This is a genomic window from Actinosynnema sp. NPDC002837, from assembly GCF_040295345.1.
Taxonomy (GTDB): domain Bacteria; phylum Actinomycetota; class Actinomycetes; order Mycobacteriales; family Pseudonocardiaceae; genus Actinosynnema.
Genome location: NZ_JBEOVG010000057.1, coordinates 1 through 57671 on the forward strand (window position 1 = coordinate 1; position 57671 = coordinate 57671).

At 73.9% G+C, this 57671-nt stretch carries 28 protein-coding genes and 3 pseudogenes (1 of these 31 running past the window's edge); 17 read left to right on the top strand and 14 right to left on the bottom strand.

Annotation, left to right across the window (positions count from 1 at the left end; all coding sequences use genetic code 11):
* Nucleotides 1–307: 307 nt before the first annotated feature.
* Nucleotides 308–850 carry a DUF6630 family protein gene (locus ABTZ99_RS30190; protein WP_499616004.1) on the bottom strand — a complete coding sequence of 181 codons (543 nt, stop codon included), beginning with the start codon at nt 848–850 and terminating at the stop codon, nt 308–310.
* Between the two features lie 192 nt (nt 851–1042).
* Between ABTZ99_RS30190 and ABTZ99_RS30195 the strand changes: the two genes are divergently transcribed.
* The 3 genes from ABTZ99_RS30195 to ABTZ99_RS30205 all read left to right on the top strand — a co-directional run bounded on the left by ABTZ99_RS30195 (nt 1043) and on the right by ABTZ99_RS30205 (nt 4141).
* The gene (locus ABTZ99_RS30195) at nt 1043–2020 is read left to right on the top strand and encodes a cellulase family glycosylhydrolase (RefSeq protein ID WP_499616006.1); all 978 of its coding nucleotides are present in this window, start codon (nt 1043–1045) and stop codon (nt 2018–2020) included.
* 86 nt (nt 2021–2106) lie between these two features.
* Complete coding sequence (locus ABTZ99_RS30200) at nt 2107–3210, top strand: histidine phosphatase family protein (RefSeq protein ID WP_499616009.1); 1104 nt, start codon at nt 2107–2109, stop codon at nt 3208–3210.
* A 109-nt stretch (nt 3211–3319) separates the two neighbouring features.
* Nucleotides 3320–4141, top strand: coding sequence for a peptidoglycan DD-metalloendopeptidase family protein (locus ABTZ99_RS30205; protein ID WP_499616011.1), 822 nt, complete (start codon nt 3320–3322; stop codon nt 4139–4141).
* A 135-nt stretch (nt 4142–4276) separates the two neighbouring features.
* On the opposite strand, the pseudogene ABTZ99_RS30210 reads toward ABTZ99_RS30205, so the two are convergent.
* Nucleotides 4277–5011: pseudogene (locus tag ABTZ99_RS30210) on the bottom strand (LysR family transcriptional regulator); the annotation flags it as partial.
* Between the two features lie 70 nt (nt 5012–5081).
* Here ABTZ99_RS30210 and ABTZ99_RS30215 point away from each other — a divergent pair.
* A complete protein-coding gene (locus tag ABTZ99_RS30215) occupies nt 5082–5516 on the top strand; it encodes a cupin domain-containing protein (protein WP_498783529.1) in 435 nt (144 codons plus the stop codon).
* 39 nt (nt 5517–5555) lie between these two features.
* Here the strand turns inward: ABTZ99_RS30215 and ABTZ99_RS30220 are convergent, their stop codons facing one another.
* The 12 genes and pseudogenes from ABTZ99_RS30220 to ABTZ99_RS30275 all read right to left on the bottom strand — a co-directional run bounded on the left by ABTZ99_RS30220 (nt 5556) and on the right by ABTZ99_RS30275 (nt 19036).
* Entirely contained in the window at nt 5556–6365 is an 810-nt protein-coding gene (locus ABTZ99_RS30220) for an NPP1 family protein (RefSeq protein ID WP_499616014.1), read from the bottom strand.
* Between the two features lie 181 nt (nt 6366–6546).
* The gene (locus tag ABTZ99_RS30225; RefSeq protein ID WP_498783533.1) at nt 6547–7041 is read right to left on the bottom strand and encodes a hypothetical protein; all 495 of its coding nucleotides are present in this window, start codon (nt 7039–7041) and stop codon (nt 6547–6549) included.
* Nucleotides 7042–7304: 263 nt separating this feature from the next.
* Entirely contained in the window at nt 7305–8768 is a 1464-nt protein-coding gene (locus tag ABTZ99_RS30230) for a HAMP domain-containing sensor histidine kinase (protein ID WP_499616017.1), read from the bottom strand.
* Nucleotides 8765–9064: pseudogene (locus ABTZ99_RS30235) on the bottom strand (winged helix-turn-helix domain-containing protein). The gene ABTZ99_RS30230 and the pseudogene ABTZ99_RS30235 overlap by 4 nt, the downstream one beginning before the upstream one ends.
* 21 nt (nt 9065–9085) lie before the next feature.
* Nucleotides 9086–9454, bottom strand: a pseudogene (locus tag ABTZ99_RS30240) (response regulator); the annotation flags it as partial.
* Complete coding sequence (locus ABTZ99_RS30245) at nt 9451–10617, bottom strand: streptophobe family protein (protein WP_499616020.1); 1167 nt, start codon at nt 10615–10617, stop codon at nt 9451–9453. The pseudogene ABTZ99_RS30240 and the gene ABTZ99_RS30245, both read right to left, overlap by 4 nt.
* A complete protein-coding gene (locus ABTZ99_RS30250) occupies nt 10617–11411 on the bottom strand; it encodes an ABC transporter permease (RefSeq protein WP_499616023.1) in 795 nt (264 codons plus the stop codon). The genes ABTZ99_RS30245 and ABTZ99_RS30250 overlap by 1 nt, the downstream gene beginning before the upstream one ends.
* Nucleotides 11408–12316 carry an ABC transporter ATP-binding protein gene (locus ABTZ99_RS30255; protein ID WP_499616057.1) on the bottom strand — a complete coding sequence of 303 codons (909 nt, stop codon included), beginning with the start codon at nt 12314–12316 and terminating at the stop codon, nt 11408–11410. The genes ABTZ99_RS30250 and ABTZ99_RS30255 overlap by 4 nt, the downstream gene beginning before the upstream one ends.
* Before the next feature lie 141 nt (nt 12317–12457).
* The gene (locus ABTZ99_RS30260) at nt 12458–13735 is read right to left on the bottom strand and encodes an SGNH/GDSL hydrolase family protein (protein ID WP_499616026.1); all 1278 of its coding nucleotides are present in this window, start codon (nt 13733–13735) and stop codon (nt 12458–12460) included.
* Between the two features lie 66 nt (nt 13736–13801).
* On the bottom strand, nt 13802–17200 hold the full coding sequence (locus tag ABTZ99_RS30265) for a glycosyl hydrolase 115 family protein (RefSeq protein ID WP_499616029.1): 3399 nt from the start codon (nt 17198–17200) through the stop codon (nt 13802–13804).
* The gene (locus ABTZ99_RS30270) at nt 17197–17577 is read right to left on the bottom strand and encodes a glycoside hydrolase family 30 beta sandwich domain-containing protein (protein ID WP_499616032.1); all 381 of its coding nucleotides are present in this window, start codon (nt 17575–17577) and stop codon (nt 17197–17199) included. The genes ABTZ99_RS30265 and ABTZ99_RS30270 overlap by 4 nt, the downstream gene beginning before the upstream one ends.
* A gap of 199 nt (nt 17578–17776) precedes the next feature.
* Nucleotides 17777–19036 (bottom strand): LacI family DNA-binding transcriptional regulator, encoded by a 1260-nt coding sequence (locus ABTZ99_RS30275; RefSeq protein ID WP_498783546.1) that lies wholly within the window; start codon nt 19034–19036, stop codon nt 17777–17779.
* A gap of 87 nt (nt 19037–19123) precedes the next feature.
* On the opposite strand from ABTZ99_RS30275, the gene ABTZ99_RS30280 reads away from it, so the two are divergent.
* The 13 genes from ABTZ99_RS30280 to ABTZ99_RS30340 form a co-directional block, all read left to right on the top strand.
* Nucleotides 19124–19828 (top strand): DUF4342 domain-containing protein, encoded by a 705-nt coding sequence (locus ABTZ99_RS30280; RefSeq protein ID WP_499616035.1) that lies wholly within the window; start codon nt 19124–19126, stop codon nt 19826–19828.
* Between the two features lie 1458 nt (nt 19829–21286).
* Nucleotides 21287–23977: an aldehyde dehydrogenase family protein gene (locus ABTZ99_RS30285; protein ID WP_498783550.1), complete on the top strand. Its 2691-nt coding sequence runs from the start codon at nt 21287–21289 to the stop codon at nt 23975–23977.
* 29 nt (nt 23978–24006) lie between these two features.
* The gene (locus tag ABTZ99_RS30290) at nt 24007–25749 is read left to right on the top strand and encodes a thiamine pyrophosphate-binding protein (RefSeq protein WP_499616060.1); all 1743 of its coding nucleotides are present in this window, start codon (nt 24007–24009) and stop codon (nt 25747–25749) included.
* Nucleotides 25750–25776: 27 nt separating this feature from the next.
* Nucleotides 25777–27027 (top strand): beta-ketoacyl-ACP synthase II, encoded by a 1251-nt coding sequence (fabF, locus tag ABTZ99_RS30295; RefSeq protein ID WP_499616038.1) that lies wholly within the window; start codon nt 25777–25779, stop codon nt 27025–27027.
* A 49-nt stretch (nt 27028–27076) separates the two neighbouring features.
* Complete coding sequence (locus ABTZ99_RS30300) at nt 27077–38467, top strand: amino acid adenylation domain-containing protein (protein WP_499616041.1); 11391 nt, start codon at nt 27077–27079, stop codon at nt 38465–38467.
* Complete coding sequence (locus ABTZ99_RS30305) at nt 38464–49413, top strand: non-ribosomal peptide synthetase (RefSeq protein ID WP_499616043.1); 10950 nt, start codon at nt 38464–38466, stop codon at nt 49411–49413. The genes ABTZ99_RS30300 and ABTZ99_RS30305 overlap by 4 nt, the downstream gene beginning before the upstream one ends.
* Entirely contained in the window at nt 49410–53369 is a 3960-nt protein-coding gene (locus ABTZ99_RS30310; RefSeq protein ID WP_499616045.1) for an amino acid adenylation domain-containing protein, read from the top strand. The genes ABTZ99_RS30305 and ABTZ99_RS30310 overlap by 4 nt, the downstream gene beginning before the upstream one ends.
* Nucleotides 53366–53578 carry an MbtH family protein gene (locus ABTZ99_RS30315; RefSeq protein WP_498783558.1) on the top strand — a complete coding sequence of 71 codons (213 nt, stop codon included), beginning with the start codon at nt 53366–53368 and terminating at the stop codon, nt 53576–53578. The genes ABTZ99_RS30310 and ABTZ99_RS30315 overlap by 4 nt, the downstream gene beginning before the upstream one ends.
* Before the next feature lie 29 nt (nt 53579–53607).
* Nucleotides 53608–54381 carry a thioesterase II family protein gene (locus tag ABTZ99_RS30320; RefSeq protein ID WP_499616047.1) on the top strand — a complete coding sequence of 258 codons (774 nt, stop codon included), beginning with the start codon at nt 53608–53610 and terminating at the stop codon, nt 54379–54381.
* A gap of 11 nt (nt 54382–54392) precedes the next feature.
* Nucleotides 54393–55373 carry a TauD/TfdA family dioxygenase gene (locus tag ABTZ99_RS30325; RefSeq protein ID WP_498783563.1) on the top strand — a complete coding sequence of 327 codons (981 nt, stop codon included), beginning with the start codon at nt 54393–54395 and terminating at the stop codon, nt 55371–55373.
* Nucleotides 55374–55376: 3 nt separating this feature from the next.
* A complete protein-coding gene (gene fabI, locus ABTZ99_RS30330; RefSeq protein ID WP_499616050.1) occupies nt 55377–56201 on the top strand; it encodes an enoyl-ACP reductase FabI in 825 nt (274 codons plus the stop codon).
* A 9-nt stretch (nt 56202–56210) separates the two neighbouring features.
* Nucleotides 56211–56828 carry a hypothetical protein gene (locus ABTZ99_RS30335; protein ID WP_499616053.1) on the top strand — a complete coding sequence of 206 codons (618 nt, stop codon included), beginning with the start codon at nt 56211–56213 and terminating at the stop codon, nt 56826–56828.
* Nucleotides 56825–57671, top strand: the 5' portion of a protein-coding gene (locus tag ABTZ99_RS30340) for an ATP-binding cassette domain-containing protein (RefSeq protein ID WP_498783568.1). It continues 107 nt past the right edge of the window; only the first 847 of its 954 coding nucleotides appear in the window; the start codon lies at nt 56825–56827; its stop codon lies off the right edge, out of view. The genes ABTZ99_RS30335 and ABTZ99_RS30340 overlap by 4 nt, the downstream gene beginning before the upstream one ends.

Below are 57671 nucleotides of genomic sequence, written 5' to 3' on the forward strand. Positions count from 1 at the left end.
AAGCGTCCGCCAAGCCTGCCCGGCTTCGACCAGCCTATGGCACCCGAACCCATGTCAAATCGGGCCTAGGTGGGGATGTGCGGGTCCGTTGTGGGAGGGCTGGGTGTGGTGGACTCGGTGGGTGCGCTGCGGGTCCGTTGTGGGTGGGGGTGGGGCGGTGGATCACTCGGTTGGGCGAAGAGTGCAACCGGGGACAACCCGAATCGCATGTCTTCCGTTAGCCGGATAAAACGGCGGCCCGGCGGCGAGTAAGGGTGGGCATGCGGGTTGGTGGCTCAGGGGTTGGTGGCTCAGGGGGTTTGGGGGCTCAAGGGGTTGGGGGTGGGGCGGTGGGGTTTGGTGTGCCGAGGATGCTGGCGGTGAAGCCTGCGGTGGTGGCGAGGTCGCGCGCGGTGTTGGCGTGGGGATTGGGGAGTAGGACGAGGGGGTAGCAGTCGGACTCGATGTCGAGCACGGCGAGGGTGGTGCCGGTGGCGCGGAGTTCCGTGCCCGCACGGTCGAGGAAGTCGTAGGCCGGTTGGTCGTCCGTGAGGTCGGTGAACCAGGCCCAGGCTGTGGGGTCGGTGGGGCTGGATCGCAGGGTTCGGAGTTGGGCGATGATCTCGCCGGCCGCTTCCTTCCAGTCCACCTCGGCCAGCAGGTGGTGGTCGGTGAGGGCGTCGACCAGGGCGATCCACGCCAGCTCGGGCACGGGCTCGTCGATGCCGCGTTCGTCGAGGCGGTCGGCGTGGGTGTGGAGGTAGCCGTCGGGGTCGTCGTGGGCATTGGTCACGCGGGTGGCGACGTCCGGGACGTCGGGGGCCAGCAGGGTGGCCAGTGCGACCAGTGCGTCCCGGGCCGTTGACGGCACGTTCGACCTCCTCGGGTGGCGGGTGGTGATCGTAGCAATGTGCTTAACCGATTCATGGTTGGTGGTGGGATGCCTCCGATCGTGCGTTGGGGGTTGACGCTTAACCGGTTAACTGATTGCATTCGCCTTCGAACGAGTTGTCGCCGCCGGTTCGGATGTCAACGATGTCAACGACGACATGGTGAGGTAGACGTGGTCAAACGATGGGCTTTGGTGGCGGTGGCGGCGTTGCTCGCGCCGCTGCTCAGCACGCCGGCGGCGTCGGCCGCGAACGGGTTCTACGTCGGCAACGGGCGGTTGTACGACGCGAACGGCAGTGAGTTCGTGATGCGTGGGGTCAACCACGCGCACGCCTGGTACCCCGAGCGGACGTCGCAGGCGCTGGCGGACATCAAGGCGTTGGGCGCGAACAGCGTGCGGGTCGTGCTGAGCACGGGCGCGCGCTGGACGTGGACCAGCACCTCGGCGGTGTCCGCGATCGTCTCGCAGTGCAGGTCGAACCGGCTGATCTGCGTGCTCGAAGCGCACGACACCACCGGCTACGGCGAGCAGGGCGGCGCGGTGGACCTGAACAAGGCGGTGGACTACTGGCTGGGCGTCAAGAGCGCGCTCGTGGGCCAGGAGAAGTACGTCATCATCAACATCGGCAACGAGCCGTACGGCAACAACAACTACGGCAACTGGACCAACGACACCCGCAACGCCATCTCGCGCCTGCGGTCCAACGGCTTCACCCACACCCTGATGGTGGACGCGCCGAACTGGGGCCAGGACTGGTCGAACACCATGCGCGACAACGCGTCCACGGTGTTCAACGCCGACCCCCAGCGCAACACCGTCTTCTCCATCCACATGTACGGCGTGTACGACACCGCGTCGGAGGTCAGTTCCTACCTCAACGCGTTCGTCAACGCCCGGTTGCCGATCGTGGTCGGCGAGTTCGGCGACAACCACTCCGACGGCAACCCCGACGAGAACGCGATCATGGCCACGGCCCAGTCGCAGCGCATCGGCTACCTCGGCTGGTCGTGGAGCGGCAACGGCGGCGGCGTCGAGTACCTCGACATGGTCACCGGCTTCAACCGCGCCGGCCTGACCAACTGGGGCAACCGCATCTTCAACGGCGCCAACGGCATCCGGTCGACGTCCCGGCAGGCGACCGTCTACTGAGGACCGCGTCGGGGGATCGGCGACGGTCCCCCGACGTGCGGTCGCCTCACGGGTGGTGGCGGCCGGTGCGCTAGGCTCGGCGCCCGGTGACGGCCATCGACGTGAAGACGGGTGATGTGGTGGGGCGGCGGTTCGCCGTGCTGATCCGCGGCCTTCCCGGCACGGGGAAGACGACGACGGCGGCCCTGCTCAGGGACGCGCTGCCACCGTCGGTCCGCGTGTCGAACGATTCCGTCAGGTACATGGCGCACCCGCGCGACTTCACTGCCTTCACCCTGGGGGCCTCCGAACTGGCATGCCTCGACCTCGCGCTGTCCTATTGCGACAGCGGCTTCCTGCCGGTGGTGGACGGCGTGTTCGAGGACGTCGACTTCCTGGCCGGCCAGGCGTTGCGCTTCGAACGGCGCGGCTACCAGCTGATCACGATCTCGCTGACCGCCGACGTGGCCGACCTGCTGCACCGCAACCTGCTCCGCGACCCGCTCCAGCGGATGGACGAGGCCCGGATCCACCAGCTGCACTCGGCTTTCCGGCCGGTCGGCGTGCCCCTGGAGATCCGGGGGAAGCTGCCCGAGGAAGTCTGCGACGACGTGCTCGACATCATCGAGCTCGAACGGACCGAGGGGCCCTCGGTCGAGGTCGGCGGGCACGAGGTCGACCTGCTCTTCCTCCGCCACGGCGAGCCCGACCACCCGCGCGAGGGCCACCCGGACCCGTTCGGGACGGGGCTGTCCGCGCACGGTCGGGCGGAGGCGTGGGCGGCGGGCGCGGCGGTGCGGAGGTTCGTGCCGGACGTCGTGTTCAGCTCGGACTTCGCAGTGGCCTGGGACACCGCCCGGCTCGCGACCGCGGGACTGGACGTGACGGTCGAGCGCTCCGAGGCCCTGCGGGAACCGGTCCTGAACGGCGACTTGGTCGAGGTCGCGCCCGATGCGGCCCGTGCGTTGGCGTTCTTCGACGACCTGCCCGCGCGCTACGGCGGCAAGCGCGTGCTCGTGGTCGGCCACGCCGGGCCGCACTCGTGGCTGGTCGGACGGGCGCTCGGGGCGGACCTGGAGGGCGTGCGGCGACTGCGCTGGGACACCGGCTGCTTCAGCCGGTTCACGCTGTCGGCCGAGGAGACCCGGGTCGAGGCGGTGAACGTGCCGCCCGGCTCGGTGGTGCCCGGCCGGCGGCTCGGCGGCGTTTGACCCGTTCGGTCCCGTGGTCGGACCTCCGCCGCGGGCGTGCCGCCCACCCGAATGGCCGTCGGCCGAACGCACGTTGTCAGCGCGCCACCGCCGTCCCTACGTTCGGACGATGACCAACGACTGGATCGGCAGACGTGCCCTGCTGCGCGGGACGGTGGCGGCCGGTGTCGTCACCGCGTTCGGCGCGGGCGTGGCCGAGGCCGCGGTCCCGGGCTTCTACCACCCCTTCACCGGCTACCGGATCACCGGCACCTGGCAGGACCACCTCAACCGCGGTTCGCTCGGCGGCATCGACTACGGCATGGCCGTCGGCACCCGGCTGCCCGCGGCCGGCGGCGGCGTGGTGACCAACACCCCGGACAACGGCACGGGCGGCCACACCGTCACCATCCGGCACGACAACGGCTACCGCACCCAGTACCTGCACCTCTCGCAGTTCCTGGTGGCCAACGGCACGCGGGTCGGCATGGGCGGTGTGGTGGGGCTGTCCGGCGGCGCGGTCGGCGCGCCGGGATCGGGCTCGTCCACCGGACCGCACCTGCACTGGCACATGATCGACCCGGGCGGCACGCGCATCAACCCGTTGCTCTACCTCGGCAGCGGCGCCGGGCTGCCCAAGACGACCACCGAGCAGGACGGCGTCCCGGGCACCGTCCTGTGGCAGCGGGCGCAGAACTGGTTGCGCCTCGAGCAGGGGTACACCGGGCCGATCGACGGCGTGCCGGGCACGAGCACGTACGCGGCGTTGCAGCGGGCGATGCGCGCGTACGGCTACGCGGGTCCGATCGATGGCGTGCCCGGTGCGCAGACGTGGGCGGCCGTGCAGCGGTTGGCGGCACGGTGGGGCTACACGGGCCCGATCGACGGGGTGATGGGCCCGAACTCGTGGCGCGGTTTCGCGCGTTTCCTCAACCAGGACAAGTACGACTGACCCGTCATCGCCCGAACGCGGCGAGCAGGTGCGTCGCACCGGCGAGGGCGTGGCGGGCAGGACGAGCGAGGTGGTGAGGACCGGGTCGGCGAGCTGCCGGAACGCGATACCCGGTGCGGGCGGCAGGTCCGTGACCCGGTAGAGCACCGTCCACGACGGTGGTCCCGACGCGATGTCCGCCAGGGTCCGCTGGAGCGTGGTGAACGGCGGCCCGGCCGGCGGCACGGGGCCCGACGCCCGCAGCGCCGTCGTGATCAGGTCGTGGAACGGCGGGTTGTGCTCGCGGGGAGCCAGTCGCAGCGGCAGGTCGGCGAGATCGCCGAGGTGCGATTCCCGGCGGTCGGCGAGGGCGGCCGGCAGCGCCACGTGCAGCGGATCGGTCCACACCGGCACGACCGTCAGCCCCGGCGCGTCGGTCGCCGCCCGCACCAGGGCCGCGTCCAGCTCCCCGTCCCGCACGGCCGCCAGCCGCCGCGCCGGTGGCGACTGGTCCAGCCGCACCCGCAGCCCCGCGGCGTCCAGCCTGGCCAACGCGCGGTAGAGGCGTTCGCCGGCGCCGTTGACCGTGCCCAGCCGCACCACGCCCTCCGCACCGGACGCCACCCGCGCGGCCACCTCGCGGGTGCGCCGCACGGCCGCGAGCACGGCCCGTGCCTCGGGCAGCAGCCGTTCACCGGCCGCCGAAAGCCGCACCAGGCGCCCACCGCGGTCGAACAGCGTCACGCCGAGCTCCCGCTCCAGCCGCTTGACCTGCTGGCTCACCGCCGACTGCACGATGTGCAGCCGCTGCGCCGCCCGCCCGAACCCGCCTTCGTCGACGACCGCCAGGAAGGCCTCCAACTGCCGGAACTCCACGCCCCCTCGATCCATCACGTCCGGTGATCCCCACCATCGTCAACCGCTCCTGGTCCGCGCGTTGTTCCCGCGCTTGACTCGGGGCATGTCAACGATCACCGTCATCCCCGCCGACACCGCCGAGCTCGTGCCCCTGACCGGTGGCAGCGCGTTCCGGCTCCTGGCCGACGGCGGCGCGTTCGGCGTCAACCGGCTGACCCTCGACGTCGGCGCGGACGGCGCGAAGCCCCATTTCCACGAACGGTCCAGCGAGCTGTTCTACGTGCTCGACGGCGTGCTGGAGTTCCGGCACGGTACGACGACCACAGTGGACCGCGGCGGGCTGGTCATCGTGCCGCCGAACGTGCCGCACGCGTTCGGCGCCGCTCCGGGCCATCACGCCGACCTGCTCGTCGTCCTCACGCCCGGTGTCGAGCGGTTCGGCTACTTCCGCCACCTGGGCCGCATCGCGCGCGGCCTGGACACGTTCGACGCCCTGCGGTCGGAGCAGGACCGCTACGACGTCCACTTCACCGGGTGACGGGAACCCCGCCCGGGCGGACGGGGTTCCCGCGCCGGGTCAGGCGTTCGGGTCGAACGGGATGCCGCTCGGCTTCGCCTGCGCGAGGTTGTGGTTGAACGCGCCGTCCTTGATGGCCAGGCTCGCGCTGCCGAAGTCGGCCCTCACCAGGATGTCGCGGATGCCGGCGGGGAAGTGGTCCCAGCTGACCAGGTCCGGGTACTGCCACGTGCCGTAGTGGTTCTCCGGCTGCTCGCCCGCGCCCGCGAGGCGGAAGCAGTGCGTGCTCAGGCCGTCCTTGTGGTAGACGATCTTGGGGTGCGTGCCCTCCCAGGCGACCTGGGAACGCGGGTAGGTCGAGTACTTGCCGTGCGCGGACGTGGACACGTAGTGGGCCTGGTCGCCGCTGACCCACACGACGACGTGCTCGATGTCGTGGCGGTGGCCGCAGCAGTCCCAGCCGGCCACGGCCTGGTCCTTCTCGAAGTACAGGTCGTAGAGGTAGGCGCACCAGTTGTTGTTGCACTTGGAGCGCGAGTACGAGTTCGTGTTGTCCAGGTCGGACTGGTCGCGGCACTGGCCGTTGAGGGCGCCGGAGTTCTTCAGCCCGGTGGCCACCGCGCCGGACGGCGAGATCGCCGGTGTCGGGTAGCAGCCGTCGGTGTCGTAGTCGAACGCCGGCTGCCACTTGCCGTCGGCGGCGGCGTGGCTCGCGGGCAGGGCCTGTGGCGGCTCGGCCCACGCGGCGCCGGGCACGAGCACCGCGAGCAGAGTCGCGCCCACGAGCGCGCTCAGCAGTCTCACGGTCGTCCGCCTGGTTCGGGAAGGGGTGCGGGACGGGTCGGTCAGCTGGGCGGTCACGACGACCATGCCCTCCATCCGGTGTCGAGTGGCACGGCGGCGGAGCGGCCGGTGTCGCGGAGATCATCGGCCGGCACCGAGGTTCCCGGCCGGGGCGTGACGTCGTCAACCCGCCGATGGTCGCGGCGAGGCGAACAGGCGGCGAACATCGGCGGACCGGGTGGCGGGGGCCGCCACCCGGGTCGCGACCTCAGTTGAACGGGTTGTCGTAGAACGCGCCGCGCGAGACCGGCGTCGCGGTCGAGCCCGAGAAGTGGAGCCCTTCGTAGACCAGGCCGATGTTCTGCACGACGCCGGCGTAGGGCAGGTCGACGTTGACCACGCCGGACAGGCCGTGCCCGCCGCCGCAGGCCTCCGGCCGGTAGCCGTCCTCGCGGGAGTACCACTGGTGGAAGGCGCCGTTGACGTTGACCGTGAGCTTCGTGCTCGTGTAGCTGGACTGGCGGCACAGCGTCAGGTCCAGCCGGTAGAGGGAGTTGCCGTCGTCGAACCGGACCGTGCCGACCAGTCGGCCGACCAGCGTGGTGTAACCGCCCGAGTAACCCCTGAGCTGGATGTCCACCGGTTGCGCGGGACCGTAGGCCGCCTGTGCGGGCGTGGCCGTCAACGAGGCGCCGAGGAACACGGCGGACGTGAGGGCGAGGAAGGTGGTGAAGCGTCTGCGCAAGCCGCTGCTCCGAGACATACGAGCACTCCTTGATCAGGATGGGCCGCGCTCACCCAGGCGAACGCGGCGGCGGATGGTGGTCGGAGCAGGGTGGACGCCGAACCGCCCCGCTCACCAGCCGCTGTCCAGGCGCAACCGTGAAGTTGGCCTGTTCGCGGCAGTGGTGTGCCGCCGCCGAGAGCCTGCGGCGCTCGCACGAGTGGACCGGGTTGCGGAACGTTGCGCAAAGCCGTGCCGCGCGACCGCGTCGGGAGGCTGCTGCGCCGGAGCGGTCCGGCGCGTCAGTCGTGGTCGAGCAGGGGCAGGGTGAGCCGGAAGCGGGCGCCTTCGCCGAGGGCCGTGTCGAGGTCGAGGTCGCCGTCGTGCGCGCGGGCGAGGGAGCGGGCGATGGCCAGGCCCAGTCCGGCGTTGGCGCCGCCCGTGCGGTTGCGGGAGTGGTCGGCGCGGTAGAAGCGGTCGAAGACGCGGGTCGCCTGCTCGGCGGTCAGGCCGGGGCCCTCGTCGGCCACCTCCAGCACGGCGCGGCCGTCCGCCGTGCCGACGCCGATGCGGACGGTGGTGCCCGGCGGGGTGTAGGTGGCGGCGTTGCCGACCAGGTTGGTGACGACCTGGCGCAGGCGGTCCTCGTCGCCGTGCACCGGGGCCGGGCCGGGTGGTCCGGCGCCGCCGGGGCCGGTCAGCTCCACCGTCCGGGACGGGTCGAGGGCGCGCAGGTCGTGCCGGGCGTCGTTGGCGAGGGTGCGCAGGTCCATCGGGGCGGGGTCGAGCTGGCCCTCGGGCGCCTCGTCCAGCCGGGCGAGCAGCAGCAGGTCCTCGGTGAGGGCGGTGAGCCGGGTGGCCTCGCGGTCGATCCGGCGCATCGCCTCGTCCACGTCGGCGCGCTCGGGCAGCGCGCCCATCCGGTAGAGCTCCGTCGAGCCCTTGATGCCGAACAGCGGCGTGCGCAGCTCGTGGCTGACGTCCGACAGGAACGCGCGCGTGCGGGCCTGCGCCGCGGCCCGGTCGGCGAAGGCCTGTTCGAGCTGGCCCAGCATGGTGTTGAGGGAGGCCGCGAGGTGCCCGACCTCCGTGGTCGGCGCGGCGAGGACGGGCACGCGCCGGGTGAGGTCGCCGTCGGCGATGGCGGCGGCGGTGTGCTCGATCCGGCGCAGGGGTCGCAGGCCGCGGCCGAGCGCGAACCAGCCGACCGCCGTCAGCAGCACGAGCAGCACGCCGCCTCCGGCCAGGCTCGTCGCGCGGAGCCGGGCGACGGTGGCGTCGGCCTCGGCGAGCGGCGCAGCGGCGATCACCGTGCCGCCCCAGCCGGTGACCGGCCGGGCCACGGCACGCCACCGCGCCGAGTCGCCCGCGGCGAGCAGGTCCACGGCGTCACCCCCGGTCGGGACGGCGCGCAGCTCGTCGGGCGAGGGCACCGTCGCGCCGGCCAGCCGGGCGGCCTGGATACCGCCCGCGGGCTCGCCGTCCGCGTCCAGGTACACCAGGTACGGCGTGCCGACCAGGTCGAGGGCCGGGTCGAGGAGGTCGGGGTGGCGGGTGGCGTCGACGGCCTCGGGCGGCCCGGTGGTCGACACGCCGGAGACGATCTCGGCGAACGAGCGCAGCTGGTCGTCGATCCGGGCGAGCTGGTAGCGCTCCAGCTGGTCGGACACGACCGCGCCGACGAGGCCCAACCCGGCCAGCAGCAGGCCCGCGGTGAGCAGCAGCAGCCTGGCCCGCAGCGAGAACCGGCCCAGCACGCGCCTCACCCCGTCGGCTCCCGCATCACGTAGCCGACGCCGTGCACGGTGTGGATCAGCTTGGGGTCCTCGACGTCGACCTTGCGCCGCAGGTAGGAGATGTAGGTGTCGACGATGCCCGCGTCGCCGCCGAAGTCGTAGCGCTACACCCGGTCGAGGATCTGCGCCTTGGACACCACGCGCCCGGCGTTCTCCATCAGGTAGCGCAGGAGCCGGAACTCGGTGGGGGAGACGCGGACGGGCCGGCCCGCCCGCGTCACCTGGTGGCCCTCGGCGTCGAGCGCGAGCGCGCCCACGGTCAGCACGCCGGCCTGGTGGCCCGAGGTGCGGCGCAGGATCGCGCGGATCCGGGCGATCAGCTCCTCCAGGTCGAACGGCTTGGTCACGTAGTCGTCCGCGCCGAGCGACAGCCCGGTGACCTTGTCGGACTGGCGGTCCCGCGCGGTGAGGAAGAGGACGGGCACCGGACCGCGGTGGCCCTCCGCGCGCCGCTCGCGCAGCCGCCGGACCACCTCGAACCCGTCCACGTCCGGCAGCATCACGTCGAGCAGCACGAGGTCGGGCGGCTCCGCGGTGGCCGCGGCGAGCGCCTCGGCGCCGGTCGCCGCGGACGTCACCCGGAAGCCGGCGAACCTCAGCGTCGCGGACAGCAGCTCGCGCACCGTGGCCTCGTCGTCCACCACCAGCAGCGTCATCGCCCGTCCCTGTCCCTCCACGCCGGCCAGGATACGGAGGCCAACCTGAGGGAACCGTCGACGAGCAGGCTGCCCGCGAAGCCCGCCGCGGCGCCGGCCACCAGCCCCAGCCCGAGCGCCGCCGGCGGGTCCGCCGCCAACCGCGCGTCCAGGACCGGGAGCGTGAACCCGAACGCGCCGATGCCCAGCTCCACCGACACGCGTGACAGCAGCGCCGACCCGGCCAGCGCCGCCCCCACCGCCGGCGCGAGCCGCGTCGAGGCGCGCGCGGCACGGCGCAGCGGCCCGCCGTCGGGACCGACGGACCGGGCGACGACGACGCCGAGAACCAGCAGCACGACCGCCGCGACCCACGTCAGCGGCCCGCCCGGCGCGGGAGGCGCGACCGCGTCCAGGACGCACGAGAGCGCGCCGTCCGAGGTCAAGGTCCACGGCACGCCCAGCCCGAGCGACACCGCGCCGAACACCACCACCGGCAGCCCGAGCAGCACCGCACCGGTCGCCGCGGCACCCCCGGACACCGACGCGACGAGCAGGCACGCGACCGTGAGCGCGACCGCCGTCCACACCACGCCCCGCACGCGCACCCGGAACCGCGTGACCAGCCAGCACACCCCGACGACCGCGAGCACCCAGCCCACCGCGCCCGCCGCCGCGGACCAGACCGGCACCGCGAACCCGGCACCGAGCGCGTCGACCGACCCGCCCCGGCCGAGCGGACCCGCCGCCGGCACCCCGCAGGCGGACGCCCCGGACCCGCCGCCCGTCGCACCGCCCGGCAGAGTCACCGTTCCCCGAGCCGACCACGCCACCGCCGCCAGCCCCGCCGGGAACGCCACGACCGCCGCCGCACCGCGACCGAGCAGACCGTCCCGACCGCGCAGCAGCAGCCACCCCAGCACCACCGCGCCCACCAGCGAGACACCCAGCGGCACCACCGTGACGCCACCCCGCACGGCGAACGGCAGATCACCCGACGGCACCGCGCCGAACTCCGCCGACCCGCCCGCGGCCAGGGCGACCACGGCCGCCGTCAGCCCGCCGAACGCGCCGATCCGGTCGGCGTCGAGCAGGAACAGCCCGGCCGCCGCGACTCCCGCCATGGCGGCCAGCGCCGCGACCGCCGCCACCACGCCCCGGCACACCTCCCGCAGCGCGACCATCACACGTCACGACGCCGGAAGACGACGAAGGCGGCGGCCAGCACCGCGGCGACACCGAGGCACATCCCGGCCAGGTTCAGCCAGGGGTGCGGGTAGGCGGGGTCCGGCACCGTGGTGAGCACCGCGACCGCGCCCTTGCTCGGCCAGAAGTCGAACAGGCCCTGGAGCCACGACGGGAACAGCCCCGACATCGCCGGCACCAGGAACACGATCCCCACCAGCGTGGCGAGCGCGCCCGCCGTGGCACGCATGATCGTCCCGAGACCGATCGCGAGCAGCGCGATCGCCGCGAGGTAGAGCCCGCCGCCCGCCACGGCCGGCAGCACGCCCGGGTCGCCGAGCCGCGCGTGCGGCACGCCCTGCCCGGCGAGGAGCGCCTGGCCGAGCAGGAACGCGGCGAACATCAGCGCCTCGCCCGCCACCGCGGCGACGGCGGTGGCCACCGCCACCTTGGCCGCCAGCAGCCGGTGGCGGCGCGGGGTGGCGGCCAGCGACGTGCGCAGCAGGCCGGTCGCGTACTCGGAGGTGACGGCCAGGATGCCGAGCACGCCGATGATCAGCTGGGCGACGATGTAGGTGGTCAGGCTGAGGTTCGTCGGGTCCCACGCCAGTCGCTCCGCGGCGGAGGAGCCCGCGTACTCCGCGCCCGCCGTGCCCATCGACAGGAACGTGATGCCGAGCCCGACCCCGAACAGGCAGGCCAGGGTGTACCAGGTGGAACGCAGGCCGCGGAGCTTCACCCACTCCGCGTGCAGGGCGTGGCCGAACCGCACCCGGGTCACCAGGCCGCTCACGCCGCCGCCCCCTGGTACTCGACGCTGTCCCTGGTCAGCTCCATGAAGGCGTCCTCGAGCGAGGGCCGCTGCGGTGTCAGCTCGGTGAGCACGACGCGGTGGTAGGCGGCGAGCTTGCCGATCTCCTCGTTCGTCAGGCCGGCCACGACCAGCGACGACTCGGGACCTTCCCGCACGGTCGCGCCGGACGCGGTCAGCCGCAGCGCGAACTCGGCCGGCTCGGGCGTGCGGACGAGCACGGCGCCCTCGCCGCTGCCGCGCAGGAACTCGGCCACGCCCGTGTCGGCGATGAGCCGGCCGCGGCCGATGACGACCAGGTGGTCGGCGGTCTGCGCCATCTCGCTCATGAGGTGGCTGGAGACCAGCACCGCGCGCCCCTCGCGGGCCAGGGACCGCATGAAGTCCCGGATCCAGCGGATGCCCTCGGGGTCGAGCCCGTTCACCGGCTCGTCGAAGATCAGCACGCGCGGGTCGCCCAGCAGCGCCGCCGCGATGCCGAGCCGTTGCCGCATGCCGAGCGAGAACCCGCCCGCCCGCTTGCCCGCCACGCCTTCGAGCCCGGTCCGGGCGAGCACCTCGTCGACCCGCCGCCGGGGCAGGCCGTTGCTCACGGCCAGGGCCAGCAGGTGGTCGTACGCCTTGCGGGCGCCGTGCACGGCGCCCGCGTCGAGCAGCGCGCCGACCTCGGTCAGCGGCACGGGCAGGTCGCGGTAGCGGCGCCCGGCGACGGTGGCGGAACCGCTCGTGGGCGCCGCCAACCCCAGGATCACCTTCATGGTCGTGGACTTGCCCGCGCCGTTGGGCCCGAGGAACCCGGTCACCTGCCCGGCCTCGACGGTGAACGACAGGTCGTCCACCACGGTGTCGGGCCCGTACCGCTTGGTCAGGCCCTTTACCTCGATCATCGTCATGGGGCCGAGCCTGGCGCGCCTGCCTGGCCGATCCCTGGGCGCTCCTGGGAGAACCCTGGGAATCCGGCGCACCCGGCCGTGCGCCGCGGACCACCGCCGCGGCGCACTCACAGGGAACACCCAGACCTGTCGGCCCTATGCGGTGGTGAGCAGGTGCGCCGGCACCGCGTCCGCCAACGCCCGGTAGCCGGCGGGGTTGAGGTGCAGGTGGTCGCCGCTGTCGTAGGCGGCCTTGAGCCTGCGCGGCTGGGCGGGGTCGCGGACCGCCTGGTCGAAGTCGATCACGGCGTCGAACCGGCCGCTGGTGCGGATCCAGGTGTTGACCGCCTGCCTGGCCTGCTCGTGGTGGCCCGCGGCGTCGTCGTAGCCGTTGCCCCCGAACGGCAGGAGCGTCGCGCCGAAGACGCGGATGCCCTGGGCCTGGGACTGGAGGATGATCTGGTCGTAGGCGTCGATCAGCTCGGCGGCGATCTGGCGCCGGCCGGCGTCGGTGGCGGGGGAGCCGCCGATGTCGTTGACGCCCTCGAAGACCACCAGCCACTCGATCCCGCTCTGGGCCAGAACGTCGCGGTCCAGGCGGGACAGCGCGGTCGGTCCCAGGCCGCCCCGCAGCACGCTGTTGCCGCCCGCACCCTGGTTGACCACCGCGACGTCCGCGGTGTCCGGCTGGGCCTGGAGCCTGGCCAGGAGCTGGTCGGGCCAGCGGTTGTTGCCGTTGGTGGTGGAACCCCGCCCGTCGGTCAACGAGTCGCCGAGCACGACCAGGGAGGCCGTGCTCGGACCGGATAGGACCTCGACGCCGCTGAGGAAGTACCAGTGGTCGGTGGGCGTGGAGCCGGACATCGCGTCCGCGTCGACGTGGTTGCCGGCCAGCAGGTGCGAGGTGGTGCGCGAGCCGGGGTGCGAGGTGATGCCGGTGGAGGCCTGTCCCTGTGCCAGGTACGTCGTGACGGTCAGGTTCGCCTGGGCCGCGAGGGGGAAGGAGATCGGATCGGAGACCGCCTGGGCGCCCTTCTGGATGGTCGTTGACGTCTTGCCGTGAAACGTGACCGGGCGCGACGTGCCGGGCTCGACGGCGTTGACGCCGGCCAGACCGCCGCGGGGCACGGCGACGGTGACGGCGGTGATGGGCAGTGGCGCGCCGCCGAAGGCGTTGGAGAACCGCAGCCTGAGCTGGTTGCCGCCGACGGAGACGTGCACGGTCTGGCGCAGGGTGGCGTTGGCCAGCACCACGCCGTTCTGGGTGAACGGCGCGGGTGGCATGTTGGACGACTCGGTCAACTGGGGCATCGACGCCCACGTGTGCACCCAGCGTTCGGTCGCGGTGGACGACGGCTCCGCGCCGATCGCCTGCGACGCCACCACGAGGGCCGCCGCGGCGGCCAGGCCGGTGATCGACGAAGTCCTGCTCATGATCCTCCTTCGCGCGGCCGGTCGGTGGGAACCGCAGGGGGTCCCCACCGACCGGGCGGGGCGTGATCAGCGGGTCGTGCAGGTCGGGGCGACACCGGTGCCGACGCCCGTGCCCTGGAAGCCGAACTCGGTGGACTGGCCGGCGGCCACGCGGCCGTTGTAGCTCGCGTTGGTCCACCGGACGGTGCCGGTGTCGCCGTCGCGCTGGGCGTTCCAGGCGTTGGTGACCGTTGCCCCCGGGGGGAGGGTGAGCGTCACGGTCCAGCCGTCGATGTCCGACGACCCGGCGGTGACCTCCACGGTGGCGGTGAAGCCGCCGTTCCACGAGTTCAGGGACGCGGACGCGGTGCACCCGGCCGGACTGGTCGTGGTCGTGGTGGTAGTGGTGGTGGTGGTGCTGGTCGGTGTGGTGGTCGTCGTCGGATCGCCGGGTGTGACCCGGTGGCTCTCCGGTGGGCCGAGGTAGCTGTACTTCAGGCCCCCGGTGTCGACCACCAGCTTCTGGAGCACGGCGGTGGGGTCGACGGCCCAGAACTTCAGGGTGTGCACGCCGGGGGACGCGACGGTGAACGTGGTCGACGTGCGGTTGACGGCCTCCAGGGCGTTCAGCTCCCAGCCCTTGTTCATGGCCGTGTCGTCCGACCCCGTGGCGGTCGTGGTGTTCACCGTCTTCGGCGCCTGGTCGTCGATCGACATCGCGTACTCGACGCCGGCGCCGGGGCGGACGTTGTTGCGCGGCGACAGGTACGCCCACACCGTGACCGGTCCGGTCGTCGTCAGGTTGACCTGGTACTCCAGGCGTGCACCGTCGCCTCCCGGTGTCTGGTCGGCGGCGGTCACCGGGCTCGGCCGCATGCCCGACCCGGTGCGGCCGATGTCGGGCAGGTGCGACCACGAGACGCCGTTGCCGTCGACGGCCTTGGTGTAGTGGTCGGCCTCGATGGAGACGTAGCCGTTCGCCTCCACGAACCCCTCCGGCGGCGCGTCGGGCTTGTTCACCACCGCCTGCACGGTGACGGTGCGGCCCGCGCCGGTGACGGCGATCGGGACCGTCGTCCTCCCGGCGGGCGCCCGGGACCAGTCGACCGTGAGCGTGGCGCGGGTCTGCTTGGTGACGGTGCCACTGGCCGGGGTCGCGGTCAGCCACGGCACGGACGGCGTGATCCGGTAGGTGAACGGGCTCGTGCCCCGGTTGAACACCTCGACGTGCTGGGCGGGCTGGGTCTGGTAGGGGCTGAACTCCGGCAGCACCGGCTGCCCGGTGGCGTTGGGCCACCAGCTCAGCGAACCGTCGATCGCCACGCCCATCGACGCCGCGGACGGCACGGTGATGCGCTGCACCGCCGGGTAGATCTGGTCGGGCTCCGGCGGTTCCTGCCAGCTCGCGTTGTTGCCGTAGCGGGCCTTGTCGCCGTAGCCGAACTTGGTCTGGGTCTGCCAGCCGGTCCACTTCCCGCCGGCGAGGGTGGTGTTGTAGTGGTTGGACATCGCCACGTCGTCGGCCAGGCGCGCCTCGGCGGTCGCGGCGAGGTCGTTGGTGGCCGCCCGGCCTTGTGAGGCGTACCAGCGGTTGAGGAACTGCGCCTTGCGCAGCGCGTACAGGTTGGCGGTGGCCTTCGCCGGGTAGAGCACGAGCTGGTGGTAGGCGTCCTGGTCGGTCGCGGGCAGCGTGCGGCCCACCGCCTGGGCCTTCGCGGCCAGCGCTTGCCACTCCGCCGTGACGCGGTCCAGCTCGCCGTAGTTCTCGATGCTGTACGGGGTCATCGCGTCGTCGGTGGTGATCGCGCCGGCCGTGTCCCTGGTGTAACGCCGGTTGGTCGCTTCGGGCTTGCGGCGCGCCTGCAACTGCCCGTAGGTGTGCAGGACGTCGGCGATCGCGGGCGCGGCCTGCTCGCCGAAGTTCTGGGCGGCGTACTGGCGGGTCCACTCGGCGATGCCGTCGGCGGGGATGGCGGCGGGGTTCCAGGCGTAGTCGAGGAAGAACTGGGTGGGCGCCTCCTCGTTCTTCAGGTCTCCGACGTTGACCACCCACAGCCGGTCGATGCCGCTCTGGTACGACAGGTCGAGCTGTTCACGGGTGTTGGCCAGGTTGATCGTGTCGACCCACTTGTAGTTGCGCCCGCCGCCCACGTAGTCGAAGTGGTAGTACAAGCCGTACCCGCCCGCTCGGGGCGCGAGCGCGGGGTCCGGGACCTTGCGCATGTTGCCCCAGTTGTCGTCCGCGAACACCACCGTGACGTCGTCGGGCGGGCGCAGGCCGCGGTCCCAGTAGCGCTGGACCTCCTTGTAGAGCGTGAAGACCTGCGGGATCCGGTCGAGCGGCGTGCTGCTCTCGCGGTCGAGGATCTGGCGTTGGCTCGCGATGATGCTCCGCATGAGTTCGACGCCGTCGCCGTCCGGCAGGCTGGTGTCGCCCTCACCGCGCATGCCCAGGGTCACGACGCCCTCGAACTTCTCCCGCTCCATGCGCTTGATGCCGTCGGCCCAGTAGTTCTGCACGGCGGTGGCGTTGCGCACGAAGCTCCACTCGCCGTTGCCGCCGTAGCGGGTCGGGTTGCGCTTCCACTCCTCGATGCCGCGCATCATCGGCGCTTCGTGCGAGGTGCCCATCACGACGCCGTACCGGGTGGCGGTGGCGTGGTTGGCGGGATCGTCCTCGGCGAACGCCCGGCCCCACACCGCCGGCCAGAGGTAGTTGGCCTTGAGCCGCAACATGGCCTCGAAGACCTTCTCGTAGTACAGGCGGTTCAGCCCGCCGGGCTGGCCGGGCGCGAGGCCGGGGCCGAACGTCGCCCGTGCCCACCGACCGGTGGAGGGGTTCTCGTCGTTGATGAACACGCCCCGGTACTTCACCGCCGGCGTGCCCTGCGAGTGGCTGCCCGGCCGGACGTACAACGCGCTGTGCTTGCGGGCCGGCACGTCGTCGAAGTAGTGCCACGGCGACACCCCGATCCGCCGCGACACGTCGTAGACGCCGAAGATCGTGCCCCGCTGGTCGCTGCCCGCGATCACCAGCGCCCGGCTCACCCCCGCCACGGGGTTCTCGACCACCTGTTGCAGCGACGTCTCCCACTTGCCCCGGATCCGGGCGACGTCGAGCTTCCCGGCGGACACCAACCCGTCGATCAGCGCGCTGCGGCCGAGCGTGCCGACCAGCACCGCTTCACCGGACGTCGGCGTGCCCGTGGAGACGGTCGGCCGCACGCCGGTGACGCGCTCCACGTCGGTGCGCAGGTCGTCCACCACCCGCACCACGCCCGGGAAGTCGCCACCGCTCACGAACAGCGGCGCGGCCCGGCCGTTCGCGGCGAGCGCGAACCCGCCGTCCACCGGGGCGAACGAGACGTAGTCGCCTTCGGCGGCGGCCGACGCGTCCGGCGCGCGGGCGGTCATCACGACCGCCGGCGCCACCGCCGCGACGACGACCAGGCCGAGGATCGCGGACACGACTGGTGAGCGGCTCATGAGCGGACCTCGTAGGTGACCGGGGAACGAGCGGGGATGGTGGAGGTGAGCGCGCCGCCGCTGGTGGTGATCGGGGTCTGCGCCGCGGTGTTGTTCGAGCCGTTGGTGAGGTGCGGCACGGCCTGCGTGCTCATGCCCGTGACGGGCACGGAGACGGCCGAGCAGGTGGTGTTCAGCGCCACGACGGCAGGCGAGCCGTCCGCGTTGCGGAACGCGGCCACCTGGCCGAACGCCTGGGAGAAGCCGAAGCCGTCGATGCGCTGGTAGGTGGTCGCGGCGTTCACCGTGACGGCGGTGGCCGCCGAGGCGACCGGCGCCGCGCTCACCGCCACGACCGGTGCCGCGGCGACGGCGGGCAGCCGTCGCCGTTGGAACATCCTCTGGAACATCGTCGTCCCTCCGAGTCGCTCCCGCCCGTTGCGGAAGTTAGGGACGCGGAGCGGGGGAGGGCAACCAGGGCGAACGCGCGCGAACGCCGGACGAGCGGACGTGTCCGCAGGTCGAAAGCTTTCGATCAACTGTGGAAACGCTTCGGCACTTCACTCGTTCGGCGCAGCACGATTTCGCCATGTGGACTCACTTCGGCGGCGCGGTGCTGTCGCGGACGATGAGGGTGGTGGCCAGCTCGACCCGGGCCTGGTCGGGCGTCCGGCCCGCGGCCAGGGTCAGCACCAGCTCGGCGGCGGCGGCGCCCATCTCGACCATCGGCTGCCGCACGGTGGTCATCGGCGGCCCGCACCAGCGCACGGCCGGTATGTCGTCGAAGCCGACCACGCTGAGGTCCTCGGGCACGCGCAGGCCCGCCTGCCGGGCCGCCTCGTAGACGCCGAGCGCCTGGAGGTCGTTGCCGCACAGCACGGCGGTGGGCGGGTCGGGCAGCCGCAGCAGCTCGCGGGCGTGGATGAACCCCTCCTCGAAGGCGAACCACTGCCCGATGCGCACCAACCGCTCGTCCAGCGGCATCCCGTGCTCGGCCATCGCCGCCCGGATGCCGCCGAGCCTGGCCCGCGCGCACATCCGCTCGGGCGGGCCGGCGATGACGGCGATGCGCCGGTGGCCGAGGGAGAGCAGGTGCCTGGCCGCCGCGATGCCGCCGCTCCAGTTGGCCGCGCCGACCGACGGCACCGAGTGCTCCGGCTCGCCGGTCGGGTCCAGCGCCACCAGCGGGATGCCGCTCGTGGCCAGCAGGCCGTGCTGCTCGCTGGTGAAGCCGAGGTGCACGACGACCACGCCCAACGGCTGCCGCGACAGCAGGTCGTGCGCCCAGGACCGGCCGGTCGCCGACTGGCGCGCGGCGTCGGTGAAGCCCACGGCCAGCCGGTGCGCGCCCGCGACCCGCTCCACGCCGTGCATGACCTCGACCGCCAGGTAGCTCTGCATGCCGAAGAAGACGACCTCCACGTTCGGCGCCCGCACGACCGCCTCCGGTCGACGGTAGCCGTGCTCGCGCAGCGCCGCCTCCACCCGCCGCCGGGTCGTCGCCGCCACGCCCGGACGCCCGTTGAGCACCTTCGACACCGTCGGCGCGGACACGCCGGCCAGTCGGGCGACCGCCGCGACGGTCAGCTCGCCACGCCGGCGCCCGCGCGGACGCGCGTTCGCCCGGGGCCGCTCCTTGGCCTGCGGGTTCCGCATCGCGTCCACCTCGTCGAGCAGCCGGGTCCGGACCGCCTCCGCCTCGCGGTCGGCCGCCGGACCGGCGGGCACCGTCTCGGTCAGGTAGCGCCGCTTGCCCGATCCGGGGTCGACCCCGGCGTACACCCGCACCCGCAACGACCCGCTCGGCAGTCGTTCGACCTCGCCACGCGCCTGGCGCCGTGCACCGGGAGTTCCCATGGAGCCACGGTACCGAAAAGATAGCTCCACGGCGATCGGCAATTAGCTCCACGAAGCCGCGGTACTCTCCGCGCGGCCGGGCGTGCGGTGACATCGCCGGCGACGCCCGGCGCTTCCTGTGCGGCGGGTGGCGGTGTCCACTTCGGACACGACGCCGGTTGTCCGGACACCGTGGTGAGGGCCGTTCAAGCGACGCGACTGGATCTGGACGACCGGCACGCGGGAGGATGGTCGGCGAAGGGGGTAGACATGACGGAGCAGGGTGATCGTCAGGCGCCGGGTGTCGAGGCGTTGACGGACAAGATCAGGCAGCTCGTGCACGAGGGCAACACGCGCCGGGTGGTCGTGCGCAACGGCAAGGGCGAGCCGGTGCTGGACATCCCGGTGACGGCCGGCGTGGTGGCCGCGGTGGCCGCGCCGATGGTGACGGCCGTGGCGGCGTTCGCGGCTCTGGCGGGCCCGTGGTCGGTCGGCGTGGAGCGCCCGGAACCCACCGCGCCCACTGACGGCGACCCGGGCACGACCGCCAGTGCCACCACCGACACCGAGACTGGCACCGCTGCCGCCGACGGCGGCACGACCGCCGGCGGCACCGCCGACACTGATACCGCCGCTGCCGCCGGGACCGGCACTGCCGGGACCGACGCCACTGAGGCCGACACCGCCGGCACCGGCACAACCGCCGACCGCGAGGCCGGCACCAGCGCCGACGCCGGCACCGACTCGGGCACCGCCGGCACTGCCGCCGAAGGCGACACCGGTACCGGCACCGTGCCGCCCGTCAAGGGCTGAGGTTCGACCCAGGGGCGACCCTGGACCGCGGAGGCGGTGGGTGCGCGATGCGGCCCACCGCCTCTCTGCATTCCCGGGTCTGGCCGGCCCTGTCGGCGTGGCCACCGGGCAGGTGTTCCACCGCGAATGCGGCCGAGGAAAGCCGGCTGGTCGGCCCGGACCCCCGTCGAGCGGCAGGAAGCGGCGGCAGCTCGTTCTTCCGGTGAGGTGGGCACGGTCCGGTCGCTACACACGCGACCCCGAGTGCTTGGTGCGGTGGAGCAACCGTGGGGTGCGTCCGATGTGGAGGTCCACAACGGACGACGGCGGCAGGTCGGTCATCGGCAGTCACCTCGTGGCGGCGAGGACGGTGGCGGGTCTCATTTGACCGGTCAAACCGGGCAAGTCTGGCGCGCGCCGGAGCGCCGCGTCAACCGAAGTGCTGCGGGGACACGGAGCCGGCCGTCCTTTTCGGCCTCCGCGCTTCGGAGGTGCGCAGGTCGGTGGCCGGGCGGATCCGGTGTGCCGTCTCGATCGGTGCGCGCGTCGGTCCACCGCACTCTGTGGACAACCTGTCGGTCGAGTTAACGTGAAGATCGTCCGGCTGCCCACCGGTCCCACCGTCTATACGTCATCTATATCTCCATGTTACGGCGGTACTGGAACGTGCCGGAAGTTCATGGGCGTTCACCGGGCCCTTTGGCTCGATTTGACACCCGATCAAGGGGTCGCTAGCTTGCCGCGCCGAACAATGTGAACAGCGTTCTCGTTCAGGGTTTTGAGACGGATTTGTCAGCGTGCTGCGCCGATCGGCTGATTGTGATCGACCGACCTCGTTGCCAAGGTGGTCGGTGCTGAGGAACGGGAACGACTCGATACCTGTTGGAGATTGACGATCCCGTCCGACGATCAGCCACCTCCGGGATCCGCGCAGATCAGGGAGGTGTCGGCACGCCCTCCAGTACTGGAACGGCGTGCGCAGTACTGTGACGCGTGGTCCGCCGGCCGCGCGCGAACTTCCATCGAGGACAACGGCAGTGAATACGATCTCCTGTCCCAGGGGCCCGTTCGCCGCCGTTCCCGGGTTATTCGGGAACGCGGCGCGCGGGGCGGACAAACGTGAGGCGGGCACTACCGGCGGTAACTCGGGTGGCGCGGTCGACACCGCGCCACCGGGCGTCACGCCGAGTCGTGCCCAGCGGTTGCGCCCGTGGCACGTGTCGCGCCCGACACGTGGGCCACGTGCGGCGCGGCCCTTCTCCTAGCGCCCCCGCGCGAATTCCGGCACCCCGCGTGCGGTCGCGGGTGAAATGTGTCCGAAAGCCTCGGCTCACGTTCTGGTTCGTGAGCCGCCCACGCCTGTCCGGGCGGTATTGACGAATGCGGTCCCGCACGGGGTTTTCGCGTGCCGCCGGACCGGGTCCATTCCGCGTCAACGCCCCGGTGGGTGTCCGATGAACGAGGAACGAGGGCAGAGCCATGCTTGTGAACGAACACGGCGGGGAAACACCCCTGGCCCACGTCGCCGAACGCTGCCACGCGCTCATCGGCGTGCTGCGCGAGCGCGGGGTCGGCGACGGCGACCGGGTCGTCCTGTCGGCGCGCAACTCCGACGACTTCGTGGTGCTCCTGTTCGCGCTGATGGAGCTGGGCGTCTCGGTCGGCCTGGTCGACCCGGGCCTGCCACCCGCGCAGTCCGCCGAGCACGTGGTCGACTCCGGCGCCCGCTGGTTCGTCACCGACGCCGACCAGGCCGACCCCGCGTTCGACCGCATCGCGGCCGGCCTGCTCGACCTGCGCGGCCTGGTGAAGACCGCCCGCGACGTGCCGGTGGCCGAGGTCCCCGAGCTGACCTTCGCCAAGTGGGGCCGCCGGCGTGACGCGCTCGTGGTCTGGAGTTCCGGCAGTTCCGGCAAACCCAAGGGCGTCGTGCGCTCCGGCGCCTCCGTGCTGCGCAACGTCGAGCGCACCCAGGCGCGCATGGGCTACGTCGAGTCCGACGTGCTGCTGCCGCTGCTGCCCTTCACCCACCAGTACGGGCTGTCCATGCTGCTGCTGTGGTGGAACGCCCGCGCCACGCTCGTCATCGCGCCGAGCAGGCGCGTCGACCAGGCGTTGGACGTGATCGCCCGACAGCGCGTGACGGTCGTGGACGCCGTGCCCGCCACCTACGACACGATGCTGCGCGTCGTCGCCCGTCGCGACACCCGCGACCTGGGTTCGGTGCGCATGTGGTGCGTCGGTGGCGAACCGCTGCGCGACGAGCTGCGCACCCGCTTCGAGACCCGCTTCGACGCCACGCTGCTGGACGGCTACGGCAGCAGCGAGGCCGGCAACGTCGCGCTGTCCTCGACCGAGGACCCGACCTACTGCGGCACGCCGTTGGACGGCGTCGCGGTGGAGGTGCGCGACCCGCTGGGCAACCCGGTGCCGGCGGGCGAGATCGGCGAGGTCGTGGTCCGCACCCCCGACATCATGGTCGGCCTGCTCGAACCCGGCGGACGCGTCCGTGAGGTGGAGCGGCAGGAGTTCCACACCCGCGACATCGGCTACCTCACGCCCGCCGGGCAGCTGCGGGTGCTGGGCCGCAAGTCCGCCGTGCACCGCTTCGGCCACACGCTCTACCCCGACGCCATCGCCGAGAAGGCCGGCGCGTGCGGCGCGCCCGTGCGCGTGATCCCGGTCGAGGACGAGCAGCGCGGGACCCAGCTCGTGTTCGTGATCACCGACCCGGCCGAGCAGCCCGTGGCGCACTGGAAGCGCGCGGTGTCCCGGTTCGTCGCCGCGCACGAGCAGCCCAACCGCGTGGTCGTGCTCAAGGAGCTGCCGCTCAACGGCAACGGCAAGGTCGACCTCCAGGCGCTGCGGGACATCGCCGCCTCGACGGTGGCGCTCGAAGGCGTCAAGGGCGTCTTCCCCCGCGTGCACGGCGACGCCGACCCGTCGGCCATCCCGTTCCCCGACCGGCTGGCCCGGCTCACCGATCTCGCCCAGCTGCTGCGCGAACGCCGCACCGAGGTGATGTCCCTGCTCACGCAGGTGATGAGCTACAAGACCGCGTACGGCGAGATCGACGCCTCGATCGCCGCCCTGGAGGGCGCCGCGGCCGAGATCGCCCGGTACCGGCCGCCCGCGATCGGCCAGATCGGCGTGCTGATGCCGTCGAACATCCCGCTCTACAGCTACGTGCTGTACCTGGCGATCCCCAGCCTCTACAGCGAACGCGTCGTGTTCCGGCCGTCGCGGCGCATCGCCGACCAGCTGCTCAAGCTGCACGAGCTGCTGTCCGGGGTGCACCACCTGCCGATCGTGCTCGACGACAGCGACCAGCGGGAGTTCCTGGAGGGCGAGGGCGCGCGCTCGGACGTGCTCGTGTTCACCGGCACGTTCAACAACGCCGAGAAGATCCGCGCCGGGCTGCGCCGCGACCAGCTGTTCCTCTACTTCGGCCAGGGCGTGAACCCGTTCGTGGTGGGCGCGGACGCCGACATCCCCAAGGCCGTCGACGGCCTGCTGCGCGTGCGGATGCTGAACTCCGGCCAGGACTGCTTCGGCCCGGACGTGGTGTTCGTGCACACCTCGATCAGCGCCCAGTTCTGCAACCTGCTGTGCCGCCGGGTGGACAACCTGCGCTACGGCCGGTTCGACGACCCGAACGCCGACTACAGCCACATGTTCTACCTCGACGCGTTCGACGCCTCGCTGGACTACCTGCGGTCGGGTCGCGAGCACCTCGCGGCGGGCGGCGAGGTCAACTTCGTGGACGACCACCTCAGCCCCACCGTGCTGATCCGACCGGCCGACACCAGGATCACGCCGCCCGAGCTGTTCGCGCCGATCTTCAACGTGGTGCCGTTCACCTCGACGGACTGGCTGCACCCGATGCTCGACCACCAGTACTTCCAGGAACGGGCCATGGCCGCCACGGTCTACGGCGACCTGCCCGACACCGTCGAGCTGCTGCGCCGGCGGCACACGGTCAGCGTGAACGAGACCGTGATCGACATCGAGGACGGCAACGCGCCGTTCGGCGGCACGGGCATCCGCGCCAACTACGCCGCCTACGGCCGCAAGCGCCACGCCGAGCCGCTGCTGATCTCGAAGGCGGTCGCGGACCACCTCGGGTCCGACCGCCTGGCCGCGTCCGACGCCACCGGCCGCACGGCCTGACGGCCGCCGAACAGATGGGTGTGATCGAGATGGAACCGCCGTCCGCACAGGACGTTCCGGGCGAGGACGCCTCCGGCGAGAACCCCGCGGGCCACCACGTCCGGGGCGCCTGGCACGCCGTGGCCCGGTTGCTCGCCGAAGCCGGTGTCGAGGTCGTGTTCGGTCTGCCCGACGACGACCTGGACGCCCTCGGCGCGCTGCACGCCGCCGGTGTCCGGCTGGTCGTGTGCCGGGACCAGCGCAACGCCGTGTTCATGGCCACGGGTTACGCCTTGCGGTCCGGCGCGCTCGGCGTCGCGCTCGTCGGCAAGGGCCCGGCGGTGACCAACACCGTGACGGGCCTGCTGGAGGCGGCGTCGTCCGGCGCGCCCGTGCTGCTGCTCTCCGGCGGCACGGCGGCCGAACGGCGGGGCAGCGGCGCGTTCCAGGAGCTGGACCAGCAGGCCGTGGTCGCGCCCCTGGTGAAGTCCGCGACCAGGGTCGACCACCCCGCACGGCTCGCGCCCGCCGTGCGCCGGGCCGTCCTGGTCGCCACCTCCGGCGCGCCCGGTCCGGTGTACGTGGAGCTGCCCGACCACCTGCTGAGGGTGGACGTGCCCGTGCCGCCGCCCGCGCCGCCCGTCGAGCGCCCCACGTCGGTCACGGTGTCCGGCGACTCGGCGGCGCTGGACGCGCTGCGCCACGCGCAACGCCCGATCGTGCTGGTGGGCGGCGGGATGCGGCACCGCAACGCGGACGGCGTGGTGGAGCGGTTCGCCGAACGCGTCGGCGCGGCCCTGGCGTGCACGGCCAGCGGGCGCGGCGTGGTGGACGAGTCGTCGGTGCGGTTCATCGGGCTCGCCGGCCTGTACGCGCCGGACCGCGCCAAGGCGCTGTGGGACGACACCGACTGCGTGGTCGTGCTCGGCAGCAGGCTGGAGGAGACCGCGACCTACGGCTGGCCGGCCGCCCTCGGCACGACCGTGCCCGTGGTGCAGGTCAACGTGGACGCGGCGGGCGTGGCCACCCAGTACGCCGGACCGGTCGTGCTCGGCGACGGCGCGGACGTGTGCGCGGCCTGGCTGGAGCAGGTCGTGGACGGCGCGCCCGCCGAGTGGTCCAAGCGCGTGGACGAGGTGCACCACGGGCTGCGCGCCGACCACCGCCGCGAGCTGGCCGACCTCGCCGCGAAACCCGGGCCGCACGTCGTGGAGGTGCTGGCCGCGCTCGACGTCGAGCTGCCCGCCGACCGCGTCCTGGTGCAGGAGAACGGCTTGCAGGACATGTGGTCCTACAGCTTCCCCCGGTTCGAGTGCGCGCACGGCGCGGGCTCGGTCGTGCCGTCCGAGCAGACCAGCCTCGGGTTCGGCGCGGCGGCGGCGATCGGCGTGAAGGCCGCGGCGGGCGACCGGCCGGTGGTGGCGTTCGTCGGGGACGGCGCGTTCGGCCTGTTCGACGCCGACCTGCCGACGGCCGCGGCCCTCGGTTCCGGGCTGCTGTACGTGGTGCTGCGCAACGGCGGCTACGGCTGGTTGCACTCCCAGCTCGGCCCGCACAACGAGGGCCTGGCGGGCACGGCGTTCGTGGACCCGGACGCCGTCACGGCCCGCGCGCCGCAACTGCGCGGCGTGCACCAGGTGACCGTCACCAAGGAGTCGTTGCGCGCCGACGTCGCCGACGCGTGGCGGCGCTCGCGGGAGGGCGAGGTCGTCGTCCTCAACGTCCCCGCACGCCTGGAAGACGCGTTGTTCGCCGACCACGAACTCGGCGGCGCCTTCCCGGTCGCCGACTGACCCCCTGACTGGAGCGAGGAGCAGCACATGGCTGAACGACACGGCAGGCGGGTCGTCATCACCGGCTGGGGCGTGGTGTCCCCGGTCGGCCTCACCGCCGACGAGACGTGGGACGCGCTGGTCGCCGGGCGCAGCGGCATCGGGAACGTGACCGTCGTCGACGCCTCCGACCTGCCGACCGACCTGGCGGGCGAGGTCAAGGGCTTCGAGCCGAAGAAGTACCTCAACCACAAGCAGCTCCGCCGCATGGACCCCTACGCGCGGTACGCGTTCGCCGCCGCGTCGGAGGCCGTCGGCACGGCCAAGCTGGAGATCACCGAGGACAACGCGCACCGCGTCGGCGCGCTCATCGGCAGCGGCTACGGGCCGATGCAGTCCCTCGGCGAGCACGTGGTGGCGCTCAACGCCAAGGGGCCGCGCGCGGTCAGCCCGTTCGCGCCCATCACCGGCGCCATCGACAGCGCGGCGGGCGAGATCAGCCTGGCGTTCGGCGTCACCGGCCCGACCCGGGCGGTGAGCAGCGCATGCGCGACCGGCACCGACGCCATCGGCGAGGCGGCCCGCTGGGTGCGCTACGGCGTGGTCGACGCGGTGATCGCGGGCGGCGCGGAGAACATCCTCACCCGCGTGGACCTGGCGGGCAGCGGCAACGCCAAGGCGCTGTCCACCCGCACCGACGCGCCCACCGAGGCGTGCCGGCCGTTCGACGAGGACCGCGACGGGTTCGTGATGGCCTCCGGGTCCGGGATCGTCGTGCTGGAGTCCGAGGAGCACGCGCTCGCGCGCGGTGCGACGATCCTCGCCGAGGTGGCCGGTTACGCCGCCACGTCCGACGCCCACCACTGGACCGCGCCGCACCCCGAGGGCCGGGGAGCGCGGGCCGCCATGCGCGGCGCGCTGGCCGACGCGGGCCTCGCGCCCGAGGACGTCGGCTACGTCAACGCGCACGGCACCAGCACCGTGTTCAACGACCAGTCCGAACTGGACTCGATCCGCGCGGTGTTCGGCGAGCACGCCAAGCGCGTCCCGATCAGCTCCACGAAGTCCATGACCGGCCACATGATCGGCGCGGCGGGCGCGGTGGAGGCGATCGTCGGCGCGATGGCGATCAACCGCGGGCTGGTGCCGCCGACGATCAACTGCCACCGGCCGATCGACCGCGCGGTCAACTTCGTCGCCCACGAGGCGCAGGCGCACGACGTGGACGTGGTCATGAGCAATTCCTTCGGCTTCGGCGGGCACAACGCCGTGGTCGTGCTGCGCCGGTGGCAGGGCTAGGGAATCCCGGGCCGGGACCACGGGACGAGGGCTAGGGAGGACCAGGGACATGAGCGAGGACAGGCGGCGGTGGCCGCTCTCCCCGGGGCAGCTGGGGATCTGGTACGGCCAGCGGTTGAACCCCGACAACGTGTTCGTCATGTCGGAGTACCTGGAGATCCACGGCGCGGTGGACGTGGCGCTGTTCGAGGAGGCGCTGCGCCGCACCGTGCTGGAGGCCGAGACCGTCCAGGTCCGGTTCGCCGAGGACGCCGACGGCGTGTGGCAGTTCCTCGCTCCCGACCCGCACCTGGACTTCTTCGACCACACCGACCGCGCCGACCCGGTGGGCGACGCGGTGGCGTGGATGGACGACGACCTCTACCGGCCCATGGACCTGGAAAAGGGCCCGCTGTCGGTGGACGCGCTGTTCAAGGTCGAGGACGAGCGGTACCTGTACTACCAGCGCAACCACCACGTGATCGCGGACGGGGTGAGCGGGCGCATCTTCACCGACCGCCTCGCCACGGTCTACTCGGCGCTCGTGGCGGGGGAGGAGCCGCCGCCCAGCGCGTTCGCCACCCTCCAGCAGTACCTGGACGACGACGCGGCGTACCGGGCCTCGGACGCCTACCGCCGCGACCAGGAGCACTGGCGGACCCGCCTCGCCGACCGGCCCGCGCCGGTCGGCCTCACCTCGGGCACCGCGCCCGCCAGCGCCCGTCCCGCCCGCGCCACCGCGCACGTCGAACCGGCGTTGATGGACCGGATGAAGGAGCTCACCCGGGCCAACGCGTCCACCTGGCCGATGGCGCTGACCGCCGCCACCGCCGTCTACCTGCACCTGGTCACGGGCGCCCGCACCACGCCCGTCGGCTTCCCCGTGATGGCGCGCAAGAGCAAGCTGCTGCGCGACACGCCCGGCATGGTCAGCAACATCCTCGCGCTGTTCGTGGACCTCGACCCGGCGGTGACGTTCGTCGACGTGCTGCGCCGCACCACCGTCGAGGCCCGCACCACGCTCAAGCACCAGCGGTACCGGCAGGAGGACGTGCTCCGCGACCTCGGCCTGGTGCGCGGCGCGGGCCAGCTGGCGAACGTCGTGGTCAACATCATGCCGTTCGACTACAACGTGACCTTCGGCGGACACCCGGTCACCGCGCACAACCTGTCCAACGGCGTGATCGACGACGTCGAGATCACCGCCTACGACCGGTCCGACGGCAACCCCGTGCGGATCGACCTGGACGGCAACGAGTTCCTCTACACCGCCGACGAGGTGGCCGGGCACCTGGACCGGCTGCTGCGGCTGCTCGACCGGCTGCTGGCCGACCCGGACGCGCCGCTGGCTTCGTTCGACCTGCTCGACGCCGCCGAGCGCGACCAGGCGCTGGACGGCTGGAACCGCACCGACGCCCCGTTGGACGACGAGGACGGCGTGGTGCGCCGGGTTCGGGATCACGCCCGCCGCACCCCCGACTCGGTGGCCGTGGTGGACGACGAGGGGCCGACCACCTACGCCGAACTGGCCGGGCGCGCCGCGGCGCTGACCCGCCGGTTGTGGGACGCGGGGGTCGGGCGCGGTGACGTCGTCGCGCTGCCCACCGCCCCGGGCCGCGACTTCGTGGTGTCCGTGCTGGCGGTGCTCGGCGCGGGCGCGGCCTACGTGCCGGTGGACTCCGACGCGCCGATCGCCCGCGGCCGCGCGCTCGTCGCCGACAGCGGCGCACGGCTCGTGCTCGCCTCGCCCGCCGTCGCCTCCTTCGCCGGCGACCTGGGTGCCGAACTGGTGCTCGTCACCGACGAGGTCACCGACGACTGGCCCGAGCCCGTCGGCGCGGGGGACGACCTGGCGTACGTGCTGTTCACGTCAGGGTCGACCGGCAAGCCCAAGGGCGCCATGGTCACCCACCGGGGCATGGTGAACCACCTGCTGGCCAAGGTCGAGGACTGCGCGCTGTCCGAAGTGGACACCGTGGTGCAGAACGCGCCGCTGACGTTCGACATCTCCATCTGGCAGATGCTCGCGCCGCTCGTGGCCGGCGGCACGGCGCGGGTCGTCACCCGGGAGCTCGCCGCCGACCCGCGCGGCCTGTTCGACCGGACCGACGCCGAACGCGTGGCCGTGCTGGAGGTCGTGCCGTCGCTGCTGCGCGCCGCGCTGGACCTGTGGGACGCCGACGGCGGCCGGCCCGGGCTGGCCTCGCTGCGCCTGCTCGTGGCCACGGGCGAGGCGCTGCCCGCCGACCTGTGCGCCCGCTGGCTCGACGCGTTCCCCGGCATCCCGCTGATGAACGCCTACGGACCCACCGAGTGCGCCGATGACGTCACGCACGCCTTCATCACCTCGCCCGCCGACGTGGCCGACGGCGTGCCGATCGGCAGCGCGCTGCGCAACACCCGCCTGTACGTGCTGGACGACCGGCTGCGGCCGGTGCCGGTCGGCACGCCCGGCGAGCTCTACGTCGGCGGCGAGGGCGTCGGCCGGGGCTACCTCGGCGACCCGGGCCGCACGGGCGTGGTGTTCGTGCCCGACCCGTTCACGCCGCGTCCCGGCGGCCGCATGTACCGCACCGGCGACTACGTGGTGCGCCGCGCCGACGGGTCGCTGGTGTTCCTGGAGCGCCGCGACCACCAGGTGAAGGTCCGGGGCCACCGCATCGAGCTGGGCGAGGTCGAGGCCGCGCTCACCGACGCCGTCGACGCGGTCGCGGTCGTCGTGCGCGAGGACCGGCCCGGGGACAAGCGGCTGGTCGCGTACGTGACGCCCGCCGACGTGGACGTGACGGCGCTTCGGGCGACCGCGGAGTCCCGGTTGCCGGGGTACATGGTGCCGTCGGCGTTCGTCGGGCTGGACGCGTTGCCGTTGACGCCCAACGGGAAGCTCGACCGGCACGCGTTGCCCGCGCCCGACGCGGGCGCCGCCGGCCGCGCGCCCCGCACGCCGCTGGAAGAACTGCTGGTCGCCGTGTTCGCCGACGTGCTCGGCGTCGAGCGGGTCGGCGTGGACGAGGGGTTCTTCGACCTCGGCGGGCACTCGCTGCTCGCCACCCGGCTGATCAGCAAGGTGCGGGCCGCGCTCGGCGTGGAGCTGTCCCTGCGCTCGGTGTTCGACCACCCGACCCCGGCCGGGCTCGCGCTCGTCGTGGACGGGGCCGCCGTCGCCCGCTCCCGTCCCGCCGCACGGCCGCGCCCGGACCTCGTGCCGCTGTCGTCCGCCCAGCGCCGGCTGTGGTTCCTGCACGGCTTGGACGAGACCGGCGGCACCTACAACGTGCCGCTGCCGCTGCGCCTGACCGGACCGCTCGACCGGGCCGCGCTGCTGGCCGCCCTCGGCGACGTCGTCACCCGCCACGAGCCGCTGCGGACCCGTTACCCCGAGGTCGGCGGCGAGCCCGTCCAGCACGTGCTCGACGCGGCCGACGCCCTGCGCCTGCTGCCCGACCACGCGGAGGCGGTGGCCGTCGCCGACCCGGCGGCGGAGATGACCGCCGCCACCGGCCACCGCTTCGACCTCGCGCACGGCCTGCCGTGGCGGTTGTGGCTGTTCGAGACCGGCGGCGATCGACCCGGGTCCGACGAGCACGTGCTGCTGCTGGTCGTGCACCACATCGCCGCCGACGGCTGGTCGCTGGCACCGCTGCTGCGCGACCTCGGCACGGCCTACCGCGCCCGGCACGCGGGCGTCGCCCCGGAGTTCACGCCGTTGCCGTTGCAGTACGCGGACTACGCGCTGTGGCAGCGGGACGCGCTCGGCGACGAGGACGACCCGGACGGCGCGCTCAGCCGCCAGGTCCGGTTCTGGCGCGACCGGCTCGCCGGCCTGCCCGACGTGCTGGAGCTGCCCGCCGACCGACCGCGCCCGGACGTGCCGTCGCACCGGGGCGCCCGCGTGCCGCTGACCGTGGACGGCGAGCTGTACGGTCGGCTGGCCGACATCGCGCGGGAGACGCGCACGAGCGTGTTCATGGTGCTGCACGCGGCCGTGGCGGCGTTGTTGACGAGGTTGGGCGCGGGGACCGACGTCCCGCTGGGGACGGCGGTGGCGGGGCGTTCCGACGAGGTGCTGGACGACCTGGTCGGGTTCTTCGTCAACACGCTGGTGCTGCGCACGGACACGTCCGGCGACCCGACTTTCCGCGAGTTGCTGGAACGGGTGCGGCAGACCGACCTGGCCGCGTTGGCGCACCAGGACGTGCCGTTCGAGCGGCTGGTGGAGGAGCTGAACCCGCGCCGGTCGTTGGCGCGGCACCCGCTGTTCCAGGTGATGCTGGTCCTCCAGAACACGCCCGACCCGGACGTCGAGCTGCCGGGCCTGGACGTCGCCGTGGCCGACCTGCGCACGGCCGTGGCCAAGTTCGACCTGTGGTTCGACCTGTACGAGACGCGTGACGACAGCGGCGCGGTCACCGGTGTCGCCGGCGCCCTGGAGTACGCGCTCGACCTGTTCGACGAGGCCACCGCGCGGCACCTGGTGACCCGGCTGGGCACGCTCCTCGCGGCCGTCGCCGCCGACCCCGCCACCCCGCTGGGACGCCTCGACCTGCTCACCGCCGACGAACGGCACGCCGAACTCGTCACCTGGAACGACACCGCCCGGCCCGTCGACGGCACGTCCCTGGTCGCCCGGTTCGAGGCGCGGGCCGCCGCCACGCCCGACGCGCCCGCCGTGGTGTCCGACGAGGGCTCCTTGACCTACCGGCAGCTCGACGCGGAGGCCGACCGGTGGGCGCACCGGCTCGCCGCCGCGGGCGTCGCCGCCGAAACGCCGGTCGCGCTGCTGATGGACCGGTCGCCCGCGCTGGTGGTCGTGATCCTCGCGGTGCTCAAGGCGGGCGGCTACTACGTGCCGCTGCACGAGTCGTACCCGGTGGAGCGCCTGGACTTCGTGCTCGCGGACCTCGACGCGCCCGTCCTGGTCACCGACCGGCCGGCGCTGCCCGAGGGGCTGACCGCGCCCGTGCACGTCGTGCGCACCGACGAGCAGCCGCCCGCCGCGGGACCGCTGAACCGGCGTGCGCACCCCGACCAGCTCGCGTACGTGATGCACACGTCCGGCTCCACGGGTGTGCCCAAGGGCGTCGCCGTCACGCACGCGAACGTCGTGGAACTGGCCACCGACCGGCTGTTCACCACGCCCGCGCACGCCCGCGTGCTGCTGCACTCGTCGCACGCCTTCGACGCCGCCACCTACGAGCTGTGGGCCCCGCTGCTGTCCGGCGGCACGGTCGTCGTCGCGCCGCCGGGCGTGCTGGACATCGTCACGCTCGGCCGGGTCGTCGCCGACCACCGCGTCACCGCGCTGTGGCTGACCGCCGGGCTGTTCCGGCTGGTCGCGGAGGAGGCGCCGACGTGCCTGGCGGGCGTGCGGGAGGTGTGGACCGGCGGTGACGTCGTGCCCGCCGCCGCGGTGGCCCGCGTCCGCGCGCACTGCCCGGACCTGACCGTCGTCGACGGCTACGGCCCCACCGAGACCACGACGTTCGCCACCCGCTTCGCCCTGCGGCCCGGCGAACCCGACCCGGAGGCCATGCCCATCGGTCTGCCGATGGACAACACGCGCGTGCACGTCCTCGACGCCGACCTCGGGCTCACCCCGCCCGGCGCGGTGGGCGAGCTGTACGTGGCGGGCACCGGGCTCGCGCGCGGCTACCTGGGCCGGGCCGGGCTCACCGCCGAGCGGTTCGTGCCCGACCCGTACGGGCCGCCCGGCGAGCGCATGTACCGCACCGGCGACCTGGTGCGGCGGCTGCCCGACGGACGGCTGGCGTTCCACGGGCGGGCCGACGACCAGGTGAAGCTGCGGGGCTTCCGCATCGAGCCCGGCGAGGTCGAGGCCGTGCTGGCGCGGCACCCGGACGTGGCGCACGCGGTCGTCGCCGTGCGTGCCGACCACCGCGGTGAACGTCGGCTCGTCGCGTACGTCGTGCCCGGCGAGGGCGTGGTCGTGGACCAGGCGGCGTTGCGCGCCCACGTCGGCGACGCGCTGCCCGCGTACATGGTGCCGTCGGTGGTGGTGGAGCTGGACTCGTTGCCGCTCAACGCCAACGGCAAGGTCGACCGGCACGCCCTGCCCGCGCCCGCCACCGCCGCCCCGTCGCCGTCCCGCGCGGCGCACGGCGTGGAGAAGGCGCTGTGCGGGCTGTTCGCCGACGTGCTCGGGGTGGAGTCGGTCGGCGTGGACGACGGGTTCTTCGACCTCGGCGGCCACTCGCTGCTCGCCATGCGGCTGATCAGCCGGGTCCGTGCGGTGCTGGGCGTGGAGGCGCCGATCCGCGCGGTGTTCGAGCACCCGACGCCCGCCGGGCTGGCCCGCGCCCTGCACGACGCCGCGCCCGCCCGTGCCCGCGTGACGCCCCGGCCCCGGCCCGACGTGGTGCCGTTGTCCGCGGCCCAGCAGCGCCTGTGGTTCCTCGACCGGCTGGACGAGGCGGGCGGCATGTACACCGTGCCGCTGGCCGTGCGGCTGACCGGGGCGTTGGACGACTCGGCGCTGCTCGCGGCGGTGGCCGACGTCGTCGTGCGCCACGAGGTGCTGCGGACCGTGTTCCCCGAGGTCGACGGCGCGCCGCGGCAGGCGGTGCTGGACCCGGCGGCGGCTGTCGCGCTGCTCAGCGCCGCGACCAGGCGGGTCGAGACCACCGAGGAGGCGTTGACCGGCGAGCTGGCCGACGCCGTGCGGCACAAGTTCGCCCTGGCCGACGACCTGCCCGTGGCCGTCCGGCTGTACCGGCTCGCCGCCGACCACCACGTGCTGCTCCTGCTGCTGCACCACGTGGCCGCCGACGGCTGGTCCCTCGCGCCGCTGCTGCGCGACCTCGGCGTCGCGTACCGCGCCCGGCACGCCGGCGTCGCGCCGGAGTCCACGCCGTTGCCCGTGCAGTACACGGACTACACGTTGTGGCAGCACGACGTGCTCGGTTCCGACGACGACGAGCACAGCCCGTTGCGCGCCCAGCTCGACCACTGGCGCGCCCGGCTGGCCGACCTGCCCGACACGGTGGACCTGCCGGCGGACCGGCCCCGTGCCGGTCGGCCGGAGCACGAGGGCGGCTCCGTGCCGTTGCGGCTGGATGCGGGCGTGCACGCCCGTGTGGCGCGATTGGCAGCTGCGCACGGCGCCAGCCCGTTCATGGTGCTGCACGCCGCGCTGGCCGCGTTGCTGACCCGGTTGGGTGCGGGCGTCGACATCCCGGTCGGCACGCCCGTGGCCGGTCGGCGTGACGAGGCGTTGGACGACCTGGTCGGGTTCTTCGTGAACACGCTCGTGCTGCGGGTGGACACGTCGGGTGAGCCGTCGTTCGCCGAGCTGGTCGAGCGGGTGCGCGACGTCGACCTGGCCGCGTTCGCCAACCAGGACGTGCCGTTCGACCGGTTGGTCGAGGAGCTGGCGCCGCGGCGGTCGCTGGCTCGGCACCCGTTGTTCCAGGTGTTGCTCGTGCTGCAGAACAACGCCGACCCGGACCTGGACCTGCCGGGCGTCACGCCGGAGGTGGTGGACCTGCCGGCCGGGCCCGCCAAGTTCGACCTGTCGTTCACGTTGGCCGAGCGGCAGTCCGACGGTGAGCCCGCGGGGTTGAGCGGGGAGCTGGAGTACAGCCGGGACCTGTTCGACGAGGACACGGCGATCCGGGTGGCGGGCTGGTTCGCCCGCGTCCTGGACCAGGCCACGGCCGAGCCGTCGCGGCGGGTCGGTGAGCTGGACCTGCTCGCGCCCGGGGAGGCGGACCACCTGGCCCGGGGTGCCGCCGGACCGGTCGGTTCGGTGCCTGATCAGACGGTGCTCGCCGCGTTCGAGCGGTTCGCCGCGGTGCACGGTGATCGGCAGGCGTTGGTGGCCGGTGAGGTTCGGCTGACGGCGGCCGAGGTGGAACGCCGGGCCAACCGGCTCGCACACACCCTGCTCCGCCGGGGGACGGCGGTCGGCGACTTGGTGGCCGTGGTGCTGCCGCGCTCGGTCGACACGGTCGTTGCGCTGCTGGCCGTGCTGAAGGCGGGCGCCGTGTACCTGCCGCTCGACCCGGACCACCCGGAGGAACGGCGGCGCACCACCCTCTCCGACGCCCGCCCGGTCCTGATCATCACGGACACGGCGACGGCCGCCACCCTGCCGCCCGAACCGGCCAGGATCATCCTGGACACCCCACCCACCACGGTCGGCACCGCATCCCCGCACACCGATACGCCCCACCCCGGTTCAAACCGCAACCCTGCAATTCCCACCGCCATTTCCCACCACGACAGGGCCCGCACCGAGGCGGTCATCACTGCATCGGCCCGCGCCGACGCGCCTGATGTCGGTTCAATCCGCAAACCTGCAATTTCCACCGCCGCGGCCCACACCGCCGCGGCCCACACCGCCGCGGCCCGCGCCGAGTCGGTCCGCGCCGAGGCGGTCGGCGCCGACGTGGCCGGTGTCGAGTCGGTCCGCGCCGATGTGGTTCGCATGGATGCCGTGCGCGCTGATCTGGTTGGTGGCGATGGGATTCGCAGGGATGCGATTCTTGGCGACGCGGCCCGTATCGACATCGCCTCCGGTGACACGGACCGCACTGACGCGGCGCCCACCGATGCCGACCGGACCCGGCCGTTGACGGCGCGTGATGCCGCGTACGTCATCTACACCTCCGGGTCGACCGGTCGGCCCAAGGGGGTTGTGGTCGAGCACGGGTCGCTCGCGAACCTCCTGGGCCACCACCAAGAACACGTCTTCGCCCCCATCGCGAACCGCCTCGGCCGTGATCGGTTGCGGGCGGCGTTGACGGCGCCCGTGGCGTTCGACGCGTCATGGGACCCAGTGCTCTGGATGCTCGCCGGCCACGAGCTGCACGTCATCGGCGACGACGCCCGCCGCGACCCGGACGCCCTCGTGGCCCACCTCCGCCACGAGCGCATCGACGTCATCGAGACCACACCGTCCTATGCAGACCACCTCATCGCCCACGGCCTGCTGGACGGCGAAGAGCGACACCCCTCCGTCGTGCTGCTCGGCGGCGAAGCGGTGCCCTCCCACCTCTGGCAGACGCTGCGCGCCACGCCCGGACTGGTGGCGCTCAACCTCTACGGCCCCACCGAGTCCACAGTGGACTCGATGATCGCCGACCTGGCCGACCACCCCGCCCCCGTCATCGGCACGCCGGTGCTCAACACCGGGGCGCACGTCCTCGACGCCTGGCTGCGGCCCGTGCCCGTGGGCGTGCCCGGCGAGCTGTACCTGTCCGGCCCGAACGTCGCCCGCGGCTACCTCGACCGACCCGCCCTCACCGCCCACCGGTTCGTCGCGGACCCCTTCACCGGCGCCGGCACGCGCATGTACCGCACCGGCGACCTCGCCCGCCGCCTGCCCGACGGGCACGTGGAGTTCCTCGGCCGCGTCGACGGCCAGGTGAAGGTGCGCGGCTTCCGGGTCGAACCCGGCGAGGTGGAAGCCGCGCTGCGCCGCCACGACGGCGTCGACACGTGCGCCGTCCTGCTGCGCCCGGACCACGGCGGCACGCCCCGGCTCGTCGCCTACGTCACCGCGACACCGGGCACGCGGCTGGACCCGGCGGCCCTGAGGTCCGCCCTGCGCGCCGAACTGCCCGACTACATGGTGCCGTCCGCGGTGGTGGTGCTGGACGAACTCCCGTTGAGCCGCAACGGCAAGCTCGACCACGCCGAGCTGCCCGCGCCCGCCGCCCCCGATCCGACACCCCGACCGGAGGGCACGCGCACCGCACGTGAAGAGGCGCTGTGCGCGGTGTTCGCCGACGTGCTCGGCCTGCCCGACGTCGGCGTGGACGACAGCTTCTTCGACCTCGGCGGCGACAGCATCGGCTCCATCCAGCTCGTCAGCCGCGCCCGCCGGGCGGGCCTGGTGTTCACCCCGCGCGACGTGTTCGAGCGCAAGACCGCGGCCGAACTCGCCCGGGTGGCCGTCGAGCCCGCCGACGCCCGCCTCGTGGCCGACCCGACCGGCAGCGGCCCGGCCGTGCTCACGCCGGTCGTGCGCTGGTTCCTCGACAGCGGCGGCACGCTCGACGGCTTCAACCAGGCCCAGCTCGTCGCCGTGCCGGCGGAACTGGGCCGGGACCGGCTGCTGGGCGCGCTCGACGCGCTGCTGGACCACCACGACGCCCTGCGCGCCCGCCTCGACCGCGACGCGGAGGGCGAGTGGGTCTACGAGATCGCCGACCGCGGCACGGTCCGCGCCGCCGACCTCACCCGCCGCGTGGACGTGACCGGGCTGGACGACACCGCGCGTGCCGCGGCCGTCCGCGCCGAGGCCGACACCGCGTGGCGGCGCCTCGACCCGGCACGGGGCGTGCTCGTGCAGGCGGTGTGGTTCGACGCGGGCCCGGCGCACCCCGGCGACCTGCTGCTGGTCGTGCACCACCTCGCGGTGGACGGCGTGTCGTGGCGCATCCTGCTGCCCGACCTCGCCCAGGCGTGGCACGCCCTCGCCGCCGGCCGCGACCCCGTGCTCGAACCCGTGTGGACGTCGTGGCGGCGCTGGTCGCACCTGCTGCACGACGCCGCGCACGACCCGGCCCGCGCCGACCAGCTCCCGTACTGGACCGCCGTCCTCGACGGCCCGGACCCGCTGCTCGGCGCACGCCCCCTCGACCCGGCGCGCGACACCGTCGGCACCGCGCGCACCAGCGAAGTCGTCCTCACCGTGGCGGACACCGCGCCGCTGCTCACGGAGGTGCCCGCCGCGTTCCACGCGGGCGTGGACGACGTGCTGCTCACCGCGCTCGCGCTGGCCGTCGGCCGGTGGCGGGAACGGCGCGGCCGCGGCGCGGAGACCTCCGTGCTGCTCCAGGTCGAGGGCCACGGCCGCGAGGACGTCGTGCCGGACGTGGAGCTGTCCCGCACGGTCGGCTGGTTCACCAGCGTGCACCCGGTGCGGCTGGACCCCGGCCGGGTCGGCTGGCCCGAGCTGCTCGCTGGCGGACCCGCCGCGGGCACCGCGCTGAAGCGGGTCAAGGAACAGCTGCGGGAGCTGCCGGAGAAGGGCGTCGGCTACGGCCTGCTGCGCCACCTCAACGACGACACGGCGGGCAAGCTCGCGGGCCTGGGCGCGCCGCAGATCGCGTTCAACTACCTGGGCCGCGTCGACACCGCCGCGCCCGGCGGCGACCGGCTGTGGCTGCCCGCGCCCGGTTTCACCGCGCCCGTCGGCCACGACGACCTGCCGTTCGTGCACGCGATCGAGGTCACGGCCGTCACCGAGGACACACCGGACGGCCCACGCCTGGCCGCCACCCTCGCCTGGCCCGCCGACCTGCTCGCCGACACCGAGGCCGCCGACCTCGGCACGGCGTGGCGGGAGGCGCTGCGCGGGCTGGTCGAGCACGTCCGGGGCACGGCGGCGGGCGGGCTCACCCCGTCCGACGTCGACCTGGTCCCGCTCAGCCAGGACGAGCTGGACCTGCTGGAAGACGACGAAGACGACGAGAGCGAGGACTTGGACCGATGAGCAAGAAGTCCGCAGTCGAGGACGTCCTGCCGCTGTCGTCGTTGCAGGAGGGGTTCCTCTTCCACGCCCTGTACGACCGCGACGGCCTGGACGTCTACACCGTGCAGATGGCCACCGAGCTGACCGGCCCGGTGGACGTGCCCGCGCTCCGCGCCGCCGCCGACGCGTTGCTGCGCCGGCACGCGAACCTGCGCGTCGGGTTCCGGCACAAGGGCCTGGACCGGCCCGTGCAGGTGGTGCGCCGCGAGGTGCGCGCGCCGTGGCGCGAGGTCGACCTGACCGCCGCCGCCGACCCGGAGGCGGACTACACCGACCTGGTCGACGAGGAACGCGCCCGCCGCTTCGACATGGCCCGCGCGCCGCTGCTGCGGTTCGTGCTGGTCGTGCTGCCCGGCCGGGTGCACCGGCTGCTGCTGACCATGCACCACATCCTGATGGACGGCTGGTCCACGCCGGTGTTCCTGGACGAGCTGTTCACCCTCTACGAGCACGCGGGCGACGACTCCGCGATGCCCCGCGTCACCCCCTACCGCGACTACCTGGGCTGGCTCAAGCGCCAGGACGTGGACGGCGCGCTGTCCGCCTACGACGAGGTGCTGGCGGGCCTCGACGGGCCGACGCTCGTCGGGTCGGCCGCGGACAACGCCTCCGTGGTGCCCGACGGCGTGCTGGTCGAGCTGGACGACGAGCTGACCGACGCCCTCACCCGCACCTCCCGCGCCCGCGGCTGGACGATGAACACCCTCGCCCAGGGCGCGTGGGGCGTGGTGCTCGGCCGCTACCTCGGCCGCCGCGACGTCGTGTTCGGCGGCACGGTGTCCGGCCGGCCCGCCGAGCTGCCGGGCGTGGAGACGATGCTCGGCCTGTTCATCAACACGCTGCCGGTGCGGGTGTCGTGGACCGCCGGCCAGTCGCTGGGCGACCTGCTGACGGCCGTGCAGGACCGGCAGGCCGGGCTGATCGCGCACCAGCACGTGGGCCTGGCCGACGTGCAGCGCCGCACCGGCCACGGCGAGCTGTTCGACACCACGATGGTGTTCGAGAACTACCCGGTCGACGTCGACACCGCGCCCGTGCTGGGCGGCGGCGTGCGGATCACCGACTTCCAGGCCCGCGACGCCACGCACTACCCGATCAGCCTCGTCGGCCTGCCCGGCGAGCGGCTGGCGTTCCGCCTGGACTACCGGCCCGACGTGCTCGGCCGGGCGACCGTGGCGCGGATGGGCGAGTGGCTGCGGCTGGTGCTGCGCGCCATCGCCGCCGACCCCGACCGGCCGGTGAACGCCGTCGACCTGCTCGACGCGGACGAGCGGGACCGCATCCTGGTCGACTGGAACGACACCGACCACCCCGTGGAGCCGCTGCACCTGACCGCGCTGCTCGACCGGCAGGCCGCCGAGACCCCGGACAAGACCGCCGTGGTGCACGGGACCGAGCAGCGCACCTACGCCGAGCTGCACGCCGACGCCAACCGCCTCGCCCGCCTGCTGGTCGAGCAGGGCGCCGGGCCGGAAACCCTGGTGGCGGTGGCGCTCCCGCGCGGCACGCGCCTGGTCACGACGCTGCTCGCGGTGCTCAAGACCGGCGCGGGCTACCTGCCGCTCGACCCCGACCAGCCCGCCGAACGGCTCGCCGACATGCTCGGCGAGACCCGGCCCGTGCGGCTGGTCACCGACGCGACCCTCGCGCCCCGCCTCGCCGCGCTCGACGTGCCGACGTCGGTCCTCGACGAGCTGGACCACGCCACCCGCTCCGCCGAACCGCTGACCGACGCCGACCGACGCGCGCCGCTGCGGCTGGAGCACGCCGCGTACGTCATCTACACCTCCGGCTCCACCGGGCGTCCCAAGGGGACGTTGGTCGAGCACCGCGCCGCGGTGAACTACCTCCAGTGGTCGGTCGACGCCTACCCGTCCGTGCGGTCCGGCGCGTTCCTGCACTCGCCCGTCACGTTCGACCTCACCGTCACCGGCCTGTACGCGCCGCTGATCTCCGGCGGCGCGGTGCACCTGGGCGACCTGGCCGACGGGGGCATCGACCCGGCGAGCCCCACCGCGGCCGGTTTCGCGTACCTCAAGGGCACGCCCAGCCACCTGTCCGTGCTCGACGTGCTGCCGGACGCCTACTCGCCGACCGCCGAACTCGTCCTGGGCGGCGAGCCGCTGCCCGGCGCGCAGCTCGACGTGTGGCGCAAGCGCCACCCCGGCGCCCGCGTGGTCAACGAGTACGGCCCCACCGAGACCACGGTCGGCTGCACGTCGCTCGTGGTCGAGCCGGGCGACGAGATCCCGGCCGAGGTGCTGTCGCTCGGCCGTCCACTGTGGAACACGCAGGCGTACGTGCTGGACGACGCGTTGCGCCCGGTGCCGCCCGGCGTCGTCGGCGAGCTCTACATCGCGGGCGAGAACCTGGCCCGCGGCTACGTGGCCCGGCCAGGTCTCACCTCCGGCCGGTTCGTCGCCAACCCGTACGGCGCTGCATCCAATTCTTCTGGCGGAACCCGCATGTACCGCACCGGCGACCTGGCCCGGTGGGGCGAGCACGGCGACCTGCTGTTCGCCGGCCGCGCCGACGACCAGGTGAAGATCCGCGGCTACCGCGTCGAGCTGGGCGAGATCGAGTCCGTGCTGTCCCGGCACCCCTCGACCGGGCCGGTCGGCGTGGTCGTGCGCGAGGACCAGCCCGGCGACCAGCGGCTCGTCGCCTACGTCGTGCCCGCCGAGGGCCACGACTTCGACCCGGTCGCGCTGCACGCGCACGTCACCGCCGCCGTGCCGGACTACATGGTGCCGTCGGCGTTCGTCCGGCTCGACGCGCTGCCGCTGACCACCAACGGCAAGCTGGACCGCCGCGGCCTGCCCGCGCCGGACGTGGTCGGCGGCACCGCCGCGACCGGCCGTGCCCCGCGCAACTTCACCGAGGAAGTGCTGGTCGGCGTGTTCGCCACGGTCCTCAACCTGCCGTCGGTCGGCGTGGAGGACAGCTTCTTCGACCTCGGCGGCCACTCCCTGCTCGCCACCCGCCTGGTCAGCCGGGTCCGGTCGGTGCTGGACGTCGAGCTGTCCATCCGCTCGGTGTTCGAAGCGCCCACGCCCGCCGCGCTGGCGGCGCTGGCCGAACGCGCCCGCGGCACCCGCCACGACGTGGAGGTGCTGCCCCGCCCGGACGTGCTGCCCCTGTCGTACGCCCAGCGGCGCCTGTGGTTCCTCGACCGGCTGGAGGAGGCGGCGGGCATGTACAACGTGCCGCTGCCGCTGCGCCTGACCGGGCGGCTGGACCGGGACGCGCTCACGGCGGCGTTCCGCGACGTCGTGGCCCGGCACGAGTCGTTGCGCACCACGTTCCCCGAGGTCGACGGCGAACCGCGCCAGCACGTGCTCGACGCGCCCGACCTGCCGGTGGCGCACGTCGAGGTGGACGAGGACGACCTGCCCGCCGCCATCGCCGACGCCCTGGGCCACCGGTTCGACCTGGCCGCCGAGCCGCCGTGCCGGGTGTGGCTGTTCGAGCTCGCGCCCGACGAGCACGTGGTGCTGTTCCTGGTGCACCACATCGCGGGCGACGGCTGGTCGTTGACGCCCCTGCTGCGCGACCTCGGCACGGCCTACCGCGCGCGGCTGGCCGGCACGGCGCCGGACCTGCCGCCGCTGCCGTTGCAGTACGCGGACTACACGCTGTGGCAGCGGCGCGTTCTCGGGTCCGACGAGGAGGAGGGCAGCGCGCTCGCCGCGCAGGTCGAGTTCTGGCGCGCCCAGCTGGCCGGGCTGCCCGAGGTGCTGGAGCTGCCGGCGGACCGGCCGCGCCCGGCGGTGGCGTCCTACCGGGGCGGGCGGGTGCCGTTGCGGCTGGACGCCGACACGCACACCAGGCTCGTGGCGCTGGCGCGGCAGACCCGCACGACGGTGTTCATGGTGCTCCAGGCGGCCGTGGCGGCGTTGTTGACGCGGTTGGGCGCGGGCACCGACATCCCGTTGGGCACGGCGGTGGCCGGGCGTTCCGACGAGGCGTTGGACGACCTGGTCGGGTTCTTCGTCAACACGCTGGTGCTGCGCACCGACACCTCCGGCGACCCGACGTTCAAGGAACTGCTGGAACGGGTGCGGCAGACCGACCTGGCCGCGTTGGCGCACCAGGACGTGCCGTTCGAGCGGTTGGTGGAGGTGCTCAACCCCCGCCGGTCGCTGGCGCGCCACCCGCTGTTCCAGGTGATGCTCGTGCTGCAGAACACCCCCGAGGCCGACCTGGACCTGCCGGACCTCGCCATCGACCTCGAAGACGTGCCCGGCGGCGCGGCGAAGTTCGACCTGCTGCTCGACCTGCGCGAGACCCACGACCACGCGGGGCGGCCGGCCGGTGTGGAAGGCGACCTCGAACACGCCCTCGACCTGTTCGACGCGTCGACCGCCCGGGTGCTCGTGCGGCGGCTCGTGCGGCTGCTGGAGACCGTCGTCGCCGACCCGGCGATCCGGCTCGGCGAGGTGGACGTCCTCGACCCCGCCGAACGCGAACGCGTGCTGCACACGTGGAACGACACCGCGCGGCCCGTGCCCGAGGTGTTCGTGGAACGGCTCGTCGCCCGGCAGGCGGGCCGCACGCCGGACGCGATCGCCGTCGTCGGCCCCGACCGCGTGCTCACGTACGCCGAGCTGGACGCCCGCGCCGACCGGCTCGCCGCCCTGCTCGTGGCCCGCGGCGTGCGGCCGGAGACCGTGGTCGCGGTCTCGTTGCCCCGCACGTCCGAAGCGGTGGTCTCGCTGCTCGCGGTGCTCAAGGCGGGCGGCGCGTACGTGCCGCTGGACCCCGGCCACCCGGCCGAGCGGGTGGCGTTCGTGCTGGACGACACCCGACCGGTGTGCGTGGTGGCCGACCGCACCACGGCTCCCCGCCTCACCGCCGCCGCCGCCGACCGGCTCGTCCTGCTCGACGACCCGGCCGTCGCCGAACGCCTCACCCGGCCCGTCGCGCCACCGACCCCGGCCGTGCACGGCGGGTCGCTCGCCTACGTCATCCACACCTCCGGCTCCACCGGCCGTCCCAAGGGCGTGGCCGTGACGCGGCACGGCATGGCGAACCTCGTCGGCTGGGCCGCCGACCACTTCACCGCCGACGAGCTGTCCTCGGTGCTGCTGTCCACCTCGTTGAACTTCGACGTGTCCGTCTTCGAGCTGTTCACCCCGCTCACGGTGGGCGGTCGGGTCGAGGTGGTCGAGAACCTGACCACCCTCGTGGAGCGCGGCGGCTGGACGGGCGGCCTCGTCAGCGGCGTGCCCTCGGTGTTCGCCCAGGTCCTCGCGGCCGGGGTGGAGCTGGACGCGCGGGCCGTCGTGCTGGCCGGCGAAGGCCTGCCCGCGAGCGTCTACAACGACGTGCGCGCCGCCCTCCCGGCCGCCCGGATCGACAACATCTACGGACCCACCGAGGCCACCGTCTACACCCTCCAGTGGGGTTCCACGGCGCCCGACCCGCTCGACGGCCCCGCGCCCACCGGCCGTCCACTGTGGAACACCCGCGCCTACGTGCTGGACGCGGCCATGCGGCCCGTGCCGCCCGGCACCCCCGGTGAGCTGTACCTGGCGGGCGAGAGCCTGGCCCGGGGCTACGTCGGGCGCGCCGCGCTCACCGCGGAGCGGTTCGTGGCCGACCCGTTCGGCCGCGGCGGGCGGCTCTACCGCACCGGCGACCTCGTGCGCTGGGGCGCGGCCGGCCAGTTGGAGTACCTCGGCCGCTCCGACGACCAGGTGAAGCTGCGCGGCTTCCGGATCGAGCTCGGCGAGGTCGAGTCCGCGCTCGCCCGGCACGCCGACGTGGACCGCGCCGCCGTCGTGGTCCGCGAGGACCGGCCGGGGGACAAGCGGCTCGTCGGGTACGTCGTGCCCGCCCGCGCCCTCGACCCGGCCGCCGTGCTCGACACCGTGCGCGCGACCCTGCCCGCCTACATGGTGCCCGCCGCGCTCGTCGTGCTCGACGCATTCCCCTTGAACGCCAACGGCAAGCTCGACCGCCGGGCCCTGCCCGCGCCGGACGCCGCCGCGATCGGCGACGCCGCGCCGCGCACACCCGCCGAAGAGGTGCTGTGCGCGGTGTTCGCGGACGTGCTCGGCCTGGACCGGGTCGGCGTGGACGACGGGTTCTTCGACCTCGGCGGCCACTCGCTGCTCGCCACGCGCCTGGTGAGCCAGGTGCGTGCGGCGATGGGCGTGGAACTGCCGCTGCGCGCGGTGTTCGAAGCCCCGACGCCCGCGCTGCTGGCCGCCCGCGCCACCGCCGCCGGCGCCGCCCGCGAGGGCGTCACCCGCGCCGAGCGGCCCGACGTGGTGCCGCTGTCGTTCGCCCAGCGCCGCCTGTGGTTCCTCGACCGGTTGGAGGACGCCAACGGGATGTACAACATCCCGATCGCGCTGCGGCTCTCCGGCGACCTGGACGTGACCGCGCTGCGCGCCGCGCTCGGCGACGTGCTGGCCCGCCACGAGTCGCTGCGCACCGTCTTCCCCGACTCCGACGGCACGCCGCGCCAGCTCGTGGTGCCCGCCGCCGAGGCCGACGAGGCGCTGACCCGGGCGTTCAGCGTGCGCACCACCGACGCGACCGCGCTGCGCGAACGCCTGGACGAGGCGGCGGCGTGCACGTTCGACCTGGCCCGCGAACTGCCGCTCAAGGCGTGGCTGTTCGAGCTGTCGCCCTCCGAGCACGTGCTGCTGCTGGTGCTGCACCACATCGCGGGCGACGGCTGGTCGTTCACGCCGCTGACCCGCGACCTCGGCCACGCCTACCGCGCCCGCCTCGCCGGACGCGCCCCCGACCTGCCGGAACTGCCGGTCCAGTACGCGGACTACGCGCTGTGGCAGGCCGACGTGCTGGGCGCGGACGGCGACCCGGACTCGACGGGCACGGCGCAGCTGGAGTTCTGGCGGCGGCAGCTCGACGGCATCCCCGACGCGCTGGAGCTGCCGACCGACCGGAGGCGGCCCGCCGTCGCCTCCCACCGCGGCGGCCTCGTCCGGTGGCACGTGGACGCCGACCTGCACGCCGACCTGCTGACCCTGGCCCGCCGAACCGGCACGAGCCTGTTCATGGTGCTCCAGGCGGCGATCTCGGCGCTGCTGACCCGGCTGGGCGCCGGTGAGGACGTGGTCCTCGGCACGGCCGTCGCGGGCCGCACGGACGCCGCGCTGGAAGACCTGGTCGGCTTCTTCGTCAACACGCTCGTGCTGCGGACCGACACGTCCGGCGACCCCGCGTTCGAGGAGCTGCTCGGCCGGGTCCGGCAGACCGACCTGGCCGCGTTCGCGCACCAGGACCTGCCGTTCGACCGGCTCGTGGACGCGCTCAACCCCGAGCGGTCCGTCGCGCGGCACCCGCTGTTCCAGGTGATGCTCGTGCTCCAGAACGCGCCCGAGCCGGACCTGGAGCTGCCCGGCCTGAGCCTGGACCTGGTGGACCTCGGCGAGGGCCCGGCGAAGTTCGACCTGTCGTTCGACCTGGGCGAGACCCACCGCGACGGCGCGCCGGCGGGCCTGGAGGGCACCATCCAGTTCGCCGCCGACCTGTTCGACCGCCCCACCGCCGAAGCCCTCGGCGCACGCCTGACGCGCGTGCTGAGGACCGTCGCCGCCGACGCCGCCACCCCGGTGAGCGCACTGCCGGTCCTGGGCGAGGGTGAACGCGGCATCGTGCTGGACGTGTGGGGCCGCAACCCGTCCCACCGGGCCCGCAACACGGTCGTCGGCCGCTTTCGCGCCCAGCTCGCGAAGGCCCCGGACGCGGTGGCCCTGGTCGACGGCGACCGCGAGCTCACCTACGCCGAGGTGGACGCCCGCGCCCGCGCGCTCGCCCACCACCTGGTCGGGATCGGGGTGCGCGCCGAGACGCGGGTGGCCGTGCTCGCCCGCCGCACCGCCGAGCGGACCGTCGCCACCCTCGCCACGCTCTACGCGGGCGGCGCGTACGTGCCGCTGCACGACGGCAACCCCGTCGAGCGGCACAACCTGATCCTCGCCGACACCGCCGCGGCGGTCCTGCTCACCGACCGCGCCGACCTGCCCGCGGGCCTGGCCGCACCGGCGCACGTCGTGGACTTCACGGCCGAGCTGCCGCCCGCACCCGACACCGGGCTGCCGACACCGCACCCGGACCAGTTGGCGTACGTCATCCACACGTCCGGTTCCACGGGCGTGCCGAAGGGCGCGGCCGTCACCCACGCCAACGTGGTGGAGCTGGCCACCGACTCGATCTTCACCACGGGCGCGCACCACCGCGTCCTCGTCCACTCCTCCTACGCGTTCGACGCGAGCACGTACGAGATGTGGGTGCCGCTGCTCAACGGCGGCGCCGCCGTCGTGGACTCGCCGGACGACGTCGACATCGCCGGTCTGGCCGCCGCGATCCGCCGGCACGGCGTGACCGCGCTGTGGCTCACCTCGGGCCTGTTCCGGGTGGTCGCGGAGGAGGCGCCGGAGACGTTGGCGGGCCTGCGCGAGGTGTGGACCGGCGGTGACGTGGTGTCCGAGCACGCCGTGGCCACCGTGCGCCGGGCGTGCCCGGACCTGGTGCTGGTCAACGGCTACGGCCCCACCGAGACCACCACGTTCGCCTCGCGCCACGCCGTGCTGCCCGGCGACGTGGCCGCGAGCCCGTTGCCCATCGGCGCCCCGATGGCCGGGACCGCGCTGCGCGTGCTGGACGGCCGCCTCCAGCCCGTGCCGCCGGGCGTGACGGGCGAGCTGTACGTGGCCGGCGGCAAGCTGGCCCGCGGCTACCTGGCCCGACCGGGGCTCACCGCCGAGCGGTTCCTGCCCGACCCGCACGGCGCGCCCGGCGACCGCATGTACCGCACGGGCGACCTGGCCCGCTGGTCCCGCGACGGCAGCCTGGAGTTCGTCGGCCGCACCGACGGCCAGGTGAAGCTGCGCGGCTTCCGGATCGAGCCGGGCGAGGTCGAGGCCGCGCTGACCGGCCGGGCGGGCGTCACGGGCGCGGCGGTCGTGCTCCGCGAGGACCGGCCCGGTGAACGCCGGCTCGTCGCCTACCTCGTCGGCGACGACGTGGACGTGGCGCGAGCGCGTGCCGCGGCCGTCGCCGCCCTGCCGGACTACTCGGTGCCGTCGGCGTTCGTGGTGCTGCCCGAGCTGCCGCTGACCGTCAACGGCAAGGTCGACCGCCGCGCGCTGCCCGCCCCGCACCGGGAAGCCGCGCCGGTGACCGTGCCCCGGACGGCCGTGGAAGAGGCCCTGGCCATGGTCTTCGCCGACGTGCTCGGGGTGGAGCGGGTCGGCGTGGACGACGGGTTCTTCGACCTGGGCGGCGACAGCATCATGTCGATCCAGCTGGTCAGCCGCGCCCGCACGGCCGGCTGGGTGTTCACCCCGCGCGACGTGTTCGAGCTGAAGACCGTCCGACGCCTCGCCGACGTCGCCGTGCCGCTGACCGAGCAGGACGACGTGGCCGACCGCGACGGCGTGGGCGAGGTGCCGCTGCTGCCGATCGTGGAGTGGCTGCGCGCCGGCGGCGGCCCGATCGACGGGTTCAACCAGTCGCACGTGGTCGCCACACCCGCCGGGACCACCACCGGGCACCTGGTGGACGCCCTGGCCGTCGTGCTCGACCACCACGACGCGCTGCGCACCCGGCTGCACCGCGACGACGACGGCTGGGCGCTGGAAGTCCTGCCGCACGGCGCGGTGCGGGCCGAGGAGCACGTCGCCCGCGTCGACGTCGCCGGACTCGCCGAGGGCGACCTGGCGGCGGTGGTCGCCGAGCACACCGAGACCGCCCGCCGCGCCCTGCGACCCGACGACGCGGTGATGCTGCGCCTGGTCTGGTTCGACGCCGGGCCCGACGCGCCCGGCCGGCTGCTCGTCCTGGCGCACCACCTGGTCGTGGACGGCGTGTCGTGGCGGGTCCTGCTGCCCGACCTCGCCTCCGCCGCGACCGCCGCCCGCCTGGGCGTCCCGCCCGAGCTGCCGCCGGTGCGGACGTCGTGGCGGCGCTGGGCCACCCGCCTCGCCGAGGCGGCGACGCAACCGCGGTGGGCGGAGCAGCTGCCGCACTGGCTCGCCACCGCCGACACCGCCCAACCCGCCCTCGCCGCACGCCCGCTCGACCCGCGCCGCGACACCCTCGCCACGGCGCGGACCGCGGTGGTCGAGGTCGACCCGGACGTCACCACGGCCTTGCTGACGACCGCGCCCGCCGCGTTCCGCGTCGGCGTGGACGACGTGCTGCTCACCGGCTTCGGCCTGGCCGTGCGCGAGTGGCTGGCCCGGCGCGGCGAACGGCTGCCCGACGCGCTGCTGGTGGACCGCGAGGGCCACGGCAGGCACGAGGACGCCGTGGCGCCGGGGTTGGACCTGTCCCGCACGGTCGGCTGGTTCACCAACCTCTACCCGGTGCGGGTGGACGTGCCGCCGCTGCGGTGGGACGACGTGCTCGCCGCCGGCGAGCCCGTGGGCGCGGCGCTCAAGCAGGTCAAGGAAGGGCTGCGCGCGGTGCCCGACCACGGCCTCGGCTACGGCCTGCTGCGCCACCTCAACCCGGACACCGCGGGCAAGCTCGCCGCCTGCCCGGCGCCGCAGATCGGGTTCAACTACCTGGGCCGCACGAGCGTCGGCGCGACCGGCCGCGACTGGACGCCGTCGTCCGACGCGGGTGGCGCGGTGGGCGACGACGGGCTGCCGTTCGCCCACGTGCTGGAGGTCAACGCCTTCACCGAGGACGGCGCGGGCGGGCCGCGTCTCGTCGCCGCCCTGTCGTGGCCCGCCGCCCTGCTCGACGAACCGGACGTGGTCGCGCTCGGCGGGCTGTGGCGCGACGCCCTGGCCGCGCTCGCCGCCCACGCCCGCGACCCGCGCGCCGGCGGCCTCACGCCCTCCGACGTGGCGCTGGTGCCCTTGTCGCAGAAGAACATCGACCACTTGGAGGCCATGATGAGGAAGGCGGGCCGAGCATGAGCGCCGCACCGCGCATCGAGGACATCCTCCCGCTGGCCCCGTTGCAGCAGGGCCTGCTGTTCCACGCCCTGCACGACACCGACGGCCTCGACTTCTACACCGTCCAGGTGGCCGTGGACCTCTACGGCGAACTCGGCGTGGACGCGCTGCACGACGCCGTGCGGGCGTTGGTGCGGCGGCACGCCGGGCTGCGGTCGGTGTTCGTGCACGAAGGGCTCGACCAGCCCGTGCAGGTCGTGCTCGACCACGTCGACGTGCCGTGGGAGGTGGTGGACTGCTCGAAGCTGTCCGTCGCCGAGGCGGAAGCGCGGTTCGAGGAGCGCTACGACGCCGAACGGCTGCGCCGCTTCGCGCTGCACGAGGACGTGCCGCTGCGGTGCGTGCTGTTCCGGATGCCGTTCAAGGACTTCCGGCTCGCCCTCACCCTGCACCACATCGCGGTCGACGGCTGGTCGATGCCCGTGCTGCTGGACGAGCTGTTCGAGCTGTACGACCGGCACGGCGACGAGAAGGGCATGGCGCCCGTCGCGCCCTACCGCGACTACCTGGCGTGGCTCGACGCCCGCGACCACGAGGTGTCCCGCAAGGCGTGGGACGAGGTGCTGCACGGGGTCTCCGAGCCGACGCTGGTCGGCGGGGCGGGACGGCCGGGGGAGCAGGCGCCGCCCGCGCGGCTGAAGGCGAAGCTGGGCGTGGAGCTGACCGGGCGGCTCGGCGAGCTGGCCCGTGAGCGCGGCTGGACGGTCAACACCGTCGTGCAGGCCGCGTGGGGCCTCACGCTCGGCGTGCACACCGGTCGCACCGACGTGGTGTTCGGCGGCACGGTGTCGGGCCGCCCGCCCGAGCTGCCGGGCGTGGAGCGCATGATCGGCCTGTTCATCAACACCTTGCCGGTGCGGGTGAGCTGGTCGCCCGACGACACCGCCGCGGACCTGCTCGACGCGCTCCAGTCGCAGCAGACCGGCCTGCTGGAGCACCAGCACGTCAACCTCGCCGACCTGCAGGGCCGGGTGGGGCGCGGGCCGCTGTTCGACACGACTTTGGTGTTCGAGAACTACCCGGCCGGCGACGAGGACAACACCGAGCTGGCCGGCGGCGCGTTCCTGATCGACGTGGAGGCCCGCGACGCCACGCACTACCCCGTGACGCTGATCGGCGTGCCGGGGGAGGACCTGGCGTTCCGGCTGGACCACCGGCCCGACCTGGTGGACGCGGCCGTCGCCCGCCGCCTGCTGGACTGGCTGCTGCGCGTCCTGGCCGACCTGGTCGAGCACCCGGACCGGCCGCTGAGCGCGTTCACGCCGCTGGACGACGCCGACCGCGACCGCGTGCTGCACGAGTGGAACGCCACCGCGACGCCCGTCGAGGACGTCACGCTCACCGACCTGCTGGACCGGCAAGGGGCGTCCTCGCCGCACGCCACGGCCGTCATCGACCACGACCGGGTGCTGGACTACGCCGCGCTGCACGCGTCCGCCGACCGCCTGGCCCGCCGCCTCGCCGCCGCGGGCGCCGGGCCGGACGCGCTGGTGGCCGTGTCGCTGCCGCGCTCGGCCGACCTGGTCGTGGCGCTGCTGGCCGTGCTGAAGTCCGGTGCGGCCTACCTGCCGCTGGACACCGACCTGCCGTCCCGGCGGCGCGCCGTGCTGCTGGCCGAGGCCCGGCCGGTGTGCGTGGTGACCGACGACCCGGCGGCGTTCGACGGCCTGCCGGTGGTGGAGGTGCACGGCGCGGACGTGCGGGAGGTGGCGGTGAGCCGGGCGCGGCCGGACGACCTGGCGTACGTCATCCACACCTCCGGCTCCACGGGCACGCCCAAGGGCGTCGGCGTGCCGCACCGGGGCATCGTGAACCGCCTGCGGTGGATGCAGGACCGCTACGGCCTCGACGCCGACGACCGGGTGCTGCTCAAGACGCCGTACACGTTCGACGTGTCGGTGTGGGAGTTCTTCTGGCCGTTGATCACCGGTGCGGCGATCGTGGTCGCCAAGCCGGACGGCCACCGCGATCCCGCGTACCTCGCGCGGGCGATCAACGACCACGGGGTGACGACCGTCCACTTCGTGCCGTCCATGTTGGACTCGTTCCTGGTGGAGCCCGCGCCCTGCCCGACCCTGCGCCGGGTGGTGTGCAGCGGCGAAGCGCTCCTGCCCGCGACCCGGGACCGGTTCCTGGCGGCGTACTCCGCCGAACTGCACAACCTGTACGGCCCCACCGAGGCGTCGGTCGACGTCACGTCGTGGCAGTGCGACGCGGACGACCCGCGCGTGCCCATCGGCAGGCCGGTGTGGAACACCCGCGCGTACGTGCTGGACGCCCGGCTCGCACCCGTGCCGCCCGGCGCGCCGGGCGAGCTGTACCTGGCGGGCGTGCAGCTGGCCCGCGGCTACCTCGGCCGCCCCGGCGTGACCGCGACGCGGTTCGTCGCCGACCCGTTCGGCCCGCCCGGCTCGCGCCTGTACCGCACCGGCGACCTGGCGCGGTGGGACGACGACGGCGTGCTCGTGTACCTGGGCCGTGTCGACGACCAGGTGAAGATCCGGGGCGTCCGGGTGGAGCTGGGCGAGGTGGAGGCCGCCGTGGCGCGGTGCGCCGGGGTGGCGCACGCGGCCGTCGCGGTGCGCGAGGACGTGCCCGGTGACCAGCGGCTGGCGGCGTACTTCGTGCCCGAGCCCGGTGCTTCGCCGGACCCGGACGCGGTGCGCGACCACGTGGCCGCCGAGCTGCCCGCGCACCTTGTGCCCGGCACGTTCACCGCGCTGGAGTCGTTGCCGCTCAACGCCAACGGCAAGCTGGACCGCCGCGCCCTGCCCGTGCCCACGGCGGTCGCGACCGCCGGCCGTGCGCCGCGCAACCTCACCGAGGACCTGCTGTGCCGCATGTTCGCCGAGGTGCTGCGGGTGGACGCCTTCGACCCGGATCGCGGGTTCTTCGCGGCGGGCGGCCACTCGCTGCTGGCCGTGACGCTGGCCGACCGGGTGCGGTCGCGGTTCGACGCCGACGTGACCGTGCGGACGCTGTTCGAGGCGCCCAGCCCGGCCGAACTCGCCCGCCGCCTCGACGGCGACCCGGCCGCGACCGGTGTGGACGCCCTGGGCCCGGTCCTGCCGCTGCGGCCGGGCGGCACCGCGCCGCCGCTGTTCTGCCTGCACCCGGCCTCCGGCCTGAGCTGGTGCTACACCGGGCTGCTCGGCGCGCTCGACCCGGACGTGCCGCTCTACGGCCTCCAGGCGGACTTCCCGGCAACGGCCCGCCAGAACCCGCCCGACGACCGCTCGCTCGGCAGCCGGTCTCGTTCCCTCGAACCGAGCGACCACCGCCCCCTCGGCGATCCTCCGTCCCTCGGCGACCAAGCGGCCCGCTTCGTGGACCACATCCGCACCGTCGCGCCGCACGGCCCGTACCGCCTGCTGGGCTGGTCCATGGGCGGCCACCTCGCGCACGAGGTCGCGGTCCGCCTCCAGGAAGCCGGCGAGACCGTCGACCTGCTCGCCGTCCTCGACTCCTACCCCCGCGCCGACGCCACACCGCTGAGCACCGAAGAGGTCTTCGCCGACGCGTTCGCCGGCACCGGCCTGAGCCCCGAAGACCTCACCACCCCCGAGGGCCACGCCCGGGCCGTCGCCGTGGTGCGCACCGAACTCGGCGGCTACGAGCAGACCACCGACGACCTCGCCCGCGCCGTCCTGACCACCTACCTGGCCAACGGCCGCGCCCTGTCCGCCCACACCCCGCGCCGCTTCGACGGCGACCTGCTGTTCTTCCGCGCCACCGACGCCGCCGACCACCCGGAACGCGACCCGGACCGGTGGGCGCCGCACGTCACCGGCGCCATCCGCGTGCACGACGTGCCCGCACCCCACGAAGAGATGACTCGTCGAGACGTCCTCGACGAGGTCGCCACGGCGGTCGACGCCGCCCTGACGACGCCGCGACCCGAAGGAGACCCGCGATGAGCACCAACCCGTTCGAGGACGAGAACGGCACCTACTTCGTGCTGGTCAACGACGAGAACCAGCACTCCCTCTGGCCGCACTTCATCCCCGTGCCCGACGGCTGGCGCGTGGTGTTCGGCGAGGCGTCCCGCCAGGACTGCCTGGACCACGTCGAGGCGAACTGGACCGACATGCGCCCCAAGAGCCTCGTCGACGCCATGGGCGCCTGAGCAGACCCGTCTACGACAAGGAGGCGCGCATGGCGGCCACGACCACCGCCGACCGCTGGCTGCGCACGCGCACACCCCGGCCGTCGGCCGCGACGACCCTCGTGTGCCTGCCGCACGCGGGTGGATCGGCGAGCTACTACCGCGACTGGGGCGGGCGGCTGCCCGCGTCGGTCGAGGTGCGCGTCGTGCAGTACCCCGGCCGGGAGGAACGCCTCGTCGACGAGCCGGTCGACGACATGGAGGTGATGGCCGACGTGCTCGCCGACGTCCTCGCGCCGCTGTCCGACCGGCCCGTCGTGCTGTTCGGGCACAGCATGGGCGCGGCCATCGCCTACGAGGTGACCCGGCGGTGCGAGGAGCGCGGCCACCCGCCGGCCCTGCTCGTGGCCTCCGGGTTCACCGCGCCGCACCGCCGCACGCCCGGCGACCTGCACACCCGGGACGACGACGCGCTCGTCGCCGAGATCACCCGCGTGTCCGGCGCCGACGCCGCCGCGCTGGGCAGCCCCGACCTGCGCGACCTGCTGCTGCCGATGATCCGCGCCGACTACCGGCTCATCGAGCGGTACGCGCCCGCCGCGCCGCCACCCGTGGCCACGCCGCTCGTGGTCTACCGCGGCGACGCCGACCCGGACGTCGACGCGGACGGCGGCGAGGCGTGGCGCGACCTCGCCGCGTCCGGCGAGCTGCGCGAGCACCGCGCGTTCGACGGCGGCCACTTCTACTTCCGGCACGACCCGACCGCCCTGCTCGGGGCGATCTCCGCACAGCTCGGGCGGGTCCGCCCGGTGACGACCCACTGAGGGTGAGGGACATGTTGTTGGCCAACGAAGACACGCTGACCACCGCCACGCTGGACGCCGTCGAGCACGAGTGGCTCGACCGGATCGCCCGCGACCTGCTGGACGTGGCCGGCGGGCGGCTCGACAGCCCCGAGTGGGTGGCCGCCGCACGGCGGGCGTGGGAGGACGCGCCCGCGACGCTGAGGCACGCGCTCAAGGAGTTCCGCCGCGACTCGGGCGCGGGCGGCGCGCTGCTGCTGCGCAACCTGCCCGTGGACGAGGACAACCTCCCGCCGACGCCGAAGGCCGAGGGCTCCGTGGTGCGCGAGGCGACGGTGTCCGCCGCCGTGCTCGTGCTCGTGGCGCACGGCCTCGGCGACCCGGGCGCGTTCCGGGCGGAGAAGTCCGGCGCGCTGGTGCAGAACGTGGTGCCGGTGCCGGGCAAGGAGGAGGTGCAGGGCAACGTCGGGTCGGCGCACCTGACGTTCCACACCGAGAACGCCTTCCACCAGCACCGGCCCGACTTCGTGCTGCTGGGGTGCGTGCGGCCGGACCACGAGCGGATCGCCGAGCTGCGGCTGGTGTGCTCGCGCCAGGTGCTGCCGAAGCTGGGCGAGCAGGCCCGCTCGGCGCTGTCGTCGGCGGAGTTCGTCACCGCGCCGCCGCCCTCGTTCGGCGCGACGTCCGGCGAGGTGCCGCCGCGAGCCGTGCTGCACGGCGACGCGGACGACCCGGACCTGTGCATCGACCAGGCGGCCACCCGGCCCGTCACCGAACGCGCGGTCGCGGCGATGGCCGAGCTGGGCGAGCTGTTCGACAACTCGTTCAACGCGCTGCGGCTGACCGCGGGCGACCTGGCGATCGTGGACAACCGGGTCACCGTGCACGGCCGGTCGGCGTTCACCCCGCGCTACGACGGCGCGGACCGCTGGCTGCAGCGCACGTTCGTCTTCGCCGACCTCCGCCGCTCCCGGGGCCACCGCCCCGGTGACGGCTACGTGCTGGAGAGCTGAGCCGTGGACCTGCTGAAGGGCAAGACCCTGCTCGTCACGGGCGTGCTCACGCCGACCTCCATCGCCTACCACGTGGCACGCCTGGCGCAGGAGGAAGGCGCGAACGTCGTCCTCACCGCCTACGGCCGGGTGCGGCTGGTGGAACGGCTCGCGCAACGCCTGCCGTCACCCGCGCCGGTGGTGGAGCTGGACGTCACCGACGCCGAGCACCTCGCGTCCCTGCCGACCCGGATCGCCGCGCACGCGGACCGGATCGACGGCGTGCTGCACTCCGTCGCCTACGCGCCGGCCGAAGCGCTCGGCGGCAACTTCCTCACCGCGCGGTGGGACGACGTCGCGCCCGCGTTCCACGTCTCCGCCTACTCGTTGCAGGCGCTCGTGCGTGCCGTGCGGCCGATGCTGCGGCCGGGCAGTTCGGTGGTGGGCCTGGACTTCGACGCCTCGCACGCCTACGCCGAGTACGACTGGATGGGCGTGGCGAAGGCGGCGCTGGAGTCCTGCGCCCGGTACCTGGCGTCCTACCTCGGCCGCGACGGCATCCGCGTCAACCTCGTCGCCGCCGGTCCGCTGCGCACCACCGCGGCCGTCGCGATCGGGCCGGGCGGCGACGAGGCCGCCCGCCGTGAAGGCCTGCGGTGGCACGGCAAGTCGCCGCTGGGCTGGGACGACCAGGAGTTCACGCCCGTCGCCCGCGCGTGCGTGGCCCTGCTGTCGGACTGGTTCCCCGCGACGACCGGCGAGATCGTCCACGTCGACGGCGGCGCGCACGTGATCGGGGACCGGCCCGGTGTCCCCGTCACGGCGCCGTCCCCGTCGGCGGGCTCGTGATCACGGGGGATGGGGTTCCCGGTGCCGGCTCAAGGGCTTCAAGCACAGGCGGGGCAGGACCCGTTCGTGCTGTACCTGATCGTGGCGTGCGAGATCGCCTTCTGGGTCGTGCTGGCCTCGGGGCTGCTCGCCCGGTACGCGCTGCGGATGCCCCGCCTCGGCGGCGTGCTGCTGCTGGGCGTGCCGGTGGTCGACCTGGTGCTGGTGGTGGCGTGCGCCGTCGACCTGCGCACGGGCGGCACGCCGGGCATGACGCACAGCCTGGCCGCGGCCTACCTGGGCATCAGCGTGGCGTTCGGCCCTCACCTGGTGCGGCGGGCGGACGCGTGGTTCGCGCACCGCTTCGCCGGCGGCCCGCCACCGGCGCGCCCGCCCCGGCACGGCCGGGCGCGGCAGCACCACGAGTGGGCGATGTGGCTGCGCTGCCTCGCGGCGCTGGCCATCTCGTCGGCGTTGACGCTGGTGATGTTCCTGATCGGCGGGCCGAGCACGGTCGAGCTGTGGAACTTCGAGATCCAGCTCGCCGCCGTCACCGCGATCTGGCTCGTCGGCTGGCCGGTGCGCGTGACGCTGTTCCCGCCCAGGGCGCCGGTCGGGGCGGACGACCACACGGAGGAGGAGCGGTGACCGCAGCCGTCGAGGCGCGAGGCGTCGTCAAGTCGTACAAGGCGCACCGCGCCCTCGACGGCGTGGACCTGACCGTGCCCACCGGGACGGTGCTGGGGTTGTTGGGCCCCAACGGCGCCGGCAAGACCACGATGGTGCGGGTGCTGACGACGTTGCTGCGGCCGGACGCGGGCGACATCCGCGTGGCCGGCTTCGACGTGGTCTCGCAGTCGGCCGACGTGCGCCGCAGCATCGGCCTGTCCGGGCAGTACGCGGCCGTGGACGAGAGCCTGACCGGGTACGAGAACCTGTACCTGGTCGGCAGGCTGTACGGCTACAAGGCCGCCGCGGCGCGGGCGCGGGCCCGGGAGCTGCTGGCGCTGTTCCGGCTGGAGCAGGCCGCGTCCCGGCTGCTGCGCACCTACTCGGGCGGCATGCGGCGGCGGCTCGACCTGGCGGGCGCGCTCGTCGCCCGGCCACCGGTGGTGGTGCTGGACGAGCCGACCACGGGCCTGGACCCGCGGTCTCGCCTGGACACCTGGGAGATGGTGCGGCGGCTCGTGGACGACGGCGCGTCCGTGCTGCTCACGACCCAGTACCTGGAGGAGGCCGACCACCTGGCCGACTCGATCGTGGTGATCGACCGGGGTCGGGTGGTGGAGCGGGGCACGTCCGACGAGCTGAAGGCCCGCGTCGGCAGCGAACGCCTGGAGATCGTCGTCGCCGACCACGCGGACCTGCCCGAGCTGACCCGCGTGCTAGCCGAGGTCGGCGCGGCCGAGCCCGTGGTGGACGAGCACCTGCGCCGGGCGCACGTGCTGGTGCACGTCGGCCCGAAGACGTTGATGGAGGCGTTGCAGCGGC

Excerpts from the sequence above, each read along its gene's own strand:
- ABTZ99_RS30205 (WP_499616011.1), top strand. The coding sequence starts at position 3,320 with ATGACCAACGACTGGATCGGCAGACGTGCCCTGCTGCGCGGGACGGTG.
- ABTZ99_RS30215 (WP_498783529.1), top strand. The coding sequence starts at position 5,082 with ATGTCAACGATCACCGTCATCCCCGCCGACACCGCCGAGCTCGTGCCC.
- ABTZ99_RS30220 (WP_499616014.1), bottom strand. The coding sequence starts at position 6,365 with ATGGTCGTCGTGACCGCCCAGCTGACCGACCCGTCCCGCACCCCTTCC.
- ABTZ99_RS30225 (WP_498783533.1), bottom strand. The coding sequence starts at position 7,041 with ATGTCTCGGAGCAGCGGCTTGCGCAGACGCTTCACCACCTTCCTCGCC.
- ABTZ99_RS30245 (WP_499616020.1), bottom strand. The coding sequence starts at position 10,617 with ATGGTCGCGCTGCGGGAGGTGTGCCGGGGCGTGGTGGCGGCGGTCGCG.
- ABTZ99_RS30255 (WP_499616057.1), bottom strand. The coding sequence starts at position 12,316 with ATGATCGAGGTAAAGGGCCTGACCAAGCGGTACGGGCCCGACACCGTG.
- ABTZ99_RS30260 (WP_499616026.1), bottom strand. The coding sequence starts at position 13,735 with ATGAGCAGGACTTCGTCGATCACCGGCCTGGCCGCCGCGGCGGCCCTC.
- ABTZ99_RS30265 (WP_499616029.1), bottom strand. The coding sequence starts at position 17,200 with ATGAGCCGCTCACCAGTCGTGTCCGCGATCCTCGGCCTGGTCGTCGTC.
- ABTZ99_RS30270 (WP_499616032.1), bottom strand. The coding sequence starts at position 17,577 with ATGTTCCAACGGCGACGGCTGCCCGCCGTCGCCGCGGCACCGGTCGTG.
- ABTZ99_RS30275 (WP_498783546.1), bottom strand. The coding sequence starts at position 19,036 with ATGGGAACTCCCGGTGCACGGCGCCAGGCGCGTGGCGAGGTCGAACGA.
- ABTZ99_RS30285 (WP_498783550.1), top strand. The coding sequence starts at position 21,287 with ATGCTTGTGAACGAACACGGCGGGGAAACACCCCTGGCCCACGTCGCC.
- ABTZ99_RS30290 (WP_499616060.1), top strand. The coding sequence starts at position 24,007 with ATGGAACCGCCGTCCGCACAGGACGTTCCGGGCGAGGACGCCTCCGGC.
- fabF (WP_499616038.1), top strand. The coding sequence starts at position 25,777 with ATGGCTGAACGACACGGCAGGCGGGTCGTCATCACCGGCTGGGGCGTG.
- ABTZ99_RS30300 (WP_499616041.1), top strand. The coding sequence starts at position 27,077 with ATGAGCGAGGACAGGCGGCGGTGGCCGCTCTCCCCGGGGCAGCTGGGG.
- ABTZ99_RS30305 (WP_499616043.1), top strand. The coding sequence starts at position 38,464 with ATGAGCAAGAAGTCCGCAGTCGAGGACGTCCTGCCGCTGTCGTCGTTG.
- ABTZ99_RS30310 (WP_499616045.1), top strand. The coding sequence starts at position 49,410 with ATGAGCGCCGCACCGCGCATCGAGGACATCCTCCCGCTGGCCCCGTTG.
- ABTZ99_RS30315 (WP_498783558.1), top strand. The coding sequence starts at position 53,366 with ATGAGCACCAACCCGTTCGAGGACGAGAACGGCACCTACTTCGTGCTG.
- ABTZ99_RS30320 (WP_499616047.1), top strand. The coding sequence starts at position 53,608 with ATGGCGGCCACGACCACCGCCGACCGCTGGCTGCGCACGCGCACACCC.
- ABTZ99_RS30325 (WP_498783563.1), top strand. The coding sequence starts at position 54,393 with ATGTTGTTGGCCAACGAAGACACGCTGACCACCGCCACGCTGGACGCC.
- ABTZ99_RS30335 (WP_499616053.1), top strand. The coding sequence starts at position 56,211 with ATGGGGTTCCCGGTGCCGGCTCAAGGGCTTCAAGCACAGGCGGGGCAG.